The following is a 50031-nucleotide window of genomic DNA, read 5'->3' as shown; positions in this document are numbered from 1 at the left end:
AGCTCATGCGCGTGGCCTTCTCGCTGTTCAAGCAACACGCGATGTTCGATGCCCGCCTGGCGGCCACTGTCGCTTGACGAGAACCATAGAACCTCTGGGTGCGCCCCCCTCCAAGCCGAAGGCGCCCGAGTGGGGCTGAGGGCCGCGGCTCCGAGCCTGCAAGTGCAGGCTTGGACGTGCCCGAAGAGCAGCCGCCTCTGGCGGCCGCCCGGAGCCGCGAAGCGGCATGGGGGGTGTTGACTCAGATACTGTCGATGCGCACCAGCACGGCCGTGGCCGTGTAGCTCACGCTGACCTTGCCGAAGCCCTGCACCGTCACGTTGCCGAAGCGGCCCTGGCGGCCGGCGGCCTGGATCACGGTGAGCGTGTCGCCCACCTTGGGGCTGTAGCCGCTGGCGAAGCGCACGGCCAGGTCGCCACCGGCGATCACGGCATTGCCGCCCACCTTCAGCAGGCCGGCGCCGTTCGCGCCCGCCACCACGCTCAGCGTGCCGGCGGTCTGCGTGTAGCGGCCTGCCAGCGCCAGCGGCGCGGCGGCCACGGTGCTCTCCAGCGTGCCGCCCTTGACGAACACGTCGCCCGCACCCAGCGCGGTGGCCGAGTCGGCGCCCAGCAGGCCTGCGGCCAGCACCGTGCCGCCGGTGTAGCCGTTGTTGCCCGACAGGCGCAGCTGGCCGCTGCCCAGCTTGGTCAGCTTGCCCGCGCCGGCGATGTCGTTGCGCCAGCGGTCGATGGCGTTGAAGCCGCCCAGGCTCGCGTCCAGCGTGACGGCCACGTCGCCGTCGAAGCGGCCGTAGCCGTCGGCGGCGGCGAAGAGGTTCAGCCGGCCCCAGCCTTCGCCGTCGTTGCCCAGCGGAAAGCCCGAGTCGATGGCGGTGCTCTTGAGCACCACGCGGCGCTGGTCGGCGCTCAGGTAGGGCAGGCGCGTCTCCAGCAGCACCTCGGCGCCCTTCGGCACGGTGGCCAGCTGGCCGGCGGTGCCGGTGCGGTCCATGCCGTAGGTCAGGCGCTGAAGGTAGGTCTTGCGCCAGGCGGCGCTGTCGCTGAAGCGGTCGAAGTCGGGCTGCGTGCTGTCCTGGGTGCGCGGCGTGTGCGCATAGGTGTTCAGGGCGTTGAAGTCGGCGCTGCCGCTCTGCGTGCGCAGCCAGGCCTGGGCCTGGTCGTAGGCGGCCTTCTTCACGGCGGGCGTGTAGCTGGCCACGCTGGACAGGTTGTAGGCCACCACGGCCGTGGCGTGCACGCGGCCACCCATCACGTCCAGCGGCGAATGCATGCCGGCCAGGATGCGGTTCTCGCCCATCTCCATGGCGCGGGCCACCAGCTCCTGGTAGCGCTGCGGCACCAGGTACGCCATGGCCAGCGTGTCGCGCCAGGCCTCGGCCGTGTGGCCGCTGGGGAAGCCGCCGTCGGTGGCCGGTGTGGTGCTCTTGGCCGACTCGAGCGCGGGCACGACCTTCACGTCGCTGCTCCAGCGCCAGGGGCGGGCGTACTTGTAGAAGCGCTTGGGCGGCTCGGTCGAGCCGGCGGCCAGGCCGTTGATGAAGTCCACCGCCAGGCCCAGGTTGGCATTGCCGCCCGCGCTGCCCACGCCGACGTTGTTGCCGCCGTCGCTCACCGCGGGGCTCAGGGCCGTGTTGGGGTCGACGGCCGTGATGGTGGTGGTCTGCTGCGTGCCGGCGCGCCAGGCGCTGGTGAGCGGGCCCATGCCGTCGCTCACGCTGTAGCCCTTGCCGCGGCGGTCGTCCATGTAGGCCGCCAGGCCCTGGGCCGTGGTGCGCGCCTGGGTGACGTTCTTGACGTAATTGATGTTGGTGGCGTGGACGGCGGCGTTCTTGACCGTGCCGTCGGTGCTGTCGCCAGGGACGCCGCTCCAGGTCGACGGGGTCACAGCCGGGCAGCCATTGGCCGCGGCCAGGGTCACGCCCGCATCCACCATGAGCGAGCTGGGTGTCCAGATGTCCAGAAAGCCCTGCAGCACGCGCGCGCCGGCATTGGTGGCCAGGGTGACGTTGCAGGGGTTGTCGCGGACGTTCGTGGCGCCGGTGTCCACGTAGGCGACGGCGCCGGGCACCGGTGCCGTGTCGGCTTGGCCCAGTCCGGCAGGCTCGGCCGGGACGGTGACGGTCTCGGTGGCGGTGCTGCTGCCCGACGGGGCGGCGCTCGTGACGGGCGTGAAGCTGACATTGCTGCCGTTGCCCCCGCCGCAGGCCATGAGGGCCGCGGCGCTGGCGACGGCGAGGACGAGGGTGCGAAGGCGGAAGACCGGGGCGGGAAGCATGGGAATCTCGGGCGAGGGCAAAGCCCGGGATTCTGAAAAGAGTTTGTGACAGTTCTGAGGCCCTCAGAGCGCCCCACTCAGCTGCCCGTCGCCGCTGCCTTGGTCGCAGCCCGCGGGCGCACCAACATCACCGGCATTGCCGCAATGCGGGCCACCTGCTCGGCGTCGCTGCCCAGCAGCAGGCGGTCCACGCCGCGGCGGCCATGGGTGCCCAGCACGATCAGATCGCAGCCGGACTGGCTGGCCTGGTCTGCGATCAGCTGCGACACGCGTTCGCCCTGGCTTTCGAGCAGCACGGTTTCCGCCGTCACGCCCTGGGCTTCGAGTGTTTGCCGCGCGGCGTCCAGCAACGCCTGGCCGTTGCGCAGGAAGGTGGGCCGCACCTCCTGGATGTGCACCAGCGGGGGCTCGAAGCCCGTGACGTGGTCCATGGCGTCGACCACATGCAGCAGCACGACGGTGGCGCCCGACAGGCGCGCGAGCTGCGCGGCCTCGTCCAGCGCCAGCGCGGCGGTGGCGCTGCCATCGAGGGGAACCAGGAGACGGTGGTACATGGAGAAGGTCCTCTTCCTTGGTGTTCAGGGGGTCATGAGCGCCGCCGCATGGCGCGCCGCGATCCATTCCTCGTTGGTGGGCTCCACGCCGACGTCGACCCGGCTGGCGGTGGTGGAGATTCGGGACCGGTCGGCCTGGTTGGCCGCCTCGTCCAGTTCCAGGCCCAGCCAGCCCAGCGCCGCGCACACGCGCGCGCGCAGCACGGCGTTGTGCTCGCCAATGCCGGCGGTGAAGACCAGCCGGTCCAGACCGCCCAGCACGGCCACCAGCGCGCCGATCTCGCGCACGATGCGGCGCACGTAGAGCGCCAGCGCGGCCCGGGCGCGTTCGCCTGTGGGGCTGTCCTCGGCCTCGCGGGCCAGCAGCACCCGCGGATCGCCCGACAGGCCCGAGATGCCCAGCAGCCCCGACTGGTGGTAGAGCGCGTGGCCGACCTGCTGCAGGCTCAGCCGCTCGATCTCCATCAGGTAGAGCACGGCACCGGGGTCGAGCGCGCCGGTGCGCGTGCCCATCATCAACCCGTCCAGGGCCGAGAAGCCCATGGTGGTGGCGACGCTGCGCAGGCCCTGCATGGCACACAGGCTGGCGCCGCTGCCCAGGTGGGCGACGATGGTGCGGGCGGCCTCGGCCGGCGCACGGCCGTGGCGCTCGGCCAGGGCGATGGCGATGTACTCGTACGAGAGGCCGTGGAAGCCGTAGCGCCGCAGCCCGCGCTCCCAGGCGTCCCACGACAGCGGCAGCATCCGCTCCACCTGCGGCAGCGTGTGGTGGAAGGCGGTGTCGAAGCAGGCGACCTGCGGCAGGTCCGGCCGCTCGGCCAGCAGGATCTCCATGGCCTCCAGCGCAAAGGGCTGGTGCAGCGGCGCGAGCGGAATGTAGCCGCGCAGGTCGGCCAGCACCTGCGCGTCGACGCGCACCGGCGCGAAGTAGCGGCTGCCGCCATGCACCACGCGGTGGGCCACGGCGGCCAGCGGCCGACCGGCCAGCCAGCGCAGCACCTCGTCGCGGATGCGGGCCAGGGCGTCGTGGTAGGGCTGCTCGGCCGACAGCGCCAGCGGCGACACGGGCAGGTCGCTGGCGCCGATGTCGGGCGCCGGGCCGCCGATGCCCTGCACCTTGCCGTTCCAGGCCGGGCGCCGCAGCGGCTCGCCGTCACCGGCGGCGAAAAGGGCGAACTTGATGCTGGACGAGCCGCAGTTCAGCACCAGGATGAAGGCGGTGGCGGCCCCGTTCACTGGGCCACCTCCGGCTTGGCATGTGGCGCATGGGCCCTTCGGGGCGGGTGGGTGTTCATGTCGGGCTCGCTCCGAGGTTCATGGCGGCGTGGTGCGCCAGCGGTGGGCCAGCAGCACGGCAATGGCACAGGAGGCGATGCGTGCGGCCCGCGAGTCGGCGCGGCTGGTCAGCACGATGGGCACGCGCGCGCCCATCACGATGCCGGCGCTGGCCGCGTCGCTCATGTATTCGAGCTGCTTGGCCAGCATGTTGCCGCTTTCCAGGTCGGGCACCACCAGCACGTCGGCCTGGCCCGCGACGGGCGATTCGATGCCCTTGATGCGCGCCGCCGCCGCCGAGACCGCGTTGTCGAAGGCCAGCGGGCCATCCAGCACGCCGCCGGTGATCTGGCCGCGCTCGGCCATCTTGCACAGGGCGGCGGCGTCCAGCGTCGCGGCCATGCGCGGGTTGACCGTCTCCACCGCCGCCAGCAGGGCCACGCGCGGCGTGGCCACGCCCACGGCCTGGGCCAGGGCGATGGCGTTGCGCACGATGTCGGCCTTCTCTTCCAGGCCGGGCGCGATGTTGATGGCCGCATCGGTCACGATGAAGGGTCGCGGATAGGCCGGCGTCTGCATCAGGAAGCAGTGCGACAGGCGCCGGCCGGTGCGCAGGCCCGCGGCGGCGTCGAGCACCGCGGCCATCAGTTCGTCGGTGTGCAGGCTGCCCTTCATGAGCGCCTCGACCTCGCGCGCGCCGGCCAGGGCCGCGGCGCGCGCGGCGGCGGCATGGCTGTGCGGCACGTCCTCGATGGCGATGCCGGCCAGGTCCAGTCCGGCGGCCTGGGCGGCGGCCTCGATCTTCGCGCGCGGGCCCACGAGCACGGGCTCGATCAGGCCGGCCGCACGGGCATCGAGTGCGCCGCCCAGGCTCAGCGCGTCGCAGGGATGCACCACCGCCACGCGGATGGCGCCCAGCGGCTTCACATGGGCCAGCAGCCGCGGCAGGCCGTCGCCGGGCGCATGCAGCCGCACCTCGGGCAGGGTGGCGGCGGGGCGCTCGATCTTCTCGGTCGGCGCGAGCACGGTGGCCTCGCCCTCGATCACGTCCTCGCCGGCCTGGTTGGTGCAGCGGCAGTCCAGGGTGAGGCGCTTCTTGGCGGCGTCGCGCGTGGCCACGGTCACGCGGATGGTCAGCGTGTCGCCCACCCGAACCGGCCGCAGGAAGCGCAGCGTCTGCCCCAGGTACACGGTGCCCGGGCCGGGCAGCCGCGTGCCGAGCACGGCAGAGATCAGGGCGCCGCCCCACATGCCGTGCGCGATGACGCCATGGAAGCGCGTGGAGGCGGCGAACTCCGCGTCGAGGTGCTGCGGGTTGACGTCGCCCGAGAGCACGGCGAAGAGCTGGATGTCCTGCGCGGTCAACGTGCGCTGCAGGCTGGCGCTGTCGCCCACGGCGATCTCGTCGAAGGTGCGGTTGCGCACCAGCGCCAGGGGCGCGTCGGCTGGGGCGCCGCCCTCGGCCAGCTCCGGGGTGGGCGTGCTCATGCGCCGTCCTTGGGGCGGCCCTGCGGGGCCAGGGCCTCGGCCGTGCTCTTCTGCCACTGCGCCCAGGCTTCGCGCAGGCCCTGGGCCAGCTCGGTCTGGCTGGCCAGGCCGCCCTGCACCAGCGTGCGCCAGGCCTCCAGGTTGCGCTGCGTGCCGCGCCAGAGCAGGTCGGCGGGCCAGGTGCCGAGCGCCTGCCAGTCGCCCGTGTTGGCCGCATGGCCCACCTGGGAGACAGCGTCTTCCTCGGTGTCGGAGAGCAGCCGCAGCCGGCGCTCCCAGGCCTCGCGCCCGGCCTGCTGCAGCAGGGCGAAGGTGCGCAGGGCCAGCGCGGTGTTGGCCGTGGCCAGCGCCACGGGCAGGGGGGTGACAGGGGCGTCATGCATGGGAATCTCCTTGCGATGAAAAACAGGGACGTTCAGGCCATCTGACTGATGGTGCGCCGAAAACGCGAGAGCGCCATGACGAAGAGCACGAGTCCGATGACGAACAGCGCCAAGAAGGAAGGCCACACCACGTCGATGCCGGCGCCGCGGTACAGGATGGCCTGGCTCAGCTCCACGTAGTGCGTGTTCGGCGCGGCGAGCATCAGGTCCTTCACCAGCGCGGGCATGCTCTCGCGCGGGGTGACCGTGCCCGAGAGCATCTGCAGCGGCAGCAGCGTGAGCATCAGCAGCAGGCCGAACTGCGGCATCGAGCGCGCCACGGTGGCCATGAAGATGCCCATGGCGGTGGTCGAGAACAGGTGCAGCGCCGTGCCGGCCAGGAACAGCGGCACCGAGCCCTCCACCGGCACGCCAAGCAGGCCCTGCACCACGAACTGCAGCGAGGCCGCCGCGGCCACCAGCACCACCACGCCCATGGACCACACCTTGGCCAGCATGATCTCGGTGGGCGTCACCGGCATCACCAGCAGGTGCTCGATGGTGCCGTGCTCGCGCTCGCGGATCAGCGCCGCACCGGTGAGCACGATGGCCAGCATGGTCACGTTGTTGATGATCTGCATCAGGCCGCCGAACCAGGCCTTCTCCAGCGCCGGGTTGAAGCGCGCGCGCAGCGCCAGGTCCACCGGCAGCGTGGTGGTGGCGCGGTAGCGGCGCAGGAAGTCGTTGACCTGCTCGGTCACGATCTGCTGCACGGCGCCATTGCCCGAGAAGGCCTGGCTCATGCGGGTGGCGTCCACGTTCAGCTGCACCTCGGCGTGGCGGCCCGCCAGCACGTCGCGCTGGAAGCCGGTGGGGATGACCAGCGCGAAGGTGTAGCGGCCCGCGTCCATGCCGGCGTCCATCTGCGCCTGGCCGATGGCCACCGGCGCCGAGAAGTAGGGCGGCTGGAAGGCCGAGACGATGCGCTGCGACAGCGGCGACTGGTCCTCGTCCACGATGGCGATGGGCGCGTTGTGCAGCGTCTCGGGGATCGCCGTGGCGCCGGTGTAGACCGCCACCGAGAAGGTGTAGACGATCAGCACCAGCATGGTCGGGTCGCGCCACAGGCTCCACAGCTCCTTGACGCCCAGGCGCAGGATGTTGGCCAGGCGCCGGGCGATGGCGCTGCGGCGGCCAGCGGGCGAGGCCGTTGCGCGACGCGATGGGGCGAGCGGGGTGTCGTTCATGGTGGATCCGTTATCACCTGCTCAGGCCTCCTGCTTGCGCAGCAGCGCCACCGACGCCGCCACGATCAGCGGCGCCGCCACCAGCAGTGGCACGAAGGCCTGCTGCAGGTCGCCGAAGCCCAGCGCCTTGCTGAACACGCCGCGGCTGATGGTGAACATGTGCGTGGCCGGGTAGATCTGCCCCACCCAGCGGCCCACGCCCTGCAGCGACGAGACCGGGTCCGTCAGCCCCGAGAACTGCGTGGCCGGGATCAGCGTGCCGATCATGGCGAAGAACATGGCCGCGATCTGGCTGCGGGTGACGGCCGAGGCCAGCAGGCCCATGCCGGTGGCGATGACGCTGAACAGCAGCGCCGCCACGGCCAGCGTGGCAAAGCTGCCGGTGAAGGGCACGCCGAACAGCGTGACGGCCAGCGCGCACATGAGCAGGAAGTTCAGCATGGCCAGCAGCACGTACGGCAACTGCTTGCCCAGCAGGAACTCGATGCGCGTGACCGGCGTGACGTAGAGGTTGACGATGGAGCCCAGTTCCTTCTCGCGCACCACCGCCAGCGCCGTCAGCATGGCCGGCAGCATCAGCAGCAGCATGGGGATGATGGCCGGCACCATGGCCGGCAGGCTGCGCACGTCGGGGTTGTAGCGGTAGCGCGACTGCACCTGCACGGCCGCCACCGGCGCGGTGCCGGTGCGCGCGCGCATCTGCTCGACGAGCCAGTACTGGTGGATGCCCTGCACATAACCTTGCAGCGTGTCCGCCCGCGTGGGCATGGCGCCGTCGATCCACGCGCCCACCTGCACGTCGCGGCCGCCCAGCACGTCGCGGCCGAAGCCCGAGGGGATCTCGATGGCCAGCGAGATGTCGCCGCTGCGCAGCCGCCGGTCCATGTCGGCGTCGTCGCGCAGCGGCGGCTGCTCGGTGAAGTAGCGCGAGCCCGCCAGGTCCAGCACATAGCTCTGGCTGAGCGTGCTCTGGTCGCGGTCGAGCACGGCATAGCGCAGGTTGTCCACGTCCATGTTGATGCCGTAGCCCATCACGACCATCAGCACCAGCGAGCCCAGCAGCGCCATGGTGGCGCGCACCGGGTCGCGCTGCAGCTCCAGCGTCTCGCGCCACAGGTAGCTCCACAGGCGCTGCAGGCTGAAGGCGGCGGGGCGCGGGGGCGGCGCAGAAGCCGAGGTGGCCGGGGCGGCGGGCGCCTCGTCCGCCGCCTGGTCGGGCGTGCCGCCGCCCGCGTCCACCAGGTAGCCGATGAAGGCCTCTTCCAGGCTGGCGGCGCCGCGGCGCGCCACCAGGGCTGCCGGTGCGTCGCTGTCCAGCACGCGGCCGGCATGCATCATCGACATGCGGTCGCAGCGCTCGGCCTCGTTCATGAAGTGGGTGGAGATGAAGATGGTGACCTTGTCGCGGCGCGACAGGGTCACCAGCAGGCGCCAGAAGTTGTCGCGCGCGATCGGATCCACGCCCGAGGTGGGCTCATCCAGGATCAGCAGTTCGGGCCGGTGCACCATGGCCACGGCCAGCGACAGGCGCTGGCGCATGCCCAGCGGCAGGCTTTCGGGCAGGCTGTGCTGCACCTGCTGCAGGCCGAAACGCTCCAGCATCTCCTGCACGCGCGCGTCCTGCTCGGCCGCGGGCACGTGGAAGAGCCGCGCATGCAGCACCAGGTTCTGCCGCACGGTCAGCTCGCCGTACAGCGAGAAGGCCTGCGACATGTAGCCCACGCGCCGCCGGGTGTCGATGTCGCGCGGGTCCACCTCGTTGCCGAACAGCCAGGCCCGGCCTTCGCTGGCGGGCAATAGGCCGGTGAGCATCTTCATGGTGGTGGACTTGCCGCAGCCGTTGCTGCCCAGGAAGCCGAAGATCTCGCCGCGGCGGATGCGCAGGCTGACGTGGTCCACCGCGGTGAAGTCGCCGAAGCGCATGGTCAGGCCCTCGGCCTCGATGGCGATGTCGTCGTCGCCCGCTTCGAGCGGCGGGATCTGCACCGGCGCCCAGTCGCGCTTCTTCTCCTCGGGCAGCAGCTGGATGAAGGCCTGCTCCAGCGTGGCCGCGCCGGTACGTGCCAGCAGCGCCTGCGGCGTGCCGGTGGCCAGCACGCGGCCGTCGTCCATGGCCACCAGCCAGTCGAAGCGCTGGGCCTCGTCCATGTAGGCGGTGGCCACCATCACGCTCATCTGCGGGCGGCCCTGGCGGATGCGCGCGATCAGGGCCCAGAACTGCGCGCGCGCCAGCGGATCGACGCCGGTGGTCGGCTCGTCCAGGATCAGCAGGTCGGGGTCGTGGATGAGCGCGCAGCACAGGCCCAGCTTCTGCTTCATGCCGCCCGAGAGCTTGCCCGCCGGCCGCGCCAGGAAGGGCTGCAGCCCGGTGCTGCGCGTGAGTTCGTCGATGCGCCGACGCCGCTCTGCACTGGCGTGGCCGAACAGGCGGGCGAAGAACTGCAGGTTCTCCTCGACCGACAGCGTGGGGTAGAGATTGCGGCCCAGCCCCTGCGGCATGTAGGCGATGCGTGGGCACACCGCCGCGCGGTGCCGGCGGTCGGCCATGTCGCCGCCCAGCACCTCCAGGCGGCCCTGCTGCAGCGCACGGGCGCCGGCCACCAGCGACAGCAGGCTGGACTTGCCCACGCCGTCGGGCCCGATCAGGCCGACCATGCGGCCGGCCGGCACCTCCAGGTCCACGTCCTGCAGCGCATGCGTGGGGCCGTAGTCCAGACGCAGCTTCTGCAGGCGGACGACGGGCGGGCGCGAATCGGTCATGGGCGGCTCAGCGCGAGGTCTTCACGGCCAGTTGGGCGGGCCATTCGGCCTGCGGATCCAGCCGCACCCAGGCCACGCCGGGCAGGCCGGTCTTGACCTGTTCCAGGTGCTGCTGCAGCAGCGCCTTGTCGATGCTGGCCTTGACGCGGAACATGAGCTTCTGCCGCTCGCTCGCCGTCTCCACCGTCTTGGGCGTGAACTGGGCCGTGGCGTCGACGAAGCGGATGCGCGCCGGGATCACGAAGCCCGGTGCGGCGTCGAGCAGGATGCGCGCCTCGCTGCCCAGGGCCACGCGGCCGGCGGCGGCTTCGGGCAGGAAGAAGGTCATGTAGACGTCCGACAGGTCCACCAGGTTGAGCACCTTGCCGCCAGCGCCCAGCACCTCGCCCGGCTGCGCCACGCGGAACTGCACACGGCCATCGCGCGGCGCGGTGAGCTGGCTGTCGGCGATGTCGGCCTCGATGCGCGCCAGCGTGGCACGCGCGGCGCCGACGGCGGCGCGGGCGCCAGTGACCTGCGCGGCCGCGGCCTGCACCGCGGCCTGGCTGGCCTGGGCCTGCGCGCGCGCGGCGCCGAGGGCGGCCTGCGCGTTGCGGGTGCGGGCGCGGTCGTCGTCGGTCTCCTGCATCGAGGCGGCGCCCTCGGCGGAGAGCACTTCGGAGCGGCGGGCCCGGCGCTGGGCCGCGTCCAGCTCGCTCTCGCGCTGCACCACCAGCGCCAGCGCGGATTGGCGGTCGCTCTCGCGCATGGCCACCTGCGATTCGGCGGCCGCCACGCCCGTCTCGGCCTGCTGCAGCCGGGCCTGGGCCTCGGCGCGCTGGGCGTCGAGCGATTCGAGGTCCATGGTGGCCAGCGGCTGGCCAGCCTTCACGAAGGCGCCTTCGTCCACCAGGATGTCGCGCACGCGGCCGGCCAGCTTGGTGGCCACGTCCACGTCGGTGGCCTCGATGCGGCCGTTGCCGCTGGCGAAGCCCGGCCCGAAGCCCTTGTCGCGGCCGGCCTGCCAGTACCAGGCGCCGCCTGCGGCGAGCGCCACGGCCAGGACGATGAGAAGGCGCTTTGTGCTCGTGGGCTTCATGGCTGGGAAGAGGAGGGGGAGGAAGAGGTCGCGATGGGCGTGGCGGCCACGGTGTGGGCGCCACCGCCCAGGGCGGCATAGAGGGAGACGCGGGCGGCGAGCAGCGCACGCTGCGTCTGCACCCGTTGTTGCTGGGCCGAGAGCAGGTCGCGCTGCGCGTCCAGCACTTCCAGGAAGGCGGCCGAGCCGGCGTCGTAGCGCAGCCGGGCCAGGCGGGCGCGCTCGGCCTGCGCGGCCAGTGCTTCCTTCTGGATGCCCAGCTGTTCGACCAGCCACTGGCGGGCGGCCAGGGCGTCGGCCACGTCGCGGAAGGCGCCCTGGATGGTCTTTTCGTAGTCGGCCACGGCGATGTCGCGCCGCACCTCGGACAGCTGCAGGTTGGCGCGCAGCCGGCCGGCGGTGAACAGGGGCAGCGACAGGCTGGGCGCGAAGGTCCAGGCGCGGCTGCCGGGCTCGAACAGCCCGTCGAGCGCCGCGCTGGCGGTGCCGAGGCTGGTGGTCAGCGTCAGCTGCGGAAAGAAGGCGGCCCGGGCCGCGCCGATGTTGGCGTTGGCCTGGCGCAGGCGGTGTTCGGCGGCGGCGATGTCGGGCCGCGCGGCCAGCATGGCCGAGGGCAGGCCCGGGGCCACATCGGCCACCATGGCATCGGCCAGCGGCTGGTTGCGCGGCGGCAGGTCCACGGGCACACCGGTCAGCAGGGCGAGGGCATTGACCTGCTGCGCGCGCTGCTGTTCGAGCTGCGCGCCCAGCGCCCGCGCCTGGGTGGCGAGGATGCGCACCTGTTCCAGCTCCAGCCGCGAGGAGGCGCCGACGTCGAAGCGGCGGCTGAAGATGCGCAGCGATTCGTTGCGGCTGGCGATGGCCTCGCGCGCCAGGGCCAGGCGCTCGTCGGTCTCGCGCAGGGCCAGCCAGCCCTGCGCCACCTGCGTCGCCAGCGACAGGGTGAGGCCGCGCCGGGCCTCGTCGCTGGCCAGCCAGGCCTGCAGCGCGGCCTCGTCCAGGCTGCGCAGGCGGCCCCACAGGTCCAGCTCCCAGGCCGACAGGCCGAGGCCCACCTGGTACTGGCTGGAGATGATGGACCTGCCGGTGACGTTGAGGTCGGCCGGCACGCGGCTGCGGCTGGCATCGGTGGCCAGTCCCACGCTGGGCAGCAGCGCAGCCTGCTGGATGCCCCAGGCCGCGCGGGCCTCCTGCACGCGCAGGGCGGCGGTGCGCAGATCGCGGTTGTGCGCGAGGGCCTGGGCGATCAGCGCCTGCAGCTCGGCATCGGGAAAGGCCTGCGGCCAGTCCAGGTCCGCCGCGGTCACGGGCACGGCCGCCACGGGCGCGGCGTCCGGGAATCGGGCAGGCACCGGCGACGCTGGCAGGGCCAGGGACGGGATCATGGGTGCGCAGCCGGCCGCGACGAGTGCGACGAGCAGCAGGGGGGCGATGGGGCGGGGCATGGTCATCCGAGCACGTGGTAGCCACCATCCACGTACAGCGTGCTGCCCGTGATGGCGCGTGCCGCATCGCTGACCAGGAAGGCGGCCAGGGCGCCCACTTCCGCGATGTCCACCAGCCGGCGCAGCGGGGCGCGCCGACGGGCGTCGTCGAGCAGGGCCTCGAAGTTGGGAATGCCCGACGCCGCCCGCGTGGCCAGCGGTCCCGGCGAGATGGCGTTGACGCGGATGCCCTTGGGCCCGAGTTCGGTGGCCAGGTAGCGCGTGCTGCTCTCCAGCGCGGCCTTGACCGGGCCCATCACGCCGTAGTCGGGAATCACCTCCTCGGCGCCCACATAGCTCATCGTGAGCAGGCTGCCGCCGCGGTGCATCAGCGGCTCGGCCAGATGGGCCATGCGCACGAAGGAATGGCAGGAGATGTCCATGGCCCGCGCGAAGCCCTCGCGCGAGCAGTCGGCCACGCGGCCGTGCAGGTCGCTCTTGGGCGCGAAGGCGATGGAATGCAGCACGAAGTCCAGCCGCCCCCACTGGCGGCCGATGGCGGCGAACACGGCTTCGAGCTGGCCGGGCTGCTCCACGTCCAGCGGCAGCGCGATGGAGGCGTGCACCTGCTGGGCCAGCGGCTCGACGAAGGGCTGGGCCTTGTCGTTGAACCAGGTCACGGCCAGCTCGGCCCCGGCGTCATGGAAGGCCTGCGCACAGCCCCAGGCGATGCTGTGCGCGTTGGCAATGCCCACCACCAGGCCCTTGCGGCCGTGAAGGGAGAAGAGATCGGCGTTCATGTCATCGCTCCAGGACGTAGTTGCCAGGGGCATCGGCCAGGCCCGTGCCCATGCGCGGCGGCTTGACGGGTGCGCCAGAGTGGGCGGCCAGCCATTGCTGCCAGGCCGGCCACCACGAGCCCGCATGCGTCGGCGCCGCGGCCAGCCACTCGTCGGGCGCCAGGTAGGGGCCATCGGCCGGCCGGGTGAGCAACCGGTGGCTGCGCCGGCTGTCGGGCGAGGGCGGGTTCACGATGCCGGCGTTGTGGCCGCCGGTGGTGAGGGCGAAGGTGATCTCCGCCGGGCAGAGGAAGTGCAGCTTGTGCACCGAGCGCCAGGGTGCCACATGGTCGGTGACGGTGCCCACCATGAAGGTGGGCAGGCGCAGGCTGCCCAGGCTGACCGGCCGGCCGCCCACCGGAAAGCGCCCCTCGCTCAGGTCGTCGTCCAGGAAGAGCCGGCGCAGGTATTCGGAATGCATGCGCGCGGGCATGCGGGTGGCGTCGGCATTCCAGGCCATCAGCGCATTCATCGGCGCACGGTGGCCCAGCAGGTAGTCGCCCACCATGCGCGACCACAGCATGTCGTAGCTGCGCAGCATGCTGAAGGCGCCGGCCATCTGCTGGGCGGTAAGGTAGCCCTTCTGCCGCATCTGCGCCTCCAGCAGGCTGAGCTGGCTCTCGTCGATGAACAGGCCCAGTTCGCCGGGCTCGGAGAAGTCGGTCTGCGCCGCGAAGTAGGTGGTGCTGGCCAGCCGGTCGTCGCCATCGCGCGCCATGGCCGCCGCGCCGATGGCCAGCAGCGTGCCACCCAGGCAGTAGCCGGCGGCATGCACCTTGCGGCGCGGGCACAGGGCCTGCACCGCGTCGAGCGCTGCATGCAGGCCGAGCTGCAGGTAGTCGTCCATGCCCCGGTCGCGCTCGGCCTCGCCGGGGTTCTTCCAGGAGATGCAGAACACGGTGTGGCCCTGCGACACCAGGTAGCGCACCAGCGATTCCTCGGGCGTGAGGTCGAGGATGTAGTACTTCATGATCCACGCCGGCACCAGCAGCACCGGTTCCGGGTGCACGGTGGGCGTGGCGGGTGCGTACTGGATCAGCTCGATCAGCGCATTGCGCAGCACCACCTTGCCGGGCGTGATGGCCACCTCGTGCCCGACGCGGAACTGCTCGGTGCCGGCCGGGGCAGCGCCGGACGCTTGTCGGCCCGCGTCTTCCATCCAGTTGTGCAGGCCGCGCAGCAGGTTGGCACCGCCTTCGCGCAGCGTGGCCTCGATCACCTCGGGATTGGCCCAGGGCAGGTTGCCGGGCGAGAGCAGGTCCAGCCACTGGCGGGCGCTGAAGGCGACCAGGTCCTCGTGGTGCCGCTCCACGCCGAGCACGCCGTGCGTGGCCGCGTCCCACCATTGCTGGCTGGCCAGGAAGGCCTGCTGCCAGGCCTTGAAGGGCGCGTGCTGCCAGGCCGGCGCGCGAAAGCGCCGGTCGGGCGCGGCGAAGGCGTCGGGTGTGGCCGGCGCCCATTCCCGGGTCAGGGCCTGGGCCTGCTGCACCGCCAACTGGCCCAGCGCCAGTTGCTTGCCCGGGGAGGCCGCCAGGTGCGCGGCCCAGTCGAAGGCGGCCAGCACCCCGGCCATGGGCGACAGCGCACCGGTCAGGCGGGCCACGGTGGCGCGCGCCTGCATGTCGAGGGCGGCGGCCTGGGCATCGGCGGCCGGCACGGGGATTGGAGAAGGGGCGGGCATGGCGGCAGGGCGTGAAGGTGCCCGGCGGGACGGGCGGGAAGCGGTGCGGCGCCGGGGGGCGCCGCCTGGAAAAAACTGTAGGAGCCGGCCGGTCTGCGCCCATTGATCCATGTCAACGGACCGATGTCTAACGACTCATGAGTCGTTAGCGGCGCGAGCCATCCATAATCGCCGCCCGGCGCTGCCGCCACGCCTCTGTCACTTGCCACACCCATGACCGCATCGACCGCCGATCTTCCGCCTCCGACCTTCGCCGAGGGCCTGCCCGGCGGCAGGCCGTCGCGCCAGCGCCTGTCGCCGCCGCTGCGCATGGCGCAGATCCTCGACGCGGCGCTGTCGGTGTTCCACGAAAAGGGCTTCGCGGCCTCGCGCATCGACGACATCGCGCTGCGGGCGGGCCTGTCCAAGGGCGGCGTCTATGCGCACTTCGACAGCAAGGAAGAGATCTTCGAAGCACTGATCGACCGCTCGCTCACCATGCCGGCCGGCCTGGACGAGGCGGCACTCGCGCCGGGGCAGATGGTCACCGTCGACCTGCTGGTGGAGCGCGTGATCGACCCGGTGTACCGCCTCCTAGCGCGGCCCGAGACGGCCATGACGCTGCGCCTGGTGGTGGCCGATGGCCGCCAGGTGCAGGCGCTGGTGGAGCGCTGGCAGCGCGCCGTGCTCGACCCCTTCGCCTCCGCCGTCGAGCGCCTGGTGCGCCGCGCCGTGCGCCAGGGCAGCCTGGGTCAGGGCGTGCTTACGGCCTCGCCCTGGCTGCTGATGGCGCCCATCGCGCAGGTCGTGCTGTGGCAGCTGATGCACGGACAGGGCGGGGGCGCACCCGTCACGCTGGAGCAGCAGCGGCGCAGCCACATCGCCCTTCTGCGTGAGGCGCTGTCGCCATGAGGCGACTGTTGATCGGCATGGGCCGGGGCCTGCTCGTGCTGGTGTTGCTGGGCACGGGCCTGTGGGCGGCGCTGGCGCTGTACTACCGGCTGCCGCTGCCCGAAGGCGGGCGCATCGCGGCCGCGGCGGCCTGGGGCCTGGCCGCGCTCGGGGTCATCGGGCGGCCGTGGCGGCCCTTCCATGGCCGTGCGCTGGCCGCCTATGTCCTCGCCTTCGCGCTGCTGCTGGTGTGGTGGGGCCGCATCGCGCCTTCGGACACGCGCGACTGGGCCGACGATGTGGCCCGGCACATCGAGCCCTCGGTGGCCGGCTCCATCGTCACCTTGCGCAACGTGCGCAACTTCGAGTGGCGCAGCGACGACGACTACACCGTGCGCTGGGAGACGCGGCAGTACGACCTCGACCGCCTGCGAAGCGTGGACATGGCCCTGTCGTACTGGATGGGTCCGGCCATCGCGCACACGCTGGTCTCCTTCGGCTTCGACGACGGGCAGGGCGGCACGCGCTACCTCGTGTACTCGGTCGAGATCCGCAAGGAGCGCGGCGAATCCTTCTCGGCCGTGGCCGGCTTCTTCAAGCAGTTCGAACTGGCCCTGGTGGCCGCCGACGAGCGGGACGTGCTGCGCGTGCGCACCAATGTGCGCGGCGAGGATGTCTACCTCTATCGCGTCGCCATGCCGCCCGAGGCCATGCGCTCGCTCTTCCTGGCGTACCTGGACCAGTCGATCACGCTGGCGGCGCACCCGCGCTTCTATTCCACGCTCACGGCCAACTGCACCACCATCGTGTTCGACATGGCGCGGCGCATCGTGGGTGGCCTGCCGCTGGACTGGCGGCTGCTGGCCTCGGGCTACCTGCCGGAGTACCTGCAGTCCATCGACGGCCTGGCTGCCAAGGCGGACCTGGAGACGCTGCGCGCCGCCGGCCGCATCACCGAGCGGGCGACGGCGGCCGATGCCGACCCGCGGTTCTCGCAGGCCATCCGAAGCGGCATCCCGGGCATGGAGGCCGCGCGATGAACGCGGCGGCGCCCTTGCGCCAGTCGGGCCGCGGCCCGTGGGCGGCGCTGTTCCTGCTCGCCGTGGCCCTGCTGGTGTCCGGTTGCGCGGCGGTGTCGGTGTCGTCCGTCTCGCCCGCGCGCTACCTGGCCGAGCGGCGAGGCGACGTGCTGACCACCGGGCGCCTGAGCGGCGCCGCGCAGGAGGTCGCGCGCGTGGCCGGCATCGACGACTGCGGCGAGGCCCCCGACACCTGCCGGCAGGCGCTGTCGCAGGCCGAGGGCATCACCGACGAGCAGCGGCTGTCGGCGCTGGCCGAGCTGTGGCTGCAGGCCGCGCTGGAGTCGGACCGGCAACCGGCCATCGCGCCGGACGCGCAGGCGGCCGGCCAGGGCGGCGACGCCGATGACACCGCGGTCGATGCCTGGCTGGAGACGGCACGCCATGCCTGGGCCTACCTCTTCCTCACGCGCCGCAGTCCGGGCGACCGCGCCTTCGAGGACCGGCAGACCCAGGTGCGCGACTACTACAACTTCGCGGTGCAGCGGACCGTGACGCGGCTGTTCCACCGCCATGCGCGCGACGCCCGCGCACCCGATGCCGGTGCCACGACCGGCGAGGTGGCCGAACTCGCCGTGGGCCGCTGGCAGCTGTCGGCGCGGCTCGACAGTCCCGGCTTCGCCAGCGACATGCCACTGCCGCAGGAACTGCTGGCGGCCTCGTCGTTGCGCTTCACCGGCCTGCGCAACACCTACCGGCGCGATGGCTTCGGCGCTCCGCTGGTGGCCGTGCTGCCGCCGCCGGAAGGCCGCCCGGCCCACGCGCCCTTCGTCCCCATGCGCTACCCGGCCCTCACGGCCCTGCTGACCTTCGAGGGCCGCACGCCGGCCGAGGTGCTGCGTACGCACCGCGTGCAGGTGCGCCTGTACGACCCCTACCGCAGCGAGCGGGTCGACCTGGCGGGCGTGCCCGCGCCGCTGGCCGCCAACTTCACGGCCGGCTACGGGCTGTGGCTGGCCCGCTCAGGCTTCGCGACACAGGCGCTGCGCACGCTGCTGGGCCTGTCGGACGGCATCGTGCAGCCGCAGGTGCAGCTCATGCAGCCCTACGACCCCGAGCGCGGCATCGTCGTCATGCTGCATGGCCTGGCCAGCAGCCCGGAGGCCTGGGTCAACGTGGCCAACGAGGTGCTGGGCGACGAGACGCTGCGCCAGCACTACCAGATCTGGCAGGTGTACTACCCCACCAATGCGCCACTGGTGCTCAACCGCCGCAACATCGCACAGGCGCTGCAGCAGACACTGGCCCACTTCGACCCGCAGGGCACGGCGCCGGCCTCGCGCCACATGGTGCTGGTGGGCCACAGCATGGGCGGCGTGCTGTCGCGGCTGCTGGTTTCGGACTCGGGCCGCGCCCTGTGGTCGGTGCTGCCCCAGGGACCGGCCATGGACGCCGCCCTGGCGGACGATCCGACGCTGCAGCGCGAGCTGGCCGAGTATTTCGACTTCCAGGCCCTGCCCCAGGTGGACCGGGCCATCTTCATCGCCGCGCCGCACCGCGGCACGCCCTTTGCCGAGACCGGCCTGGCCCGGCGCGTGGCCAATCTCGTCACCCTGCCGCTGGCCATGCTCGAACAGGTGGGCGACCTGAGCCGCCGGCTGGCGCGGCTCGCGCCGATGCAGGAGAACGGCCTGCCGCCGCGCATCCCCAACAGCATCGACAACCTGAGCGACCGAGATCCCTTCGTGCGGGCCGTGGCCGATCTGCCCCTGAGCCCGCGGGTGCGCTATCACTCCATCATCGGCCGCGAGGACCCGCGGCTGCCGCTGGCCCAGTCCAGCGACGGCGTGGTGCCCTATGCCAGCGCCCACCTGGCCGGCGCCGAGTCCGAGCGGGTCATCACCTCCTGGCACAGCGTGCAGGAGACGCCGCAGGCCATGCTGGAGGTGCGCCGCATCCTGCGCGAGCAGCTGCGTCAACAATAGGCACAGCGATGCATCGCGGCGCCCGCGTGCGCGGCGGCATCGAGGCAGGGGAGCGGATGGTCGAGCCGACGAGGCGGGAGTCGCACCATGGCAGAGAACGACGAAGCGCGCGAGGCGTCCTACCGGGCCATGCTCACCCAGGTCACGGTGGACAAGCTGGCCGACATGATCATCTGGCTGGACGAGCACGGCCGCTACGTGTTCGTGAATCCGGCCACCACGCGCCTGCTGGGTTATTCCGCCGAAGAGCTGGCGGGCCTGCATGTCTGGGACATCGATCCCCATTTCGACGAGGCGCGGTGGCGCGAGCACTGGGCCGAGGTGCTGGCGCGCAAGAGCTTCCGGCTGGAGACCGTCAATCGGTCGCGCGACGGCGTGGACATCCCCATCGAGGTCACGGTCAACCTCGTCGAGTACGAGGGCCGGCGCTTCAACTGCTCCATCGTGCGCGACATCACCGAGCGCAAGCGTTTCGAGGCCGAGCTGCGCGCGCTCAACGACCGCATCTATCGGCTGAGCGTGACCGACGCGCTCACCGGGCTGGCCAACCGGCGCCATTTCGACATCCAGCTGGACGCGGAAAGCCGCCGGCAGCGGCAATGGGACCGACCGCTGTCGCTGATCCTGGCCGATGTGGATGCTTTCAAGGCCTACAACGATGCGCATGGCCACGTGGACGGGGACCTGGCGCTGCAGCGCGTGGCGGCGGCCCTCCAGGCCGCCGTCGCCGTGCCCGGTGCCACGGTCGCCCGCTACGGCGGCGAGGAATTCGCCTGCATCCTGCCCGGCACGTCGCACGCGCAGGCCCTCGCCGTGGCGGAGCAGGCCCGCCTGGCCGTCGCGGCCCTGGGCATCGCCCATGCGCACTCCGACGTCGCGCCCCATGTCACGGCGAGCCTCGGCGTGCTCACTGTGGATGGCGCCCAGCCGCACACGCCGGATGCGCTGCTGCGCCTGGCCGACGGTGCGCTGTACCGCGCCAAGCGCGAAGGCCGCAATCGGGTGGTGGGCGTCAGCGTCGGCGTCAAGGCCTGACTGGAAGAGTCACATCACTTGGACACAAGGGATGTGACCTGGGTCAGCACCTTCAGCACATCCGCGTACCAGGCGCAGTTCAGGCCGAGCGACTCGTCCTTGAGCAGGTCGCGGGTGCGCATGTCCATGCGCGTGGAGTGCACGCCGAGCAGCTGCCACGAGGTCAGCGACAAGCGCTGGTCCGGGTCGCTGCCAAGCCTTCGCCGGACCACCGGAGCGCCGCTGCTGCCGCGGTGCGTCCTCGCATCCGTCAGGAAGTAGCCTTTCTGCTGGAAGCGCACGCCATAGGCCGAGGCGATGGACGCGCTGCGGGCGACGGCCAGGTGATGGACCGTGTCGTGGAAGCCCAGGGGAAAGCCGATGACGGTCAGGTTGTCGCCCACGGCCACGTCCTCGCCGCGTGGCGCGAGGTGGGATTCGTCGAAGGCCTGCAGCACCGAGCCCTCCGGCAGGTGCGCGGTCTGGATCTCGAGCGTGGCGATGTCCACCGCCCCGCCCGTGTCGGCCGCCTGCCGCCACAGCGCCAGGCCCTTCTCGTAGAGGGGCATCGAGAAGGTGGCGTACCGGGTGAGGTCGCGGGTGTCGGTGTGCAGCTCGATCTCGATGCGGTCCGGCGCATGCGCGCTGGGCGCATCGGACAGCACGTGTGCGTTCGTGACCAGGAACAGCCGATCGTCGCGGCGGAAGAAGAAGCCGCTCGCGCCGGTCAGCAGCCGCGCGCCCACATAGGTGCTGATGTGCGTCGTCGTCAGCAGAACGGACTCCACGGGCTGGCGCGGATCCGGGTTGGCCGGCGCGGGCGTGATCCCGGCGAGCACCGCCTGCGTCCGGGCAATGTCCCGTTCGAAGGTGATCAGCACATGATCCGACACGGGCGTGTTCAGGATGACCGTGCGCGCTGCCTCGGCATGGGCTTCGAACGCGCGCACCAAGGTGCCGTGTGCAGTGGATGGAAGGGCTTCCAGCAGTGACGGAAGCAAGGCGTCCAGGGCGATCAGGCTCCCCTTGAGTTCGCAGATGCGCTCGGTGGCCTCCTGCAGATTCTTCATGCGACGGTGCCTTCCGGAAATAAAAAAGCGCGGATGAACCGCGCTTGAGAGGCCAGGCCGTCCTGGAAGATCGGCCGGACCATCGGGCCCGGCTGTTTCAGCTCACGGCGCGAATGTTGGAGGCCTGGGGGCCCTTGGCACCCTGGACGACCTCGAACTGCACATGCTGGTTCTCGGTCAGGGTCTTGAAGCCGCCGCCCTGGATCTCACGGAAGTGGGCAAAGAGGTCCTTGCTGCCGTTGTCGGGGGCGATGAAGCCGAAGCCCTTGTCGTCGTTGAACCATTTCACGGTTCCGGTTTGTGTGGTCATGTCGATTTCCTTTCGAGGTTGCCGGGACGCAGGCGCGCACCCGGTGAAGAGACGCCAAGAAAATCAACAAGGGAGATTCGACACAGCCGAGGGACAAGCCCGTTAGACGCGGAAAAAGACCGATGCAATGAAGGCCTTGCACATATCAACGAGCCCATCGTACGCGCATCGCGCCCTGCGTGCCGCTTTTCCCCACTTATCTTTTTCCGCGCGTCGGCGGCGGTGTCCGCGGCATCCACACCAGCAGCGCCAGGCCCATGGCGGCCGAGAACAGCGAGGCCAGGAAGATCCCGATCTTCGCGCTGTCCATCAAGGGTCCGACCAGGGCGAGATTGGCAATGAACAGCGCCATCGTGAAGCCGATGCCCGCCAGGAAGCTGCCGCCGGTGATCTGCCCCCAGCTCAGATCCGCAGGGCGCAGGGCCAGGCCCGAACGCAAGGCCAGCGCGCTGAAAAGAAGAATGCCGGCCGGCTTGCCGACGGCGAAACCCAGGAACACCGCCGCCGCCACAGGCTGCGCGACGCTCGTCCACGACAGTGCCAGGCCTGCATTGGCGAGGGCGAAGACCGGCATGATGCAGAAGCTGACCCACGGGTGCAGCGCCATCTCCAGCCGCTCGACCGGCGAGAGCGACTCGCGCGCGGCGATCTCCGCCACCTGCAAGGTCCTGCGGTCGCTGGTGTTGCCGCTGCCCTGCTGGCCCGCCGGATGCGCGATGACCTGCCCCAGGATGGCATAGAGCCGGCGGTCGCTCACCCAGCGCCGCGCCGGCGTCATCAACCCGAGGATCACGCCCGTGACGGTGGCGTGCAGCCCGGAGGCGTCGATGGCCAGCCAGGTGGCGCAGCCCACCATGACGTAGATCGGGATGCTGCGCAGGCCCGCGGCCGCCAGCACGCGCAGGACGCCGATGCACAGGCCTGCCAGGGCGAGCATGCGCCAGTCCATGTGGTGGCTGTAGCCCACTGCGACCACCACGATGGCGCCGATGTCGTCGACGATGGCCAGGAAGAGCATGAACACCCGCAGGCTGTGCGCGATGCGCTTGCCGAGCAATGCCAGGCAGGCGATGACGAATGCCGTGTCCGTCGCCATCACGATGCCCCAGCCGTGCTGGCCGGGCTGTGCCCACTGCAGCGCGAGGTAGAGCGCGGCAGGTGCGACCATGCCGCCCAATGCCGCGGCCACCGACAGGGCTGCCATGCGGGGATGGCGCATCTCGCCCAGGACCGCTTCGCGCTTGAGCTCCAGCGCGACGAGGAAGAAGAACAGCGTCATCAGCCCGTCGTTGATCCAGCCCTTGAGCGAGCGACCGAATTCCAGGTCCCCGAGCCGCAGTTCCAGCCGCGTTTCCCAGAGGCCGGAGAAGCCGGCGGCCCAGGGGGAGTTCGAAAGCAGCAGGGCGACGAGGGTGGCCACCAGCAGGACAGCGCCCCCGGCCGCCTCGATGTGCAGGAAGCGCACGAACGGCGGCGCGATCCGGTCGATCAGGGCCCGGGGAAGCCGCACGGGCGCGGCGGGGTCGGTCGGTGCATCGGTCATCGCCCCTCCCGGTGGCTGGCAACCGGGCCTGCCGCGGCAGGCGCGTGCCGGGGCGGGCCGTCAGGTGCTCTCAAAGCGCAGGGGGCCGCGTAGCCGGCAGGGCGAGGAAGAAGCGCACCATCTCCGCCGAGGCATCCGGTCCGCTGGCATCGGTGTACGAGCCGCGCGCATCGCCCCCGGACCACGCGTGTCCTGCGCCGTGGAGCGTCCAGGACTCGATGCACACCTGCCCTTGTGCGCTCGCATGGACCGTGCGGCTGTAGGGACGCCCGCCCGGCGCTTCGCCGCGGTGGGTGCTGCGGGTCGAAGGTTCATGCGCCTGGCAGGCCTGCTCGACGATCCGCGCCCCGTTGCTGTGCTGGACGGTATGGTCCCGGTCGCCGTGGAAGACGATGAGCGGCACGCGCTGCGCGGTCGCGGGCGCGTCTTGCGCGCTGCGGCCGGGTGCGGCGTGGCGTCCGCCCTTCATGGCGGCCAGCGCAGAGGGAATGTCCTGCGCGCTGCCGTAGGGCAGGCCCGAGTGCACGCCGATGCCGGCGATCAGGTCCGGGTAGGTCTCGCCCATCACGACCGCCATCGCCGCGCCCGCGGACAACCCCGCCACGAAGATGCGGTCCGGATCCACGGCGTGCCGGGTCGCGACCTCCTGCACGATGCCGGCGATCAGTGCGGGCTCGCCGGCATCGCGCCGCTGGTCCTGCGGCTGGAACCAGTTCCAGCATCTCGACGCATTGGCCTGCGCCGACTGCTCGGGATAGACCACCAGGAAGCCGTGCGCCTGCGCCAGCCGGTTCATCCGCGTGCCCGCTGCGAAATCGTCCGCCGACTGGGTGCAGCCATGCAGCATGACGATCAGGGGGCAGGGTGCCGGCGGCCTGTGCGCGGGCACGAAGAGCTTGTAGGCGCGGGCACCGGCCGGGCTGTGGAATTCGTGCCGCTCGAACGAATCCGCGGCCCTGTCGGAATCGGTCACGCGGGCTGGCACGTCGATCACGGCATCGCGCTCGGGGGCCGCGGGCGTGGCGACGCGACCCGCACTGCCCGGATGCAGCGCGTGGCGCAGCGTGGCCCGCAGGCCCTGCATTGGCGCGGACGAGGTGTCGAGGCCCGCGCTGGCGAACGCCCGCTCGATGACGGCCGTGATCGCCTCGGCGTCGTAGCCGGGCGCCTGCGCAGGGAATGGGTTCTTCATGGGTGCTTTTCGAAGTGGAGGAACAGGGGCGATGACGGGTCGGCGCCAGGCGTTCAGGGCAAGGTGTGGCGCGGCATGGCAATGGTGAACACGCAACCGTGATCGGGCGCGTGGCGCACATCGAGGGTGCCGTCGTTCAGTTCAACGCTTCGACGGGCAATGGGCAGGCCCAGGCCGATGCCGCTACGGTCGTCTCCCAACTGCGTGAAGGGTTGGAAGAGCGCCTGCATTGCGACATCCGACAAGCCCGCGCCGTTGTCCTGCACGGCGATCAGGATGCGTTCCTGCGCGGCGTTCGCCTGCAGGGTGACCACGCCCCCGTCGGCGCGCGAGAACTTGAAGGCGTTCTGCAGCAGGTTGCCCACGGCAGCCAGTATCAAATCGCGATCGGCCTCCAGCGCGAGCGTCGGGTCGGCGGCGGAGGCGCTGAACACGCAGCCCCGGCTTTGCGCCTCCATCTCGGCGGAGACCTTGATTTCAGCGATGAACTCGGCCAGAGAGAAGCGTCGCCGCTGCGGGGGCATGCCGGCAATGATCCGTACCTCCGCCAGCGATCGGTCGATCAGCTTGCCCATGCCGGACAGTGCGCGATCCAGCACGTCGGCTGTCGCCCCGTTGGTGCCCACGTTGCCCGCCTTGATCGCCCGGTGCGCCAGCCTGGCAGCAAAGAGCATGTTGCGCAGTTCGTGCGCGAAGACGCCCAACCGCTCGTTGAGTTCCTGGGCGTTCCGGTCGGCCGCCTCGAGTTCGCGGCCACGGGTGTACTCGGTCACCGCGCTGGCGATGGCGTTGTCCAGGCATCGGTTCAGGGTTCTGAACTCATCCACGCCGATGTCGGTGCCGGTTTCGCACGCCATGTCGGAGATGGCTTGGCAAAGGTCGCCGTAGTCGTGGACCACTTCCTCGATCGTGAAGCCGTGTCCCATCAGTTCCCGTCCATGATGGGCGGCGGATTCGGCGATGTCCGAGATGGCGCGACTGCTGCCGCCCGAGACGCCGGAGACCTGACGGCTGCGCTGCGTGTCGTCCGCACGCTCGGCCAGCAGCGTGTGGATCAACTGGTCCAGGAATTCAGTGATCCCGTGCGCGAGTTCCTGTTCGGCCACGGGGGGGTTCGATCGCAGGGCGACCTTGTCCCGGCAGCGGGCGATCAGTGCGCTCCGGTTCGCGGTGAGGAACTGGTGCATCATTCCTGCGCCATACGCTGAGGAGGGGGCCCGCGGGGTTCCGCGCGCGGAAGAACGTTTCGTCATAGCGTGACCTCCAGTCGATGTGCGCCGGGCGCGAGCGGTATGCGCAGGGCGCTGCCGTCGCAGGCCAGCGGCACGTCGTCCAGCGACGCCGAGGCGATGCCGGCACACCGCGCGCCCGGCGCGTCGACCCGGATGGCGTAGTGCGCCGCGCCGAGCACGACGCGGGCCTCGAAGCCGGGCCACTCGGCGGGAATGCACGGATCGAGGACCAGGGTGTCGCCCTCGCGCCGGATGCCCAGGATGCCTTCGATGCCGGCGCGGTGCATCCAGCCCGCGGCGCCCGTGTACCAAGTCCAGCCGCCGCGGCCGGCATGCGGCGGCACCGAGTACACGTCGGCGGCCACCACGTAGGGCTCGACCCGGTAGCGCGCCGCCTGCGCGGGGGTGCGGGCATGGTGGATGGGATTGACCAGCGCGAACAGCGCGTGGGCGTGCGTGCCGGCCTGCGGATCGGCCCGCAGCTGCGCGAGCGCCAGGATGGCCCACATGGCCGCGTGGCTGTACTGGCCGCCGTTCTCGCGCAGGCCGGGCGGATAACCCTGGATGTAGCCGGGGTCGCGCGGGCCGCGGTCGAAGGGCGGGGTGAAGAGCAGCGCCAGGCCCGGGTCGGGCACCAGCAGCTGCGCGCGCAGGGCGTCCATCGCGGCCTGCGCGCGCGCCGGGTCGGCCGCGCCGGAGAGCACGGCCCAGGACTGGGCGATCGAGTCGATGCGGCAGGCCTCGGCATCGCGCGTGCCCAGCCAGGTGCCGTCGTCGAAGGTGGCGCGCCGGTACCAGTCGCCGTCCCACGCCTCGCGCTCGAGCGCCGCGGTCACGGCCTGCGCATGGCTGCGCCAGCGCGCGGCGCGGGCGGGATCGCGCGACTCGGCCAGCGGGGCGAACAGCGCCAGCGTGCGCACCAGCAGCCAACCCAGCCACACGCTCTGACCTTGGCCGTGCTGGCCGACGCGGTTCATGCCGTCGTTCCAGTCGCCGGTGCCCATCAAAGGCAGGCCCAGGTCGCCGGTCAGCGCGATGCTCTGGTCCAGCGCAAGCGCGCAGTGCTCGAACAGCGTCGCCGCGGTGCCGGCGGGCATCGGCTGGAAGAAGGCGTCGTGTTCGCCCTCGCGCAGCGCGGGCCCTTCCAGGAAGGCGATGGATTCGTCCAGCACCGCCATGTCGCCCGACACCCCGAGGTAGTGGGCGCAGGCGAAGGCCAGCCAGACGCGGTCGTCCGAGATGCGCGTGCGCACGCCCTGGCCCGAATGCGGCAGCCACCAGTGCTGCACGTCGCCCTCCACGAACTGGCGGCCTGCGGCGCGCAGCAGGTGCGCGCGTGTCTCCTCGGGCCGCGCGAAGGCCAGCGCCATGCCGTCCTGCAACTGGTCGCGAAAGCCGTAGGCCCCGCTGGCCTGATAGAAGGCCGCGCGGGCGCGGATGCGGCAGGCCAGCGTCTGGTAGAGCAGCCAGCCGTTGAGCAGGATGTCCATGGCGCGGTCGGGCGTGCGCACCTGCACGGCGCCCAGCAGGCCGTCCCAGTGGTCGCGCACGCGCTGCAGTTCGGCGTCCAGGTCGGCATCGCGCCAGCGGGCGGCCAGGGCCAGGCTGTCCTGCGCGCTGGCGCACTGCCCAAGAAGGGCGACCACGTCCACCGTCTCGCCGGGCTGCAGCAGCACGCGGCATTGCAGGGCGGCGCACGGGTCCAGCCCCGCGCCGACGGCGCCCGACAGCGGCGTGCGCCCGCGCAATGCGGCCGGTGCGGCCAGGCTGCCATGGCGGCCGAGGAACTCGGTGCGGTCCGCGGTCCAGGCGCTCTGCCGACCGCCGAGGTCCGCGAAGGCGACGCGGCCGGGAAAGGCCGTGCTCCACGGGTTGCGCGCCAGCAGCACGCCGGTGCCGGCGTCGACCTCGGTCAGCAGGAAGGGCGCGCAGGCGGCGCGCGACGGGCCCAGCACCCATTCCGCATAGGCCGTGACCGACAGCTGCCGCACCTGCGCCGTGCGGTTGTGCAGCCGCAGGCGCGAGACCTTGACGGGCTCGTCCAGCGGCACGAACTGCAGCAGTTCCAGTGCGATGCCGTGCGCCTCGTGCTGGAAGGTGCTGTGGCCATGGCCGTGGCGCGCGACGTAGGTGCCGCGGTCCCGGATCGGCTGCGCCGTGGGGCTCCAGAGCTGGCCGCTCGTCTCGTCGCGCACGAAGAAGGCCTCGCCCGTGGGGTCGGTCACGGGGTCGTTGGACCAGGGCGTGAGCGGGTTCTCGCGGCTGTTGACGGCCCAGGTGCTGGCGCTGCCATCGGCCGAGACCTGGAAGCCGAAGCCCGGGTTGGCGATGACGTTGATCCACGGGGCCGGGGTGGTCCGGCCGTCGGCGAGCACGGTCACGTATTCGCGGCCGTCGCAGTCGAAGCCGCCCAGGCCGTTGAAGAACTCCAGCCCGGCCGTGTCCGGGGCCCGTGCCGGCATCGGCGGCACGGTGGCGGCGGGCGCCGCTACGGCAGGTTCGGGCGCGGGGCGCACGGCGGGCGCTGCCAGGGGCGTGCGCGCGAGCTGCCGCGCGATGTCGCCGCGGCGCGCCAGCAGCACAACGCGCGCGGCCGACTGCAGCAGGGCACGCGCCGGCGCGTCCATCAGGTCGGCGCGCAGCGTGTGGACCGTGCCCCGCCCCGGCGCCTCGCCATCCAGGCGGGGGCGCGACTGGCTGCGCCGCACGGCCGTCTCGATGGCCATCTGCAGGTCCTGCACATAGGACGAGGCGCGTTCGTTGACGATCACCAGGTCGACGCTGAGCCCCTTCATGCGCCAGTACTCGTGGGCGCGCAGCAGCTGGCGCACCACGGCGATGTCCTCGATGTCGTCGATGCGCAGCAGCACGATCGGCAGGTCGCCCGAGACGGCATGCCGCCACAGCCCCGATTGCGGGCCCGCGCCGCGCGCCATCGCTTCGGCCGGCGTGCGGAAGCGGGCATCTGAATAGAGGATCGGCGCCGCCAGCCGCTGGAAGTCCGCGGCTTCATCGGCCTCGATGCCGATATGGCGCAACTGCACCTGCGCCTGCGTCCAGGCCAGCGTGCGGGCGCGGCCGAAGGCGCTGCGGTCGTGGTGCTGGTCCAGCAGGTCGAGCAATGCCTCGCGCGAGGCGGCCACCAGGGTCCAGAAGGCCAGGCGCGCGGTGCCCCCGGGCGCGATGCGCACGCGGTGCCGCACTGCGAACACTGGGTCCAGCACCGTGCCGGTGGTGCCGGACAGCGCGGCGCCGTCCCGCATGGCCTGCGGCGCGGCGGCCGAGCGTCCCCGGCCCAGGAAGCGCGCGCGGTCGGACTCGTACTGCACCGGCGCCGTGGCCATGCCTTCGACCACGGCGAAATGCGCGGCCCACACGGGTGGCTCGTCCGGCGCGCGCGGGCGGCGTGTGGCCACCAGTGCGCCGAACTCGGGCAGGTAGTCGGTCTGCACGAACATCTTGGCGAAGGCCGGGTGGGCATCGTCGGCCGCGGGTGGTGCCAGAACCACCTCGGCGTAAGAGGTGAGTTCGACCTCCCGCGCCTTGCGGCCGGTGTTGACCACCGTCACGCGACGCACCTCGCCGTCCGCCTCGGCCGACACCAGCACCTCCATCACGGTCGTCAGGCTGCCGTCGTGCCGCGTGAAGGCGGCATGGTCCTCGGCGAAGACCACCTCCTGGCTGTCGGCGGGCGCGCCCCTGGGCTGCGCCGCGGCGGACCAGATGCGGCCGCTGTCCATGTCGCGCAGGTAGACGTAGGCGCCCCAGTCGTCGCGGGTGGGGTCTTCGCGCCAGCGGGTCACGGCCAGGTCGCGCCATCGGCTGTAGCCCGTGCCGGCGGCGGTCAGCATGACGGCGTAGCGCCCGTTGGACAGCAGGTGCGTGGCCGGTGCTGCGGCCGCGCCCGGGTCCATCCGGCGCACCGCGTGCAGGTCGGCCTGCGCCCCGGCGCTTCCGGCGTGCACTTCCTCGGCGCGGGGCTGCGCCACGGCGACGAGGCGGGGCATGCGCTCCTGCAGCAGGAGCTCGCAGGCCTGGATCATCGGCTCGCGATGGAAGCGCTCGCGCATGCGCCCGCCCTGCAGCGTATTGGCGATGGCCACCAGCGTCATGCCCTGGTGGTGCGCCATGTAGTTGCGCACGATGGCGACCAGCGAGCCGCCCGGCAGCCGCACGCGCGTGAAGTCCAGTGCCTCGTAGAAGCCATGGCGCCCGAGCGCACCCAGGCGCTGCAGGTGCGCGAAGTTGCGCTGCGCAAGCCCGGCATCGACCATCGTGGCCAGGCCGGTGGCGTAGGGTGCGACGACCAGGTCGTCGGCCAGGCCGCGCTTGAGGCCCAGGCCCGGCACGCCGAAGTTGGAGTACTGGTAGGTGAACTCCAGGTCGCGGGCGTTGTAGGCCGACTCGGAGATGCCCCAGGGCACGCCCCTGAGTCGGCCGTAGGCCACCTGATGCTGCACGATCAGCCAGTTGGTCTGCTCGAGCAGGCTGCCGGCCGGTGCGCGCATCACCAGCGAGGGCATCAGGTACTCGAACATCGAACCCGACCACGACACCAGGGCCGAGCCGCGGCCGACCGGGATGGCGGTGCGGCCCAGCCGGAACCAGTGGCGCGTGGGCGCGTCGCCCTTCGCGATGGCGAACAGGCTGGCCAGGCGGGCCTCGGAGGCCAGCAGGTCGTAGCAGTTGTCGTCGAGCGCGTTGTCCACTGCGGCATAGCCGATGGACAGCAGCTTGCGCTCGGGGTCGAGCAGGAAGGCGAAGTCCATCCCCAGCGCCAGGGCGCGCGCCTGCTGCGCCAGCGACCGCCACCGGGCATCCAGGCCCTGCGGCCCGGCCGCAGACGAGGCGAGGTCGCGCGCCTGCTGCGCAATGCGCTGGCGCAGCGCGCCGGTCCAGAACAGCGCATCGTCCTGCGCGTCCGGCTCGCCCTGCGCCGCGGGCACCAGGGCGCGGGCCGCCTCCTCGGCCTTGTCGGCCAGGCGCTGAAGCACGGGCAGCGACAGGCCGGCGGCGTCCCGCAGCCCCGCTTCGATGTCGTCGAGCAGGATGCGCAACCGCACGCCCTGCGGCCCCTGGGCCGCAGGGGCGGCGAGCGCCGATTCGCGGGCGAGCGCGAGCGCATCGCCCGCGCCCTGCGTCCAGTCGGACGGCGGCGTGGCGCCCAGCCATTCCTCGCAGGCGTTGGCCAGCGCGATCAGATGGCCTGCCAGGTTGCCGCTGTCCACCGACGACACGTAGGCCGGCGCCAGCACCTGCGCCGTGCGGGTGTCGTACCAGTTGTAGAAATGGCCGCGGAAGCGCTCGAGTGTCTGCAGGCTGGAGAAGGTCGCTTCCAGCCGCTCGCAGGTCTGCAGGGCGCCGGCCCAGCCGAAGTCGCGCGCCGCCACGGTCGACAGCAGGTACAGGCCCATGTTGGTGGGCGAGGTGCGGTGCGCGACCACCGGCTTCGGGTCTTCCTGGAAGTTGTCCGGCGGCAGCATGTGCTCGGCCGGGGTCACGAAGGTCTCGAAGAAGCGCCAGGTGCGGCGCGCCGTGCGGCGCAGGGCCAGGGCGTCGGCGGCGCCCGCAGCGCCGGGCGGCGACAAGGGCGGGCGGCGGCTGGCGCGCCAGGCCAGGGCCGGCGCCGCGAACCAGAGCGCCGCCAGGCCCGCCGCCATCGGCCAGGCGGCAGGTGCGAACAGGCCGACGCCCACGGCCAGCACCCCGGCCAGCAGCAGGCCGCCGGCCATCTGGCCATAGAAGCCCGCCACGCCCGGCCGCGGGCGGGCGCTGGCCTGGGCGGCGGTCGTCCATTCCAGCAGATGGCGGTGGGTGCCGTAGAGCCGGGTCAGGGTGCGCACGATGGCGTCGAGCGCGCGCCAGGCCTGGTCGGCCAGCAGGGCCAGGGCCCAGCCGGCCTGCAGCAGGCCCATCCGCAGGTCGCCGGCCAGCCCGCGCAGGTGGCTGCCCAGCCCGATGCCCGGGCGCGGCGGGCGCAGCCCGGCCAGACTCGGCAGGAAGGCCGGTACGGCCAGGGCCAGTGCCAGCAGTGCCATGCCGTGCAGCGACTGCGGCCAGGGCAGTGCGGCACACAGGGCCAGCACCAGCCAGCCGGCCGGCGCCAGCAGCGAGCGCCGCAGGTTGTCGATCATCTTCCAGCGACCCACCGGGGGCACCGGTGCGCCCGCGTGGCGCCGCCCGAGCACCCAGGGCAGCAGTTGCCAGTCGCCACGCGTCCACCGGTGCTGGCGCCGCGCCGCGACGTCGTGGCGGGCCGGAAAGTCCTCGACCACCTCGATGTCCGAAGCCAGGCCGGCCCGCGCGAACACGCCTTCGAACAGGTCGTGGCTGAGCATCGCGTTCTCGGGAATGCGCCCCGCCAGGGCGGCCTCGAAGGCATCGACGTCGTAGATGCCCTTGCCGGTGTAGGAGCCTTCGCCGAACAGGTCCTGGTAGATGTCGGAGACGGCGGCGGCGTACGGGTCCATCCCGCCGGGGCCGGACGACAGCCGCTGGTAGAGCGAACCCTCGCGGCCCAGTGGCAGGGCCGGCGTCACGCGCGGCTGCAGGATGGCGTGGCCCCCCACCACGCGCTGTTCGGCGTCGCTCCAGCGCACGCGGTTCAGGGGATGGGCCATCTTGCCGATCAGGCGCAGCGCCGCGTCGCGCGGCAGCCGGGTGTCGGCATCCAGCGTGATGACGTAGCGCACGCCGGCCAGGAGGTCGGGGTGCAGCGCGGGGTCGGCAGCGCCGCCGTCCAGCGCCATGAAGCTGGTGTCGGTGGCGCCGCGCAGCAGCCGGTTGAGCTCGTGCAGCTTGCCGCGCTTGCGCTCCCAGCCCATCCAGCGGTTCTCGCTGGCGTTGAAGCGCCGCCGGCGGTGCAGCAGGTGGAAGCGCGGGCCGCCCGGCGCCGGGCCGTGCCGCCGGTTCAGGGCGGCGATGGCCTCCTGCGCCACGCTGATCAGGTGGGCGTCGCCGTCCTGCACCTCGGTGTCCGCATCCAGCCCGTCCGACAGCAGCGCGAAGCACAGCTCGCCCCCCGCGCCGGCGAGATGGTGCACTTCGAGCCGCTCGATGTGCTCGCGCAGTTCCGCCTCGCTGGTCAGCAGCGTGGGCATGACGACCAGCGTGCGCAGGTGGGCCGGCACGCCGTCGGCCAGGGCCAGGGCCGGCAGCACCGCGGCGCGCGTGCGGGCGGTGATGGCGCGCTGCACGAGGGCCGTCGCGAGTTCGGTGGCCGGCAGGAAGGCGGCCAGGGCGAGCGCCGCCAGCAGCGCGGGCGAGATGGCCGCCAGCGCGCCCGCGCCCAGCAGGGCCCAGCCCGCCGCGCCCAGCAGCAGCACCGCCAGCGCCAGGATGGCTGCCACATAGCCGCCGATGCCCAGGCGCACGCCGAAGCGGTCCAGGCGCAGGCCCAGCGGGGGCCGGAAACCGATGGCCCGCTCCAGTGCGTCGCGCCCCTCGCCGATGAGGGCGTGGCCGGGGTCGGTGACCGGCACCGGCCCGTCCAGCGGCGACGGGTCCGCCTGCGAGGCCGAGAGCGCCACGGCCTGCCCGGCGATCTCCAGCTCGGACAGCGGCGAGCCGCGGGCCAGTTGCTCGATGGCCGTGCGATAGCGGTTGCGCGTGGGGAAGTCCATCTGCGCGAAGGCGCTGCCCTCGCGCAGCCGCGCGTCCACCAGGCTGTTGCTCTCGAACAGGTCCGCCCAGTCGATGTCCGACATCAGGCGCATGCTGGTGATGATGTTGCGCACCGACACGTTGGAGGCGCCCTGGCGCTGCTGCGCATGCAGGATGGCCAGGTCGGCATCGGCGCCCTGGCGGCGCAGGCGCTCGTCCAGCCACTGCAGTGCGGGCGTGGTGCGCGGGTCCTGGTCGCGCAGGCGCTTGGCCAGCTGTGCGGCGAACAGCTCGGAGATCGGGCCGTCCGGCCGCGACTCGATGTCCCGCTGCAAGGCGGTGTAGGCGCCGCCGGGCGCCAGCAGCCGGTCGGCGAGCGCCTGCGCATCGGCGCGCGCGGCGCGCCCCGCGATCATCTGGTCGGCCAGCCTGCGCAGGTTCTCCACCAGCACGATGCGCAGGGTGATCGCCACGGCCCAGAGTTCGCCGATGTCCAGCGGCTGCACTTCCTGGTAGGCCGCGATGAAGCGACGCAGCACGACCGGATCGAAGTGGCTGTCGGTGTGGGCGACGAAGGCCCATGCCAGCCCGAAGACGCGCGGATAGCCCGCCAGGGGGCCTTCGGCCAGCTTGGGCAGCTGGCGGTAGTAGCCGGGGGGCAGGTCGGTGCGGATCTCGCGCATCTGGGCCTCCACCACGTGGTAGTTGTCCAGCAGCCACTCGGCGGCCGGCACCACGCCGCGGCCCGCTGCCACTTCCGCGGCACCCGAACGGTAGGCTCGCAGCAGTTCGCCGGCGTTGTCGCGCAGCCGGGCATGCAGGGACGGCACCCGGGGTGGCCGGTGGCTGACCTGCTGGGCGATGGCGAGGCTGCGTGCGTGCTGCTCGAGCCGTTCGATGCCGAACAGCTCCTCGCGCACGGGCGCGGTATCGGCCCAGGGACCGGCGGCCCGGGGCCGCAAGGCGGACTGAAGGACTGGATGCATGCGCGCCTTTCAGTGCACCGCGAGCAGGAGGGGCCCGCGAGCGACCCGCCGGGAGGAAGATGGGCAAGAAGGCCCCTGCCGGCCGGGCGAGGTGCACGGCGCCGGTCGGGACGTCCTGGGAATCCGCGACGGTGTCGCGGGGTTCCTTGGCCCGCTGCAGGAAGCGGGCCTCAGTCAGCGGCAGGGGGCGGTCGAAGCGCCCCGACAGTCAGCCCCCTGCGTGGGGGCAGGGCTCGCGCATGGCAACCCTGGCATTGGCGCCGGGCGGCGCGCTGCGGTCGCATTGTGGGGCCGCAGCCGCATTGGCGCTCAACCTGCCAGTGCAAAGCCCTTGTCGAAGGTGGCCGCCACCTGCAGCGGCGTCCTGATCAGGCCCACCCTGGCATAGAAGTCGGCCGTGGCCTGCTGGTCGGCCACCACGCGTTCGTCGATGGGCACCCAGGCTTGTTGGCGGCGCTCGAACTGCAGCCGCGCCGCCTCGGGCGAGATGCCGATGATGCGTGCCAGCGTGGCCGAGTAGCCCGCCACGTTGCGATTGGCCCATTGCTGGGCGCGGGCCACGCGCTGCAGGAAGTCCTGCAGCACCGGTCGCTTGGCGGCGATGGCCGCATCCGTGGCCGCCAGGTAGCTCAGGCCTGGCAGCAGGCCGCGGCCGCTGACCAGCACGCGGGCGTGGCCCGCTGTCTCGGCCATGGCGGTGTAGGGCTCCCAGGTGGCCCAGGCGTCGACCGAGCCTTGCGTCAGGGCCAGCTTGGCGTCGGCCGGCGGCAGGAAGCGCAGGTTCACGTCGCCCGGCTGCAGGCCTGCGGCGGTGATGGCCTTGAGGGTGACGAAGTGACCGATGGAGCCGCGGTTGGTGGCCACGCTGCGGCCCTTGAGGTCGGCGGCGCTGCGCAGCGGCGAGTCGGGCCGCACCAGCACCGCCGTGCCGTAGGCATCGCTGCGGTTGGCGCCGATGGCCTTGACGCGCGTGCCGGCGGCCAGGGCGAAGATCAGCGGCGCATCGCCGATGGGGCCGGAATCGACCGCGCCCGCGTTGAGTGCTTCGGCCAGCGGCGCGGCGGCCGGGAACTCGGACCACTGGATGTCGTAGCCCAGGCCGTCGAGTGCGCCGGCGGCTTCGAGCAGGGCACGAAGGCCCCCCTTCTGGTCGCCGGCCTTGAGCACGGGGCGGGACTGGGCCTGGGCGCCCAGAGCAGGCAGCGCAAGGCCGGCCGCGAGGACGGAGCCACCGGCCAGGAAGCGGCGGCGGCTGGGGGTGGGGCGAAAAGCTTGGGACATGGAGGGATCTCCTGGGTGGATGGAAGAAGGAAGGGCTTGGAGGAAAACCCGGCGGGACGGTCGCAGCCGCGCGGCGTTCAGTGCACGAGCCCGCCCTTGACGTAGCGCACGGGCTCGGCGTCCATGCGCGCGATGAGGCTGCCCAGCCCGTCCGCAGCCGGCAGGCGCGTCACGGATGCGGCGACGGAGGGGGCGGGGTCGGATGCCGCACGGCACACCAGGTCGTCTTCCTGCCAGTCGGCCGCGCCGGGCGTCGCCCGGGCGCGCAGCCAGCCTTCGCGGTCGACGATGAACTGGGTGGCGGCGAGCGCGTCGGGGTTGTCTGTGTCGCCCGCGATCAGGGCCAGGGCGCGCCAAGCGTCGGGCTGGAGCGCCTGGCAATCCGCGGCCTCCGAACGCGGCACGTCCGGGGTGCTGGACGCCGGGGCGAGCGCCACCGTGACCACACGTGGATCGGGCGTCGGCAAGGGGCCGGCGCCCGGTGCGATCACCCGCAGGCGCTGGCCCTGCAGTGCGGTGCTGGAGGTCCGCCCCGACGCGCCCGCGCATCGGACGGCAAAGGCCGGCAGCCGCACCGGCTGCAGCCATTGGCCGGTCTGCCGCAGCATCTGGCCGGCGGCCTGCGCCTTCATGGCGTCGATCAGCGCCCAGGCGTCGTCGGGCGAGAGCCGGCCTGCGAAGGCCGGCATCGATGCCTGGCCGCTGCGCGCGTCGTGCATGCCGTGCATCACATGCCAGAACAGGTCGCCGTCGGCACGCCGCCACAGCAGCGGGCCGGCCAGGTTGGGTGGCCATACCGTCTGCTGCGCGGCCAGGGGCCCATGCCCGCGCCCGTCGGCGCCATGGCAGTCCACGCACAGCTGACGGTAGAGCTGGTGGCCGCGCACGATGGTGTCGGCGTGGAAACCGGTGGGCGAGACGTGGAAGCTGGCGGGCGTGGCGGCCACGCGCACGGCCTCCCACTGCGGCCAGGGCGCCAGCAGGGGCAGCAGACCGGCCACCGCCAGCAGCCACACGCGCCGCCGGCGCCACAGCAGGCCCACTGCGGCCACGAGCAGCGCCAGCACCAGCAGACCCAGCGTGAGCGCCAGCCGGCGCGCCTGGCCCAGGTCGAAGAGCAGGGTGTCGCCCGCCAGCCGCGAGGCCCAGGGCCATGCGGGCTGCCCGTGCAGCGTGGGAACCAGGCCCACCGCATGCAGCACCTGCAGCAACGCCGCCTGGCCCGCCTGCAAAGCGCCCAACAGCCATTGCAGCCAGAGGGCGTCAGGCGGCGCGGTCATCGCGGCGGTCCTGCGTGCGAGGACGGAGGGACCGCGCCCGCATCACCAGGACGATGTGGACTACCAGCTCGCATCCAGGCCCAGGTGGCGCAGCGCCTCGTGCCGCAGCTCGGCCAGCCGCGGATGGCCGCGGTGGCGCGGATAGGGCAGGTCGACCTGCAATTGCGCCACGATGCGCGCCGGCCGATCGCTCAGCACCACGACGCGCTGGGCGAGGAAGAGCGCCTCTTCCACGTCGTGCGTGACCAGCAGGGCCGAGAAGCCGCTGCGCTGCCACAGCTGCAGCAGCTCGCCCTGCATCTGCAGGCGCGTGAGCGAGTCGAGCTTGCCCAGCGGCTCGTCCAGGATCAGCAGGCGCGGGTCGTTGACCAGTGCGCGGGCCAGTGCCACGCGCTGGGCCATGCCGCCCGATAGCTGGTGCGGGAAGGCATCGGCGAACTCGGCCAGGCCCACGCGGGCCAGCGCGTCGTCCACGCGGTGGGCCTGCTGGCGCAGCACGCCGCGCGCCTGGGGGCCCAGCGCCACGTTGGCGCGCACGCGCCGCCAGGGGTAGAGCGTGGGGTCCTGGAAGACGACGATCCGCGACGGATCGGGCCGGGTGATGGTCGCACCGTCCTGCGCCAGCCGGCCCGTGGTGGCGGGCTCCAGGCCGGCGACCAGGCGCAGCAGCGTGGACTTGCCGCAGCCGCTGGGCCCGAGCAGGGCCACGAACTCGCCGGGCGCCACATGCAGGTCGATGCCGTCCAGCGCCTGCAGCTTGTTGCCGCCGGGCACGTCGAACCAGTGGCTGACGTTCTCGATGTCGATGCGCGCGCCGCCCGGGGCCGTGCCCGCGGTGGCCGGCGGCGATGCCTCTTCGGTGGCGTCGTCGTATTCGTGCAGCAGCGGGATCACCATTTGACGGTCCCTTTCTGCCACGACAGCACGCGGTCGCGCACCGTGAACAGCAGCGTGATCAGGCCCGAGCAGAGCACGGCCATCACGATCAGCGCGGCATACATGTTGGCGTAGGCGGCCCAGCCCTGGGCCCACTGCAGGTACCAGCCCAGGCCGGCCTTCACGCCCATCATCTCGGCCGTGACCAGCACCGAGAACGATGCGCCCAGGCCCATGAACAGGCCGACGAAGACCTGCGGCAGCGCGGCCGGCACGGCCACGCGCAGCACCAGGAACCACTCGCCTGCGCCCAGCGTGCGCGCCACGTCGTAGTACTGGCGGTTGACCGCCGCCACGCCCGACCACGACAGCACCGCCACCGGGAAGAAGGTGGCCAGCCCGATCAGGAACACCGCGGCGGCATAGCTCGACGGCGCGAAGAAGAAGGCCAGCGGCAACAGCGCCGAAGCCGGCACCGGCCCCAGGAAGCGCAGCACCGGATGCACCCAGTAGCCCGCCACGCGCGACCAGCCGATCCACACGCCGGTGATGAAGCCGACCAGCGCGCCCAGCACGAAACCGTGTGCCAGCAGCCGCACCGAATGCGCGGTGGACAGGCCCAGGCGCGGCCAGTCCTCCACCGCCACGTCGATCAGGCTCTGCGGCGGTGCGAAGAAGGGCGGCGGCAGCAGGCCCAGCTTGGCCGTGAAGACTTCCCACAGCGCCAGCAGCCCCGGCAGCGCCACGAGCCAGGCGCCTGCGTGCACCAGTCGGGCCCCGGCGCGGCCGGCGCGCGCACGGTGCACGAGTGCGGGCACCAGCAGCAACGCGCCCGCCGCCAGGGCCGCGACACCGAACTCGGTGGTGAAGGTCCAGTCGCTGAATCCGGCCGGCTTGTTGGGCCAGGCCAGCGTCATCGCCCCCAGGCCGAACCAGGCGAGGGCGGCCAGGAGGCCGCGCGGCCAGAGGCTGGCGGGGCGTGCGGCCGGAATCGCGCTCGGCGGCATCGCGATGGCCGCTGCAGGGGGCGGGGGCGCCGCTGCCGGCGGTGCGTCGAGCGCGGGCCCGTCGGCGGGCGTCCAGCGCGAAAGTGCGGAATCAAAAGTCGTCATTTCAGTGTTCCATGGCGCCGCGCGCCACCCATATGGCACGAGACCGGCACCCCGACAAGGATCAAGTGGCCGCGGAGCAGGCCATGCCAGGGCACCCGAGGAACTGGCTTCGCCAGGCCTCTGGGTGCGCCCCCCTCCAGGCCGAAGGCGAACGAGAGGGGCTGAGGGCCGAGGCTCCAAGCCTGCCTGCGCAGGCTTGGACGTGCCCGAAGAGCAGCTGCCTCTGGCGGCCGCCCGGAGCCGCGAAGCGGCATGGGGGGTGTTTTCTGTTACGCCAGCACGTCGTAAGACACGTGGTCCGCCAGGCGCTTCGGATCGGTGCTGCTCTTGAGCACGCCCACCGAGCGGAAGTCGCGCGCATAGAACTCCACCTCGTCGCGCAGGCTGCGGCCGGTGGGATGGTGGCGGTGCGTCAGCGTGCCGAGCAGGGCCTGCAGGTCCTCCACAGGCACCTTGGGCGAGTACTTGGCAAAGAGCTTCGCCGACTCGTTGGGGTTGTCGGCCACGTAGTCGGAGGCCTGCACGATGGAGCGCACCAGCGCCGCCGCGGTCGGCTTGTCATTGCGCACCAGTTCGCCGCGCGCGCCGACGATGCAGCACACCTTGTCCTTGTATTCGCCCGACAGGTTGGTGGCCAGCTCGGTGTACTTGCCGGCATTGCGCTTCTCGATCAGGTAGAGCGTCGGGTCGCCGTCGGCGATGGCCTGGATCTCGCCCTTGTTGACGGCCACGTCCAGCAGGTCGGCCGGGTACTGGCGCCATTGCACGTCGCGGTCGGCATCGATGCCGTTCTTCTTGAGCAGGATGGAGAAGAAGTTCTTGCCCGGGCTCGCGATGTCGGACACGCCGATGGTCTTGCCCTTGAGGCTGGAGAGCTGGGTGACACCCGCTTCCTTGCTGCCCAGCAGCCGAACGCAACCGCCGTGCGAGCTGCCGACGATCTTGACGTCGAAGCCCGACTCCAGCGGCTTGAGCCAGCGGTGGATCATGCCCACGGCGGCATCGGCCTTGGCCGTGGCCAGCGATTCGAGCAGCTGGTCGGTGGAGCCGGTGTAGTTGATGAGATCGACCTGCAGGCCGTTCTTCTCGAAGAAGCCGCGCTCCTGTGCCACCACCACGGGCGTGAGGCAGAAGGCGCTGGCGTTCCAGGCGAAGGTGAGCTTGCGCGGCTGCGACCAGGCGCGCGAAGCCAGCAGGCCGCCCGCGGCGACGACGGCGGCGGCACCGCCCGCGCGCAGCAGCTGGCGGCGCGAGGCGGGAAGGGGCAGGGATGTCGAGGTCATGGCGTCGTGGAAGAAGATGAAGAAGAGGCGAGGGCCCTCAGTCCAGCAGGTCCGGCTCGGCGGCCACCAGCGGCTGATACAGGCTCTCGAAGGCATGGATGCCGCCTTCGGGCCCGCCGATCTGCGCGTGCGTGTGGCGGGCCGTGGCCTCGTCGATGGGGCGGGGCGTGCCCGCGGCCTCGGCCAGCAGTTGCGTGTGGCAAGCGTTGTCCAGCGCGATGTACCACCAGGCGGCGGACTCGACCGATCGGCCGGCCGTCAGGATGCCGTGGTTGCGCAGGATGGCGCCCTTGCCGAAGCCGCCGTCGGGCTTGGCCAGCGCCTCGGCGATGCGGGCGCCTTCCGACAGGTCGACCACCATGCCGGTGAAGTCGTCGAACAGCGCCACGTCGCCGTGGAACACGCAGGCGTCCTGCGTGAGCGGCAGCAGCGGCCGGCCCAGGGTGGAGAAGGCCTTGCCGTAGGTCGAATGGGTGTGGGCGGCGGCCACCAGGTCCGGATGCCGCTCGTGAATGGCGGCATGGATGGCGAAGGCCGCCTTGTTGAGCGGCCGGTCGCCGATCACCGTCTCGCCCCGGCTGTTGACCAGCAGCAGGTCCGACACCTTGATGCGCGAGAAGTGCACGCCCAGCGGGTTGACCCAGAAGTGATCGGACAGCTCCGGGTCACGGGCCGTGATGTGGCCGGCGAGGCCCAGGTCGAAGCCGTGCCGTGCGAAGAGGCGGAAGGCGCCCGCCAGCCGCTCCTGCCGATGGCGGCGCTCGGCCTCCACCGTGGTGCGCGGCGGCGCCGGGTCGAACCAGTAGCGCGCCTGCGGCTGCGCATGGAAGCGGGCCCGCAGCGCGCTGGCGGCGGGTTGCAGATGGGATGCGTGGACGGGGGCGTTCATCGCTTCAGGCCACCCGGCGTTGGGCTTCGGCGCGGCGGGCCGCGGCGCGCTCGGCGATGAGGGCGCGCGTGCGCGGGATCAGCTCACGGCCGTAATCCAGCGCATCTTCGAGCGGATCGAAGCCGCGGATCAGGAAAGTGGTCACGCCCAGTTCCCAGTAGTCGAGCAGCGCCTCGGCCACCTGCTCGGGCGTGCCGACCAGGCCGGTGCTGTTGGAGCGGCCGCCGGTCTCCTGCGCGATGGCCGTCCACAGGCGCTTGTCCACGCGCGGGCCCTGGTTGGCTGCGGCCAGCAGGCGGCGTGCGCCTTCGCTCTGCTGCGGGCCGCCGCGCGAATAGCCGGCCACCACGCGCAGGCGGCGCGTCTCCTCGAGGATGCGGTCGGCGCGGGCCCAGGCGGCCTCTTCGGTGTCGGCCAGCACGGGGCGGAAGGACACCGAGAAGTTCACCTGCCGGCCATGGCGCGCGGCCTCGGCCCGTACACGGGTGGTCAGGTCGCGCGCCTGCTCCAGCGTCTCGCCCCACAGCGCGTACACGTCGGCATGCTTGCCGGCCACCTTCAGCGCAGCCTCGGACGCGCCGCCGAAGTACACCGGCACATGGGGCAGGCCGTCCTGCGTCTGCACCGGCTTGACCTCGGAGAAGGCGTTCTCGGCCTGGTAGTGGTCGCCGTGGTGGTGGAAGGGGCGCTCGCTGGTCCACACCTTGCGCAGCACCTCCAGGTACTCATCGGTGCGGGCATAGCGCTGGTCGTGGTTGAGCCAGTCGCCATCGCGGCGCTGCTCTTCGTCGGAGCCGCCGGAGATGTAGTGCACCGCGAGGCGCCCTCCCGTGTACTGGTCGAGGGTGGCGAACTGCCGGGCCGCCAGCGTGGGCGCCACAAAGCCGGGCCGGTGCGCCAGCATGAAGTGGATGCGCTCGGTCACGCTGGCCGCAAAGGCCACGGTGAGCGTGGCGTCGGGGCTGGTGGAGTGGTGCGGCACCAGGATGCGGTCGAAGCCGGCCTGTTCGTGCGCCTGCGCGAAGGCCCGGACGTAATCGCGGTCGATGGCGGGGCCGCGCGGCGCATGGGTTTCCGAGACCTTCTGGGTCTGGATCATGCCGATGAACTGGACTTGGCCGTCGGTGGGGGAATGGCTCATGGGAGGCTTTCTGGAGGATGGACCGAGGAGGGAGGGGAGGAAGCGGAGTCAGGCGGCGGACGCAGCGCCGGCGCGCAGCGCGGCGTCGAAGCGCCGGTCCCACAGGGGGCGCACGTCGGCCGGGCCGTCGAGCACACCCAGGCGCAGGAAGGTGTCGGCCACGTCCTGGTGGCTGCGCACGGCGGCGTCGCTCACCGGCACCAGGCTGTAGTCGTGGCTGCGGCGGTTGAAGAGCTCGACGATGTCGCCCACCGCGATGCGGGTCTCGGCCGACTGCGTGCGGGCATAGGCCAGGAAGTTGCCGTTGACCCAGGCATAGGCGCGCTGCAGCCGCAGCAGGAAGTCGCTGATGGCGGCCCGGCGGCGGGCGTCCTCCAGCGAGCGCGGGTTGGCATAGACGGGGAAGTTGCCCGACAGGTAGCCCACGCCGGTCTTGATGACGCGCGCGCCGTGCTGCAGCCGCGCGATCTGGCCGTTGTAGCCATAGATGGCCCAGGCATCGAGATCGCCCCGCGCGAAGGCCGAGAGGCCATCGGCCGGGCTCAGGTTGACGGCCTGGATGTCGTTGAAGGACAGGCCGGCCTCGGCCAGCTGCTTGGCCAGGAAGTAGTGCGCCGTGGTGGCGCGCACATAGCCCACGCGTTTTCCCTTGAGCTCCGCGATGGACTGGATGGGTGCGTCCTTGCGGGCGACGGTGACCTGGTTGTTCAGGTCTTCATGGATGGCGGCCACCAGCTTGAGATTGGCCTTCTGCCGCGCCGCGAACACGGGCGGGATTTCGCTTCCGGAGCCCAGGTCCAGCGCATCGCCGTTGATGGCCTCGATGTGCAGCACGCCGTTGTTGAGCTCGCGCCAGTCGATGCGGTAGGGCGCCTGCTGCAGGCCTGCGGCATCGAGCAGCGCGCGCCAGTTGCCCTTGTAGGTGCCGACGCGCAGCGTGACGCCGGCGAGGTCGTCGTGGGGGGCGGCCAGTGCGGCCATGGGAGCCAGGGCCGCGGCCTGCAGCAGGCGGCGGCGTGTGGCACGGAAATTGGAAGGCGAAGAGCGCGGCATGGGGCGAACCGTATCGGCCCATGGCCTTCGCGTGAACGTCGGATTCCGAGTTTGAATATGCGCAAACGATGGTTCCCGCGCGCGCGGATGGGCTCCACAGTGCGCTCTCATGAGTGCACTGCCCCAGACCCTGTTCGCACCGGCCCTCGACGGCGTCGGTGATTCCCCCGCGCCGCTGCGGACCGCGCCGCGTGTCGACGACGCCACGCTGGCGGCCTTGACCCGCCGCTTCGCCGCCACCGCCTCCGACCATGACCAGGCCGGCCGCTTTCCGCACGACAACTTCGACGAGCTGCAGCGGCTGGGCCTGATCGGCCTGGTCGCGCCCGAAGCCTGGGGCGGTGGCGGCGCCACGCTGGCCGAGGCGCGCCGCGTGATCGCGGCCGTGGCGGCGGGCGAGCCGGCCACGGCGCTGGTCCTGACCATGACCTACCTGCAGCACCAGGCGCTGCGCCATCCGGCCAACCGCTGGCCGGCGCACCTGCGCGAGGCCGTGGCCCGCAGCGGCGTGCGCGAAGGGGCGCTGGCCAACGCGCTGCGCGTCGAGCCGGCGCTGGGCTCGCCGGCCCGGGGAGGCTTGCCCGGCACGGTGGCGCGGCGCGAAGGCAAGGAGTGGGTGATCGACGGCCACAAGCTCTACACCACCGGCATCGAGCGGCTGTCGTGGCTGCTGGTGTGGGGCCGCACCGATGAGCCGCAGCCGCGGGTGGGCTTCTTCCTGGTGCCGGGCAAGGCACCGGGCGTGCGCACCATCGCCAGCTGGGACCACCTGGGCCTGCGCGCCTCGGGCAGCCACGAGGCGGTGCTGGCGGGCGTGCGCGTCCCGCTGGACCATGCGGTGGACATCCGTCCGCCTGCCCAATGGGCGCCTGCGGCCGCGACAGCCGCCGAGGCCGAGGCCTTCGCCAGGCAGCAGGCCTGGATGGCCACGCTGCTCGGCAGCCTGTACGACGCGGTGGCCGGCGCGGCGCGCGACTGGCTGCTGGGTTTCCTGCAGTCGCGGGCGCCGGGCAGCCTGGGGGCGCCGCTGGCGACCCTGCCGCGCGCGCAGGAGAAGGTGGGCGAGATCGAGGCCTTGCTGCGCACCAACCGCGTGCTGCTGGACGACCTGGCCGCGCGTGTCGATGCCGGCCAGGCGCCGACGCCGACCGACAGCGGCTTGGTCAAGCACACCGTGGGCACGCAGGCCATCGCCGCGGTGGAACTGGCCTTGCAGCTCAGCGGCAACCACGGCCTGTCGCGTCAGAACCCGCTGGAGCGCCACCACCGCGACGTGCTGTGCGCGCGTATCCACACACCGCAGAGCGATGCGGCGCTGGTCGCGGCCGGCCAGCAGGCCCTGGCGGCGGTGGCCCGGGCCGTCCCGGATCGACCCACGGCAAGCCCTGCGGCCACAATCGGCGCATGACCGGCATCACCCGCCTGCGCGACTTCGTCGTCGGCCTCCATCGCCTGCTCGACCAAAGCCCGGACGAGCCACGCGTCCTGCGCGAGGGTGGGGCGCTGCTGGCCCAACTGGTCGCGCAGGACGACTGGCTGCCCGAGCCCTTCGCCCGCCCCGACCCCACCTACTACCAGCAGCACCTGCTGTATGCCGACGCCAGCGAGCGCTTCTCGGTCGTGAGCTTCGTCTGGGGCCCGGGCCAGGCCACGCCGGTGCACGACCACACCGTGTGGGGCCTGATCGGCATGCTGCGCGGCGCCGAGATCAGCCAGGGCTACGGCCCGGACGCCGAAGGGTGCTGGCAGCCGCAGGGCGCGCCCGTGCACCTGCGGCCGGGCCAGGTCGAGGCGGTGTCGCCCCGTGTCGGCGACGTGCATCAGGTGCGCAATGCGCTGGCCGACCAGGTTTCGGTGAGCATCCATGTCTACGGCGCCAACATCGGCGCCGTGGCACGCCACACCTACCCGGCCGAAGGCGGGCGCAAGCGCTTCGTCTCCGGCTATTCCAACGCCGTCCTGCCCAACCTGTGGGACCGCAGCGCCGAGGTGCGGGCCCGTGCGGCCTGATCGCGCTGCGCGCCGGACGGCGTCCTCCTTTTTCTTCGCTTCATGACCCAGACCGTCCCTTCGTCTTCCTTGCCCGTGCTGGGCGTGCCCGCGGTGCGCCAGCACTTGCTGGACCGCCGCGAGATCGCCCTGCTCGACCTGCGCGAGGAAGACCCCTATGCCCAGGCCCATCCGCTGTGGGCCGCCAACCTGCCGCTGTCGCGCGTCGAGCTGGAGGCCTGGCGTCGCATCCCGCGGCGCGACACGCTCATCGTGCTCTACGGCGAGCATGAAGGCGAGGACCTGGTGCCACGCGGCGCCGCCGTGCTGGCCCGGCTGGGCTACACGAACGTGCATGCGCTCGACGGCGGACTCGACGGCTGGCGCGCCGCGGGTGGCGAGCTCTTCCGTGACGTCAACGTGCCCAGCAAGGCCTTCGGTGAGCTGGTGGAGCACGAGCGGCACACGCCCTCGCTGCCGGCTGAGGAGGTGCAGGCGCTGCTCGACGCCAAGGCCGACGTGGTGGTGCTGGACGCGCGCCGTTTCGACGAGTACCAGACCATGAGCATCCCCGGCGCCACCAGCGTGCCCGGTGCCGAGTTGGTGCTGCGCGCGCGGGCGCTGGCGCCCGATCCGGCGACGCGCGTCATCGTCAACTGCGCGGGACGCACCCGCAGCATCATCGGTACGCAGTCGCTGGTGAATGCGGGCCTGCCCAATCCGGTGGCGGCCCTGCGCAACGGCACCATCGGCTGGCTGCTGGCCGGCCAGCAGCTGGACCAGGGCGCGCAGCGTCGCGCGCCGGCGCAGGTCGACGCGGCGGTGGCCGTCCAGGCGCGGGCCGATGCCCAGGCCGTGGCGGCGCGGGCAGGTGTGCGCCCGTTGGCGCTGGCCGATCTGCCCGCGCTGCTCGCCGACGCGGGCCGCACCACGTACCGGCTGGACGTGCGCACGCCCGAGGAATACGAGGCCGGCCACCTGCCGGGCTTTGCCAGCGCCCCCGGCGGCCAACTGGTGCAGGAGACCGACCACCACGCCCCCGTGCGCGGCGCCCGCTTCGTGCTCGCCGACGACGACGGGGTGCGCGCTGCCATGACCGGCTCCTGGCTGGCGCAGATGGGCTGGGAGGTGTGGCGTATCGAGGGCGCCACGGCCGCCGACTTCCGCGAGACGGGCACGCCCGCGCCGGAACGGCCCGCGCCGCACCGCGAGGTCGAGCCCATCGCGCCCGCGGCCCTGGCCGCGCTGCTGCAGGCGGGCGATGCCGTGCTCATCGATGTGGGTGCCAGCGCCAATTACGTCAGGCGCCACATCCCGGGTGCCTGGTTCGCCGTGCGCGCCCAACTGGCCAACGCCCTGGCGCAGTCGCTGCCCCCGGCTGGCCAGTACGTGCTGACCTGCGGCACGAGCCTCCTCGCGGCCTATGCGGCGGCCGACTTGCGGACGTTGCTCGATGCACAGGGTCGCGCGGATGTCCCGGTGCGCCTGCTGACCGGCGGCAATGCCGCCTGGTTTGCCGCCGGCCTGCCCGAGGAGGCCGGCGAAGCCCGCCTGGCCACGCCGCGGACCGACCGCTACCGCCGTCCCTATGAAGGCACCGACGCCCCGCGCGCGGCGATGCAGGGCTACCTGGACTGGGAATTCGGCCTGGTGGCCCAACTGGGCCGCGACGGGACGCATCACTTCACCGTGATCTGAGCGCCTGCGCCGGGCGCGCCGCCCGGCCAGGGCGGTGCCCGCTCGCCTGCCGCGGCCGTGAGCCGACCATCCCCCGGCACGTCTTGCGGCGTAGTCCGGAAGGCCGGCTTTCCTACGCCCGTTCTGGCGAAAGACTGACGACGCCTCGTCGCAGCGGCGCTACCCTCCCGAGCGCGGGGTGGCATGGAGCCGTTCCAGGTGAATGGAGGGCGGACCGGCATGGCCGGGCCTGTAACGCAAGTGGCGGTTACAACGATGCAAAACAATGCGCCAATCCCGCAGTCCTTCGGGCTCGCCCACCGGGAGGTGGGGGCGGTGTCCTGCCCCGGCTGTCGTGCCATCCGGCCGCATCCGTTTCGCATCCCATGACTGCCGCCGCCATGGTGTCCAGCTACGACCCGCTGATCGTTGCGGCATCGGTGGCGTTGTCCATCTTCGTCGTCTTCGTCGCGCTCGACCTGGCGCAGCGCGTGCGCACGCGGGATGCCGTCACGGCCCGCACCTGGTGGGCCGGCGGCTCGCTGGTGATGGGCACCGGCGTCTGGGCCGTGCACTTCGTGGGCATGATGGCGCACAGCCTGCCCGTGCCCATCGGCTACAGCTATGGCTTTACGGGTCTGTCGTGGCTGGCCGGCGTGCTCACCTCGGCGCTGACGCTGCTGATGGCGCGTGCGCCCCGGCTCACCGCCGCGGGCCTCGTCGTGGGCTCGGTTTCCATGACCGTGGGCCTCGTCGGCATGCACCAGCTGGGCATGCTGTCGCTGCACATGGCGCCTCAGGCGCACTTGAACCTGCCCCTGCTCGGGGCTGCCTGCGCGCTCGTGTGGCTCACATCCATGGCCACCCTGTGGCTGCTCTTCCACCGGGGCGACGTCGAGCGACCGTGGGTGCGGCAGCTGGGCCTGGCGATCGGGCTGGGGCTGGCCATGATCTGTGCGCACTACCTCGGCATGGCGGCCGCAAGGTACGAGGAAGGCAGCGTATGCCTGAGCGCCGACGAACTCGGCGGCGACGGGCTCGCGCTCATGGTGGTCGCTGCGACGGTGCTGATGCAGGTGCTCACGCTGGTCACGGCAGTGCTCGATGCCCGGCTGCGGGGCCGCACGCGCGACCTCACCCATTCTCTGGAACAGGCCCATCACCAGTTGCAGGAGGCCAACGACGAGCTCGACCGTCGTGCCGTGCTGGACCCGCTCACGGGTCTGCCCAACCGGGCCTTCTTCGACGACTGCCTGGCCGTGGCCCGCACCGGCGCCGCACGCAAGCTGGCGGTGCTCTTCGTCGACCTGGACAGCTTCAAGCCGGTCAACGATTCCTTCGGCCATGCCTGCGGCGACAAGGTGCTGCGGGAGGTGGCCGAGCGCCTGCGCCGGGTGCTGCGCAACGGCGACACCGTGGCGCGCATCGGTGGCGACGAGTTCGTCGTGCTGATGGAGGACGTCACGCGCCAGACCGACTGCAGCCTGGTGGCCTCACGCATCCTCGACGAACTGGGCCGGCCCTTCGGGGTGGGCGAACCGCCCGTGCAGATCTCGGCCTCCATCGGCGTGGCCCTGCACCCCGACCACGGCCGAAAGGCGGCGCTGGTGGCGCTGGCGGATGCCGCCATGCAGGCCGCCAAGCGGGCGGGCGGGCGGCAGTACGCCTTCTTCGAGCCGCACATGAGCACCAACGCGCACGAGCAGCTCAGCCTGCAGGCGGAGCTGCGCCAGGCGCTGGAGCGCGGCGAACTGGTGCTGCACTACCAGCCCAAGATCGACAGCCGCCGGCGCGAACTGTCGGGCGTGGAGGCGCTGCTGCGCTGGAACCATCCGGTGCGCGGCACGCTGGGGCCTGGCATCTTCATCCCGGTGGCCGAGCGCTTCGGCCTGATCGGCCAACTGGGCCAGTGGGTCATCGAGGAAGCCTGTCGCCAGATGAAGGAATGGGCCCGTGCCGGCCTGCCCATGCGCGTGGCCATCAATCTGTCGGCCCAGCAGTTGCATGAGGCCGACCTCGTCGAACGCATCGATGCGGCGCTGCGGCGCAACGGCGTCGCGGCGTCCCAGCTGCTGTGCGAGATCACCGAGACCGTGACCATGGAGGACGTGAACACCACGCAGGAGGTGTTCGGCCGCCTGGCGCGCATCGGCGTCTTCATCGCCATCGACGACTTCGGCACAGGCTATTCGAGCCTGAGCTACCTGCGGCGCCTGCCCGCGCGGCAGCTCAAGATCGATCGCAGCTTCATCAGCGACCTCGAGACCAGCGCCGACGCCCGTGCCGTGGTCGATGCCGTGGTGCGACTGGCCCAGGCCCTGGGCCTGCGCGTGGTGGCGGAGGGCGTCGAGACCGCCGGCCAGCGCGACATCCTGGTCGGCATGGGCTGCGACGAGTTGCAGGGCTTCTTCTTCGCGCGGCCGATGCCCGCCGACCAGCTGGTGCAGTGGAGCCGGCGCCGGCCGTCGCTGGCGGCTGGGTAGCCTGTTTCGTCTTTTGGCCCGATTGCGGCCGAGGAAGAACTTGGCGCTGTTGTGTCCATGTGCCCTTCTTTTGCGCTGGCGGGCAACTATTGCACGCATCACGGCAAAAGATGCTTTCGGCCCATGCTGAGCCGCGTGGCCCTTCCGCGCGCGCCCTTAACCTCGTCCCGCCGCTCGCCGTCTACGCCAAAGAGCGGCTTGCCAGGGAGAGGTTTCCATGTCCACGCTGTCACACACGCTGCGGGTGCATTCGCCCGCACTGCCGGTCTTTGCCGGCACGCCCCTGCTGCAGCCCGTGCGGCTGTCGGGCCACGAGGGCGTCAATGCCCTCTTCACCTATGAGCTGCTTCTGCAGACCCCCGATGCGCTGGACCCCGGCGCCCTGGCCGACGCCTGTGCCGACATCGACCTGGACGCGCTGATCGGCCGCGAGATCCATTGCGAGATCGACCTCGACGGCGCAGGCACCTTCCTGCCGGGTGGTGTGGGCGATGCGGTGGATCACCTCGGCGCCGGCATCCGCCAGATCAACGCCCTCATCACCGAAGCAGAGTTGCTGGGCGAGCATGGCCGACACCTGCGCTACCGCCTCGTGCTGCGCCCCTGGCTGCACCTGTCCACGCTGAATTCGGACTGCCGCATCTTCCAGAACGCCACCGTCGTCGACATCCTGGACGCCCTCCTGGCGAACTACCCCTTCCCGGTCGACAAGCGTCTGGCCGAGTCCTTCCCCCTGCGCGACTACCAGACCCAGTTCAACGAAAGCGACTTCACCTTCTTCGAGCGCCTGTGCCAGGAGTGGGGCATCAGCTATCACTTCGAGCACGACGCGGGCGCCCACCGGCTGGTGCTCTCCGACCATCTGGGTGCCTTCAGCCCCAACCCGAGCGAGGCCTATCGGCAAGTGGCCTATCACCCGCCCGGCTGGAAGCTCGACGCCGAGTATCTGCATGCCTTCATGCCCGCCAGCAGGCTCACCAGCGGGCGCTACAGCAGCCGCGACTACGACTACACCCGCCCCCGGGCCGACCTCTCGGTCAGCCGCAGCGATCCACGGCCCACGGGCTTTGCGGAGGCGGAGGTCTACGCCTGGCACGCGAGCCTGGCCGGCAGTCACTACGCCCAGCCGCGCGCCGGCACCGCCGGGGCCAATGACCC

Annotated in this window: 34 protein-coding genes; 9 read left to right on the top strand and 25 right to left on the bottom strand. The window is 72.0% G+C overall.

The window, feature by feature from the left end:
- Positions 1 to 241: 241 nt before the first annotated feature.
- From ABIC63_RS28540 to ABIC63_RS28490, 11 genes are all read right to left on the bottom strand, one after another.
- Complete coding sequence (locus ABIC63_RS28540) at positions 242 to 2278, bottom strand: acid phosphatase (protein ID WP_354322267.1); 2037 nt, start codon at positions 2276 to 2278, stop codon at positions 242 to 244.
- Positions 2279 to 2355: 77 nt separating this feature from the next.
- Positions 2356 to 2832 carry a universal stress protein gene (locus tag ABIC63_RS28535; protein WP_354322266.1) on the bottom strand — a complete coding sequence of 159 codons (477 nt, stop codon included), beginning with the start codon at positions 2830 to 2832 and terminating at the stop codon, positions 2356 to 2358.
- Between the two features lie 24 nt (positions 2833 to 2856).
- Complete coding sequence (locus ABIC63_RS28530; protein WP_354322265.1) at positions 2857 to 4068, bottom strand: acetate/propionate family kinase; 1212 nt, start codon at positions 4066 to 4068, stop codon at positions 2857 to 2859.
- A 78-nt stretch (positions 4069 to 4146) separates the two neighbouring features.
- Positions 4147 to 5595 (bottom strand): bifunctional enoyl-CoA hydratase/phosphate acetyltransferase, encoded by a 1449-nt coding sequence (locus ABIC63_RS28525; protein WP_354322264.1) that lies wholly within the window; start codon positions 5593 to 5595, stop codon positions 4147 to 4149.
- Entirely contained in the window at positions 5592 to 5978 is a 387-nt protein-coding gene (locus ABIC63_RS28520) for a hypothetical protein (RefSeq protein WP_354322263.1), read from the bottom strand. The genes ABIC63_RS28525 and ABIC63_RS28520 overlap by 4 nt, the downstream gene beginning before the upstream one ends.
- A 32-nt stretch (positions 5979 to 6010) precedes the next feature.
- Positions 6011 to 7138: an ABC transporter permease gene (locus ABIC63_RS28515; protein WP_294371293.1), complete on the bottom strand. Its 1128-nt coding sequence runs from the start codon at positions 7136 to 7138 to the stop codon at positions 6011 to 6013.
- A gap of 87 nt (positions 7139 to 7225) precedes the next feature.
- Positions 7226 to 9964, bottom strand: coding sequence for a ribosome-associated ATPase/putative transporter RbbA (gene rbbA / locus ABIC63_RS28510; protein WP_354322262.1), 2739 nt, complete (start codon positions 9962 to 9964; stop codon positions 7226 to 7228).
- Positions 9965 to 9971: 7 nt separating this feature from the next.
- On the bottom strand, positions 9972 to 11042 hold the full coding sequence (locus ABIC63_RS28505) for an HlyD family secretion protein (protein ID WP_354322261.1): 1071 nt from the start codon (positions 11040 to 11042) through the stop codon (positions 9972 to 9974).
- On the bottom strand, positions 11039 to 12493 hold the full coding sequence (locus tag ABIC63_RS28500; protein ID WP_354322260.1) for an efflux transporter outer membrane subunit: 1455 nt from the start codon (positions 12491 to 12493) through the stop codon (positions 11039 to 11041). Before ABIC63_RS28500 ends, ABIC63_RS28505 begins: the two co-directional genes overlap by 4 nt.
- Entirely contained in the window at positions 12490 to 13266 is a 777-nt protein-coding gene (gene fabI / locus ABIC63_RS28495; protein ID WP_354322259.1) for an enoyl-ACP reductase FabI, read from the bottom strand. The genes ABIC63_RS28500 and fabI overlap by 4 nt, the downstream gene beginning before the upstream one ends.
- A 1-nt stretch (position 13267) precedes the next feature.
- Positions 13268 to 14986 carry a PHA/PHB synthase family protein gene (locus ABIC63_RS28490; protein WP_354322258.1) on the bottom strand — a complete coding sequence of 573 codons (1719 nt, stop codon included), beginning with the start codon at positions 14984 to 14986 and terminating at the stop codon, positions 13268 to 13270.
- Between the two features lie 213 nt (positions 14987 to 15199).
- Here ABIC63_RS28490 and ABIC63_RS28485 point away from each other — a divergent pair, with 213 nt between their 5' ends.
- The 4 genes from ABIC63_RS28485 (at position 15200) to ABIC63_RS28470 (ending at position 19895) form a co-directional block, all read left to right on the top strand.
- Complete coding sequence (locus tag ABIC63_RS28485; protein ID WP_354322257.1) at positions 15200 to 15877, top strand: TetR/AcrR family transcriptional regulator; 678 nt, start codon at positions 15200 to 15202, stop codon at positions 15875 to 15877.
- Complete coding sequence (locus ABIC63_RS28480; RefSeq protein ID WP_354322256.1) at positions 15874 to 16896, top strand: Lnb N-terminal periplasmic domain-containing protein; 1023 nt, start codon at positions 15874 to 15876, stop codon at positions 16894 to 16896. Before ABIC63_RS28485 ends, ABIC63_RS28480 begins: the two co-directional genes overlap by 4 nt.
- Positions 16893 to 18860: an alpha/beta hydrolase gene (locus ABIC63_RS28475; RefSeq protein ID WP_354322255.1), complete on the top strand. Its 1968-nt coding sequence runs from the start codon at positions 16893 to 16895 to the stop codon at positions 18858 to 18860. Before ABIC63_RS28480 ends, ABIC63_RS28475 begins: the two co-directional genes overlap by 4 nt.
- An 87-nt stretch (positions 18861 to 18947) precedes the next feature.
- Positions 18948 to 19895, top strand: coding sequence for a GGDEF domain-containing protein (locus ABIC63_RS28470; protein ID WP_354322254.1), 948 nt, complete (start codon positions 18948 to 18950; stop codon positions 19893 to 19895).
- Positions 19896 to 19909: 14 nt separating this feature from the next.
- Here ABIC63_RS28470 and ABIC63_RS28465 read toward each other — a convergent pair whose 3' ends face one another.
- From ABIC63_RS28465 to ABIC63_RS28400, 14 genes are all read right to left on the bottom strand, one after another.
- Positions 19910 to 20944, bottom strand: a complete 1035-nt coding sequence (locus ABIC63_RS28465) for a trypsin-like peptidase domain-containing protein (RefSeq protein ID WP_354322253.1) — start codon at positions 20942 to 20944, stop codon at positions 19910 to 19912.
- 97 nt (positions 20945 to 21041) lie between these two features.
- Positions 21042 to 21254, bottom strand: coding sequence for a transcription antiterminator/RNA stability regulator CspE (cspE, locus tag ABIC63_RS28460; RefSeq protein WP_294370810.1), 213 nt, complete (start codon positions 21252 to 21254; stop codon positions 21042 to 21044).
- A gap of 196 nt (positions 21255 to 21450) precedes the next feature.
- Positions 21451 to 22797, bottom strand: a complete 1347-nt coding sequence (nhaA, locus tag ABIC63_RS28455; RefSeq protein ID WP_354322252.1) for a Na+/H+ antiporter NhaA — start codon at positions 22795 to 22797, stop codon at positions 21451 to 21453.
- A 70-nt stretch (positions 22798 to 22867) separates the two neighbouring features.
- The gene (locus tag ABIC63_RS28450) at positions 22868 to 23989 is read right to left on the bottom strand and encodes an extracellular catalytic domain type 1 short-chain-length polyhydroxyalkanoate depolymerase (protein WP_354322251.1); all 1122 of its coding nucleotides are present in this window, start codon (positions 23987 to 23989) and stop codon (positions 22868 to 22870) included.
- Positions 23990 to 24042: 53 nt separating this feature from the next.
- The gene (locus ABIC63_RS28445) at positions 24043 to 25176 is read right to left on the bottom strand and encodes a sensor histidine kinase (RefSeq protein WP_354322250.1); all 1134 of its coding nucleotides are present in this window, start codon (positions 25174 to 25176) and stop codon (positions 24043 to 24045) included.
- A 62-nt stretch (positions 25177 to 25238) separates the two neighbouring features.
- Positions 25239 to 33809 (bottom strand): glycoside hydrolase family 94 protein, encoded by an 8571-nt coding sequence (locus ABIC63_RS28440; RefSeq protein WP_354322249.1) that lies wholly within the window; start codon positions 33807 to 33809, stop codon positions 25239 to 25241.
- A 309-nt stretch (positions 33810 to 34118) separates the two neighbouring features.
- Entirely contained in the window at positions 34119 to 35090 is a 972-nt protein-coding gene (locus tag ABIC63_RS28435; protein WP_354322248.1) for an ABC transporter substrate-binding protein, read from the bottom strand.
- A 77-nt stretch (positions 35091 to 35167) separates the two neighbouring features.
- Positions 35168 to 36370, bottom strand: a complete 1203-nt coding sequence (locus ABIC63_RS28430) for a c-type cytochrome (protein WP_354322247.1) — start codon at positions 36368 to 36370, stop codon at positions 35168 to 35170.
- A gap of 60 nt (positions 36371 to 36430) precedes the next feature.
- Positions 36431 to 37267, bottom strand: a complete 837-nt coding sequence (locus ABIC63_RS28425; RefSeq protein WP_354322246.1) for an ABC transporter ATP-binding protein — start codon at positions 37265 to 37267, stop codon at positions 36431 to 36433.
- On the bottom strand, positions 37261 to 38358 hold the full coding sequence (locus ABIC63_RS28420; protein ID WP_502935926.1) for an ABC transporter permease: 1098 nt from the start codon (positions 38356 to 38358) through the stop codon (positions 37261 to 37263). The genes ABIC63_RS28425 and ABIC63_RS28420 overlap by 7 nt, the downstream gene beginning before the upstream one ends.
- A 269-nt stretch (positions 38359 to 38627) precedes the next feature.
- On the bottom strand, positions 38628 to 39641 hold the full coding sequence (locus tag ABIC63_RS28415) for an ABC transporter substrate-binding protein (protein ID WP_294370794.1): 1014 nt from the start codon (positions 39639 to 39641) through the stop codon (positions 38628 to 38630).
- A gap of 37 nt (positions 39642 to 39678) precedes the next feature.
- Entirely contained in the window at positions 39679 to 40530 is an 852-nt protein-coding gene (locus ABIC63_RS28410; RefSeq protein WP_354322245.1) for a class II aldolase/adducin family protein, read from the bottom strand.
- A 4-nt stretch (positions 40531 to 40534) separates the two neighbouring features.
- Complete coding sequence (locus ABIC63_RS28405) at positions 40535 to 41671, bottom strand: LLM class flavin-dependent oxidoreductase (RefSeq protein WP_354322244.1); 1137 nt, start codon at positions 41669 to 41671, stop codon at positions 40535 to 40537.
- Positions 41672 to 41719: 48 nt separating this feature from the next.
- Positions 41720 to 42724 (bottom strand): ABC transporter substrate-binding protein, encoded by a 1005-nt coding sequence (locus ABIC63_RS28400; protein WP_354322243.1) that lies wholly within the window; start codon positions 42722 to 42724, stop codon positions 41720 to 41722.
- Positions 42725 to 42833: 109 nt separating this feature from the next.
- On the opposite strand from ABIC63_RS28400, the gene ABIC63_RS28395 reads away from it, so the two are divergent.
- The 5 genes from ABIC63_RS28395 to ABIC63_RS28375 form a co-directional block, all read left to right on the top strand.
- Positions 42834 to 44132 (top strand): acyl-CoA dehydrogenase family protein, encoded by a 1299-nt coding sequence (locus ABIC63_RS28395; RefSeq protein WP_354322242.1) that lies wholly within the window; start codon positions 42834 to 42836, stop codon positions 44130 to 44132.
- A complete protein-coding gene (locus ABIC63_RS28390) occupies positions 44129 to 44734 on the top strand; it encodes a cysteine dioxygenase family protein (protein ID WP_354322241.1) in 606 nt (201 codons plus the stop codon). Before ABIC63_RS28395 ends, ABIC63_RS28390 begins: the two co-directional genes overlap by 4 nt.
- A gap of 42 nt (positions 44735 to 44776) precedes the next feature.
- Positions 44777 to 46411 (top strand): rhodanese-like domain-containing protein, encoded by a 1635-nt coding sequence (locus tag ABIC63_RS28385; RefSeq protein ID WP_354322240.1) that lies wholly within the window; start codon positions 44777 to 44779, stop codon positions 46409 to 46411.
- A 365-nt stretch (positions 46412 to 46776) separates the two neighbouring features.
- Positions 46777 to 48873, top strand: coding sequence for a putative bifunctional diguanylate cyclase/phosphodiesterase (locus tag ABIC63_RS28380; protein WP_354322239.1), 2097 nt, complete (start codon positions 46777 to 46779; stop codon positions 48871 to 48873).
- A gap of 217 nt (positions 48874 to 49090) precedes the next feature.
- A partial coding sequence (locus ABIC63_RS28375) for a type VI secretion system Vgr family protein (protein WP_354322238.1) occupies positions 49091 to 50031 on the top strand: 941 nt, incomplete at its 3' end.

The organism is Pseudacidovorax sp. 1753, from assembly GCF_040544975.1.
Taxonomy (GTDB): domain Bacteria; phylum Pseudomonadota; class Gammaproteobacteria; order Burkholderiales; family Burkholderiaceae_C; genus Xenophilus.
This window is presented reverse-complemented; position numbering and strand designations above follow the sequence as displayed.

What these genes read in the sequence shown, in the direction of transcription:
- ABIC63_RS28540 (WP_354322267.1), bottom strand. Translation starts at nt 2,278, where the DNA reads ATGCTTCCCGCCCCGGTCTTCCGCCTTCGCACCCTCGTCCTCGCCGTC.
- ABIC63_RS28535 (WP_354322266.1), bottom strand. Translation starts at nt 2,832, where the DNA reads ATGTACCACCGTCTCCTGGTTCCCCTCGATGGCAGCGCCACCGCCGCG.
- ABIC63_RS28525 (WP_354322264.1), bottom strand. Translation starts at nt 5,595, where the DNA reads ATGAGCACGCCCACCCCGGAGCTGGCCGAGGGCGGCGCCCCAGCCGAC.
- ABIC63_RS28520 (WP_354322263.1), bottom strand. Translation starts at nt 5,978, where the DNA reads ATGCATGACGCCCCTGTCACCCCCCTGCCCGTGGCGCTGGCCACGGCC.
- rbbA (WP_354322262.1), bottom strand. Translation starts at nt 9,964, where the DNA reads ATGACCGATTCGCGCCCGCCCGTCGTCCGCCTGCAGAAGCTGCGTCTG.
- ABIC63_RS28505 (WP_354322261.1), bottom strand. Translation starts at nt 11,042, where the DNA reads ATGAAGCCCACGAGCACAAAGCGCCTTCTCATCGTCCTGGCCGTGGCG.
- ABIC63_RS28500 (WP_354322260.1), bottom strand. Translation starts at nt 12,493, where the DNA reads ATGACCATGCCCCGCCCCATCGCCCCCCTGCTGCTCGTCGCACTCGTC.
- fabI (WP_354322259.1), bottom strand. Translation starts at nt 13,266, where the DNA reads ATGAACGCCGATCTCTTCTCCCTTCACGGCCGCAAGGGCCTGGTGGTG.
- ABIC63_RS28490 (WP_354322258.1), bottom strand. Translation starts at nt 14,986, where the DNA reads ATGCCCGCCCCTTCTCCAATCCCCGTGCCGGCCGCCGATGCCCAGGCC.
- ABIC63_RS28485 (WP_354322257.1), top strand. Translation starts at nt 15,200, where the DNA reads ATGACCGCATCGACCGCCGATCTTCCGCCTCCGACCTTCGCCGAGGGC.
- ABIC63_RS28480 (WP_354322256.1), top strand. Translation starts at nt 15,874, where the DNA reads ATGAGGCGACTGTTGATCGGCATGGGCCGGGGCCTGCTCGTGCTGGTG.
- ABIC63_RS28475 (WP_354322255.1), top strand. Translation starts at nt 16,893, where the DNA reads ATGAACGCGGCGGCGCCCTTGCGCCAGTCGGGCCGCGGCCCGTGGGCG.
- ABIC63_RS28470 (WP_354322254.1), top strand. Translation starts at nt 18,948, where the DNA reads ATGGCAGAGAACGACGAAGCGCGCGAGGCGTCCTACCGGGCCATGCTC.
- ABIC63_RS28465 (WP_354322253.1), bottom strand. Translation starts at nt 20,944, where the DNA reads ATGAAGAATCTGCAGGAGGCCACCGAGCGCATCTGCGAACTCAAGGGG.
- cspE (WP_294370810.1), bottom strand. Translation starts at nt 21,254, where the DNA reads ATGACCACACAAACCGGAACCGTGAAATGGTTCAACGACGACAAGGGC.
- nhaA (WP_354322252.1), bottom strand. Translation starts at nt 22,797, where the DNA reads ATGACCGATGCACCGACCGACCCCGCCGCGCCCGTGCGGCTTCCCCGG.
- ABIC63_RS28450 (WP_354322251.1), bottom strand. Translation starts at nt 23,989, where the DNA reads ATGAAGAACCCATTCCCTGCGCAGGCGCCCGGCTACGACGCCGAGGCG.
- ABIC63_RS28445 (WP_354322250.1), bottom strand. Translation starts at nt 25,176, where the DNA reads ATGCACCAGTTCCTCACCGCGAACCGGAGCGCACTGATCGCCCGCTGC.
- ABIC63_RS28440 (WP_354322249.1), bottom strand. Translation starts at nt 33,809, where the DNA reads ATGCATCCAGTCCTTCAGTCCGCCTTGCGGCCCCGGGCCGCCGGTCCC.
- ABIC63_RS28435 (WP_354322248.1), bottom strand. Translation starts at nt 35,090, where the DNA reads ATGTCCCAAGCTTTTCGCCCCACCCCCAGCCGCCGCCGCTTCCTGGCC.
- ABIC63_RS28430 (WP_354322247.1), bottom strand. Translation starts at nt 36,370, where the DNA reads ATGACCGCGCCGCCTGACGCCCTCTGGCTGCAATGGCTGTTGGGCGCT.
- ABIC63_RS28425 (WP_354322246.1), bottom strand. Translation starts at nt 37,267, where the DNA reads ATGGTGATCCCGCTGCTGCACGAATACGACGACGCCACCGAAGAGGCA.
- ABIC63_RS28420 (WP_502935926.1), bottom strand. Translation starts at nt 38,358, where the DNA reads ATGACGACTTTTGATTCCGCACTTTCGCGCTGGACGCCCGCCGACGGG.
- ABIC63_RS28415 (WP_294370794.1), bottom strand. Translation starts at nt 39,641, where the DNA reads ATGACCTCGACATCCCTGCCCCTTCCCGCCTCGCGCCGCCAGCTGCTG.
- ABIC63_RS28410 (WP_354322245.1), bottom strand. Translation starts at nt 40,530, where the DNA reads ATGAACGCCCCCGTCCACGCATCCCATCTGCAACCCGCCGCCAGCGCG.
- ABIC63_RS28405 (WP_354322244.1), bottom strand. Translation starts at nt 41,671, where the DNA reads ATGAGCCATTCCCCCACCGACGGCCAAGTCCAGTTCATCGGCATGATC.
- ABIC63_RS28400 (WP_354322243.1), bottom strand. Translation starts at nt 42,724, where the DNA reads ATGCCGCGCTCTTCGCCTTCCAATTTCCGTGCCACACGCCGCCGCCTG.
- ABIC63_RS28395 (WP_354322242.1), top strand. Translation starts at nt 42,834, where the DNA reads ATGAGTGCACTGCCCCAGACCCTGTTCGCACCGGCCCTCGACGGCGTC.
- ABIC63_RS28390 (WP_354322241.1), top strand. Translation starts at nt 44,129, where the DNA reads ATGACCGGCATCACCCGCCTGCGCGACTTCGTCGTCGGCCTCCATCGC.
- ABIC63_RS28385 (WP_354322240.1), top strand. Translation starts at nt 44,777, where the DNA reads ATGACCCAGACCGTCCCTTCGTCTTCCTTGCCCGTGCTGGGCGTGCCC.
- ABIC63_RS28380 (WP_354322239.1), top strand. Translation starts at nt 46,777, where the DNA reads ATGACTGCCGCCGCCATGGTGTCCAGCTACGACCCGCTGATCGTTGCG.